At 59.9% G+C, this 54,766-nt stretch carries 58 protein-coding genes, 1 tRNA gene and 4 pseudogenes (2 of these 63 only partly in view); 30 read left to right on the top strand and 33 right to left on the bottom strand.

From position 1 onward, the window contains the following. The 6 genes in view from FHT97_RS24905 to FHT97_RS24930 are tightly spaced (at most 54 nt apart) and all read left to right on the top strand, a layout consistent with a single transcriptional unit that may run on beyond the window. Positions 1–175: the 3' portion of a peptidylprolyl isomerase gene (locus tag FHT97_RS24905; protein WP_183864572.1), read on the top strand. The gene continues 1,718 nt to the left of window position 1, outside the view; the window shows 175 of its 1,893 coding nt (coding positions 1,719–1,893); its start codon lies beyond the left edge, outside the window; it ends in the stop codon at positions 173–175. A 16-nt stretch (positions 176–191) separates the two neighbouring features. Beyond that, on the top strand, positions 192–1,208 hold the full coding sequence (gene trpD / locus FHT97_RS24910; protein ID WP_183864573.1) for an anthranilate phosphoribosyltransferase: 1,017 nt from the start codon (positions 192–194) through the stop codon (positions 1,206–1,208). A 9-nt stretch (positions 1,209–1,217) separates the two neighbouring features. Then, entirely contained in the window at positions 1,218–2,030 is an 813-nt protein-coding gene (trpC, locus tag FHT97_RS24915; RefSeq protein ID WP_183864574.1) for an indole-3-glycerol phosphate synthase TrpC, read from the top strand. 1 nt (position 2,031) lies between these two features. Continuing rightward, positions 2,032–2,532, top strand: a complete 501-nt coding sequence (moaC, locus tag FHT97_RS24920) for a cyclic pyranopterin monophosphate synthase MoaC (RefSeq protein WP_183757232.1) — start codon at positions 2,032–2,034, stop codon at positions 2,530–2,532. Beyond that, complete coding sequence (gene glp / locus FHT97_RS24925; protein ID WP_183864575.1) at positions 2,529–3,752, top strand: gephyrin-like molybdotransferase Glp; 1,224 nt, start codon at positions 2,529–2,531, stop codon at positions 3,750–3,752. The genes moaC and glp overlap by 4 nt, the downstream gene beginning before the upstream one ends. A 54-nt stretch (positions 3,753–3,806) precedes the next feature. Then, the gene (locus FHT97_RS24930) at positions 3,807–4,223 is read left to right on the top strand and encodes an ACT domain-containing protein (RefSeq protein ID WP_183864576.1); all 417 of its coding nucleotides are present in this window, start codon (positions 3,807–3,809) and stop codon (positions 4,221–4,223) included. 16 nt (positions 4,224–4,239) lie between these two features. On the opposite strand, the gene FHT97_RS24935 is transcribed toward FHT97_RS24930, so the two are convergent. The 5 genes from FHT97_RS24935 to FHT97_RS24955 form a co-directional block, all read right to left on the bottom strand. Continuing rightward, positions 4,240–4,932, bottom strand: a complete 693-nt coding sequence (locus FHT97_RS24935; protein WP_183864577.1) for a 50S ribosomal protein L11 methyltransferase — start codon at positions 4,930–4,932, stop codon at positions 4,240–4,242. 196 nt (positions 4,933–5,128) lie between these two features. Continuing rightward, entirely contained in the window at positions 5,129–7,003 is a 1,875-nt protein-coding gene (locus FHT97_RS24940; RefSeq protein ID WP_183864578.1) for a DEAD/DEAH box helicase, read from the bottom strand. 97 nt (positions 7,004–7,100) lie between these two features. Next, positions 7,101–8,960, bottom strand: a complete 1,860-nt coding sequence (locus tag FHT97_RS24945) for an adenylate/guanylate cyclase domain-containing protein (RefSeq protein ID WP_183864579.1) — start codon at positions 8,958–8,960, stop codon at positions 7,101–7,103. A 5-nt stretch (positions 8,961–8,965) separates the two neighbouring features. Beyond that, entirely contained in the window at positions 8,966–9,481 is a 516-nt protein-coding gene (locus FHT97_RS24950) for a FecR family protein (protein WP_183757293.1), read from the bottom strand. A 120-nt stretch (positions 9,482–9,601) separates the two neighbouring features. Beyond that, positions 9,602–10,744 (bottom strand): citrate synthase, encoded by a 1,143-nt coding sequence (locus FHT97_RS24955; protein ID WP_183864580.1) that lies wholly within the window; start codon positions 10,742–10,744, stop codon positions 9,602–9,604. An 85-nt stretch (positions 10,745–10,829) separates the two neighbouring features. Between FHT97_RS24955 and FHT97_RS24960 the strand changes: the two genes are divergently transcribed. Continuing rightward, the gene (locus tag FHT97_RS24960) at positions 10,830–11,918 is read left to right on the top strand and encodes a citrate synthase/methylcitrate synthase (protein ID WP_183864581.1); all 1,089 of its coding nucleotides are present in this window, start codon (positions 10,830–10,832) and stop codon (positions 11,916–11,918) included. A gap of 94 nt (positions 11,919–12,012) precedes the next feature. Here the strand turns inward: FHT97_RS24960 and FHT97_RS24965 are convergent, their stop codons facing one another. The 4 genes from FHT97_RS24965 to FHT97_RS24980 all read right to left on the bottom strand — a co-directional run bounded on the left by FHT97_RS24965 (position 12,013) and on the right by FHT97_RS24980 (position 16,260). Next, positions 12,013–13,641, bottom strand: a complete 1,629-nt coding sequence (locus tag FHT97_RS24965) for a CTP synthase (RefSeq protein WP_183864582.1) — start codon at positions 13,639–13,641, stop codon at positions 12,013–12,015. Between the two features lie 140 nt (positions 13,642–13,781). After that, complete coding sequence (gene secG / locus FHT97_RS24970; protein WP_183864583.1) at positions 13,782–14,306, bottom strand: preprotein translocase subunit SecG; 525 nt, start codon at positions 14,304–14,306, stop codon at positions 13,782–13,784. A gap of 107 nt (positions 14,307–14,413) precedes the next feature. Further along, a complete protein-coding gene (gene tpiA, locus FHT97_RS24975) occupies positions 14,414–15,184 on the bottom strand; it encodes a triose-phosphate isomerase (protein ID WP_183757221.1) in 771 nt (256 codons plus the stop codon). Positions 15,185–15,375: 191 nt separating this feature from the next. Beyond that, a complete protein-coding gene (locus tag FHT97_RS24980; protein WP_183864584.1) occupies positions 15,376–16,260 on the bottom strand; it encodes an alpha/beta hydrolase in 885 nt (294 codons plus the stop codon). 218 nt (positions 16,261–16,478) lie between these two features. Here FHT97_RS24980 and parE point away from each other — a divergent pair, with 218 nt between their 5' ends. Beyond that, complete coding sequence (gene parE, locus FHT97_RS24985; RefSeq protein ID WP_183864585.1) at positions 16,479–18,560, top strand: DNA topoisomerase IV subunit B; 2,082 nt, start codon at positions 16,479–16,481, stop codon at positions 18,558–18,560. Positions 18,561–18,566: 6 nt separating this feature from the next. Here parE and FHT97_RS24990 read toward each other — a convergent pair whose 3' ends face one another. Then, complete coding sequence (locus tag FHT97_RS24990) at positions 18,567–19,022, bottom strand: OsmC family protein (RefSeq protein WP_183864586.1); 456 nt, start codon at positions 19,020–19,022, stop codon at positions 18,567–18,569. Between the two features lie 2 nt (positions 19,023–19,024). Next, positions 19,025–19,699 carry a GntR family transcriptional regulator gene (locus FHT97_RS24995; RefSeq protein WP_348649642.1) on the bottom strand — a complete coding sequence of 225 codons (675 nt, stop codon included), beginning with the start codon at positions 19,697–19,699 and terminating at the stop codon, positions 19,025–19,027. A 167-nt stretch (positions 19,700–19,866) separates the two neighbouring features. Between FHT97_RS24995 and FHT97_RS25000 the strand changes: the two genes are divergently transcribed. Next, complete coding sequence (locus tag FHT97_RS25000; RefSeq protein ID WP_348649643.1) at positions 19,867–21,024, top strand: AI-2E family transporter; 1,158 nt, start codon at positions 19,867–19,869, stop codon at positions 21,022–21,024. Here the strand turns inward: FHT97_RS25000 and FHT97_RS25005 are convergent, their stop codons facing one another. Beyond that, the gene (locus FHT97_RS25005) at positions 21,025–21,483 is read right to left on the bottom strand and encodes a GNAT family N-acetyltransferase (protein WP_183757218.1); all 459 of its coding nucleotides are present in this window, start codon (positions 21,481–21,483) and stop codon (positions 21,025–21,027) included. It lies immediately after the preceding gene. 116 nt (positions 21,484–21,599) lie between these two features. Here FHT97_RS25005 and FHT97_RS25010 point away from each other — a divergent pair, with 116 nt between their 5' ends. Next, a complete protein-coding gene (locus FHT97_RS25010) occupies positions 21,600–22,010 on the top strand; it encodes a hypothetical protein (protein WP_183864589.1) in 411 nt (136 codons plus the stop codon). On the opposite strand, the gene FHT97_RS25015 is transcribed toward FHT97_RS25010, so the two are convergent. The 3 genes from FHT97_RS25015 to FHT97_RS25025 form a co-directional block, all read right to left on the bottom strand. Then, positions 22,007–23,143, bottom strand: coding sequence for a DUF2336 domain-containing protein (locus tag FHT97_RS25015; protein ID WP_183864590.1), 1,137 nt, complete (start codon positions 23,141–23,143; stop codon positions 22,007–22,009). The genes FHT97_RS25010 and FHT97_RS25015 overlap by 4 nt on opposite strands. 93 nt (positions 23,144–23,236) lie before the next feature. After that, on the bottom strand, positions 23,237–23,845 hold the full coding sequence (locus FHT97_RS25020) for a flavin reductase family protein (protein WP_183864591.1): 609 nt from the start codon (positions 23,843–23,845) through the stop codon (positions 23,237–23,239). After that, a complete protein-coding gene (locus FHT97_RS25025; protein ID WP_183757213.1) occupies positions 23,845–24,429 on the bottom strand; it encodes a nitroreductase in 585 nt (194 codons plus the stop codon). The genes FHT97_RS25020 and FHT97_RS25025 overlap by 1 nt, the downstream gene beginning before the upstream one ends. 113 nt (positions 24,430–24,542) lie before the next feature. Between FHT97_RS25025 and FHT97_RS25030 the strand changes: the two genes are divergently transcribed. Next, on the top strand, positions 24,543–25,628 hold the full coding sequence (locus tag FHT97_RS25030; protein WP_183864592.1) for a hypothetical protein: 1,086 nt from the start codon (positions 24,543–24,545) through the stop codon (positions 25,626–25,628). 49 nt (positions 25,629–25,677) lie between these two features. Here FHT97_RS25030 and FHT97_RS31075 read toward each other — a convergent pair. From FHT97_RS31075 to FHT97_RS25055, 5 genes and pseudogenes are all read right to left on the bottom strand, one after another. After that, positions 25,678–25,923 (bottom strand): annotated as a pseudogene (locus FHT97_RS31075) (glycerol acyltransferase); the annotation flags it as partial. Between the two features lie 87 nt (positions 25,924–26,010). Then, positions 26,011–27,996, bottom strand: coding sequence for a threonine--tRNA ligase (thrS, locus tag FHT97_RS25040; protein ID WP_183864594.1), 1,986 nt, complete (start codon positions 27,994–27,996; stop codon positions 26,011–26,013). Between the two features lie 122 nt (positions 27,997–28,118). Next, entirely contained in the window at positions 28,119–28,643 is a 525-nt protein-coding gene (locus FHT97_RS25045) for a DUF1697 domain-containing protein (RefSeq protein WP_183864595.1), read from the bottom strand. Positions 28,644–28,740: 97 nt separating this feature from the next. After that, the gene (gene yidD / locus FHT97_RS25050) at positions 28,741–29,142 is read right to left on the bottom strand and encodes a membrane protein insertion efficiency factor YidD (protein ID WP_183757208.1); all 402 of its coding nucleotides are present in this window, start codon (positions 29,140–29,142) and stop codon (positions 28,741–28,743) included. A 12-nt stretch (positions 29,143–29,154) separates the two neighbouring features. Next, positions 29,155–29,601 (bottom strand): iron-sulfur cluster assembly scaffold protein, encoded by a 447-nt coding sequence (locus tag FHT97_RS25055; RefSeq protein WP_183864596.1) that lies wholly within the window; start codon positions 29,599–29,601, stop codon positions 29,155–29,157. A gap of 306 nt (positions 29,602–29,907) precedes the next feature. On the opposite strand from FHT97_RS25055, the gene folE reads away from it, so the two are divergent. The 3 genes from folE to FHT97_RS25070 all read left to right on the top strand — a co-directional run bounded on the left by folE (position 29,908) and on the right by FHT97_RS25070 (position 32,105). Then, positions 29,908–30,528 (top strand): GTP cyclohydrolase I FolE, encoded by a 621-nt coding sequence (gene folE, locus FHT97_RS25060; RefSeq protein WP_183864597.1) that lies wholly within the window; start codon positions 29,908–29,910, stop codon positions 30,526–30,528. Positions 30,529–30,554: 26 nt separating this feature from the next. Beyond that, positions 30,555–31,013, top strand: a complete 459-nt coding sequence (gene hisI / locus FHT97_RS25065; protein ID WP_183864598.1) for a phosphoribosyl-AMP cyclohydrolase — start codon at positions 30,555–30,557, stop codon at positions 31,011–31,013. Between the two features lie 114 nt (positions 31,014–31,127). Beyond that, positions 31,128–32,105 (top strand): patatin-like phospholipase family protein, encoded by a 978-nt coding sequence (locus tag FHT97_RS25070; RefSeq protein WP_183864599.1) that lies wholly within the window; start codon positions 31,128–31,130, stop codon positions 32,103–32,105. A 15-nt stretch (positions 32,106–32,120) separates the two neighbouring features. Here FHT97_RS25070 and FHT97_RS25075 read toward each other — a convergent pair whose 3' ends face one another. Together FHT97_RS25075 and FHT97_RS25080 are read right to left on the bottom strand one after the other, a co-directional pair. Next, the gene (locus tag FHT97_RS25075) at positions 32,121–32,555 is read right to left on the bottom strand and encodes a CBS domain-containing protein (protein ID WP_183864600.1); all 435 of its coding nucleotides are present in this window, start codon (positions 32,553–32,555) and stop codon (positions 32,121–32,123) included. 104 nt (positions 32,556–32,659) lie between these two features. Continuing rightward, positions 32,660–33,430, bottom strand: a complete 771-nt coding sequence (locus tag FHT97_RS25080; protein ID WP_183757202.1) for a rhomboid family intramembrane serine protease — start codon at positions 33,428–33,430, stop codon at positions 32,660–32,662. A 298-nt stretch (positions 33,431–33,728) separates the two neighbouring features. On the opposite strand from FHT97_RS25080, the gene FHT97_RS25085 reads away from it, so the two are divergent. The 7 genes and pseudogenes from FHT97_RS25085 (at position 33,729) to FHT97_RS25115 (ending at position 39,461) form a co-directional block, all read left to right on the top strand. Next, positions 33,729–34,382 (top strand): PAS domain-containing protein, encoded by a 654-nt coding sequence (locus tag FHT97_RS25085; RefSeq protein WP_183864601.1) that lies wholly within the window; start codon positions 33,729–33,731, stop codon positions 34,380–34,382. Positions 34,383–34,460: 78 nt separating this feature from the next. Then, entirely contained in the window at positions 34,461–35,072 is a 612-nt protein-coding gene (locus tag FHT97_RS25090) for a PilZ domain-containing protein (protein ID WP_114712739.1), read from the top strand. Positions 35,073–35,120: 48 nt separating this feature from the next. After that, a pseudogene (locus FHT97_RS25095) lies at positions 35,121–35,361 on the top strand (prolyl aminopeptidase); the annotation flags it as partial. Positions 35,362–35,892: 531 nt separating this feature from the next. Beyond that, positions 35,893–36,498 carry a transglutaminase-like cysteine peptidase gene (locus FHT97_RS25100; protein ID WP_183864602.1) on the top strand — a complete coding sequence of 202 codons (606 nt, stop codon included), beginning with the start codon at positions 35,893–35,895 and terminating at the stop codon, positions 36,496–36,498. A gap of 235 nt (positions 36,499–36,733) precedes the next feature. Further along, positions 36,734–37,486, top strand: coding sequence for a hypothetical protein (locus tag FHT97_RS25105; RefSeq protein WP_183757199.1), 753 nt, complete (start codon positions 36,734–36,736; stop codon positions 37,484–37,486). A 117-nt stretch (positions 37,487–37,603) separates the two neighbouring features. Next, positions 37,604–39,073 (top strand): serine hydrolase, encoded by a 1,470-nt coding sequence (locus FHT97_RS25110; RefSeq protein ID WP_183864603.1) that lies wholly within the window; start codon positions 37,604–37,606, stop codon positions 39,071–39,073. Positions 39,074–39,182: 109 nt separating this feature from the next. Then, positions 39,183–39,461, top strand: coding sequence for a hypothetical protein (locus tag FHT97_RS25115; RefSeq protein ID WP_016554038.1), 279 nt, complete (start codon positions 39,183–39,185; stop codon positions 39,459–39,461). Positions 39,462–39,464: 3 nt separating this feature from the next. Here the strand turns inward: FHT97_RS25115 and FHT97_RS25120 are convergent, their stop codons facing one another. Both FHT97_RS25120 and FHT97_RS25125 read right to left on the bottom strand, forming a co-directional pair. Then, positions 39,465–39,902 (bottom strand): DUF1489 family protein, encoded by a 438-nt coding sequence (locus FHT97_RS25120; RefSeq protein WP_016554039.1) that lies wholly within the window; start codon positions 39,900–39,902, stop codon positions 39,465–39,467. 59 nt (positions 39,903–39,961) lie between these two features. Next, positions 39,962–41,368: an L-serine ammonia-lyase gene (locus FHT97_RS25125; RefSeq protein WP_183864604.1), complete on the bottom strand. Its 1,407-nt coding sequence runs from the start codon at positions 41,366–41,368 to the stop codon at positions 39,962–39,964. 185 nt (positions 41,369–41,553) lie between these two features. On the opposite strand from FHT97_RS25125, the gene FHT97_RS25130 reads away from it, so the two are divergent. Further along, on the top strand, positions 41,554–42,318 hold the full coding sequence (locus FHT97_RS25130; protein ID WP_183864628.1) for a DUF599 family protein: 765 nt from the start codon (positions 41,554–41,556) through the stop codon (positions 42,316–42,318). After that, on the top strand, positions 42,319–43,305 hold the full coding sequence (locus FHT97_RS25135; protein ID WP_183864605.1) for a DUF1624 domain-containing protein: 987 nt from the start codon (positions 42,319–42,321) through the stop codon (positions 43,303–43,305). Here the strand turns inward: FHT97_RS25135 and FHT97_RS25140 are convergent, their stop codons facing one another. Continuing rightward, entirely contained in the window at positions 43,306–43,698 is a 393-nt protein-coding gene (locus tag FHT97_RS25140) for a MerR family DNA-binding transcriptional regulator (protein WP_016554043.1), read from the bottom strand. 76 nt (positions 43,699–43,774) lie between these two features. After that, a complete protein-coding gene (mgtE, locus tag FHT97_RS25145) occupies positions 43,775–45,190 on the bottom strand; it encodes a magnesium transporter (protein WP_183864629.1) in 1,416 nt (471 codons plus the stop codon). Positions 45,191–45,355: 165 nt separating this feature from the next. Here mgtE and FHT97_RS25150 point away from each other — a divergent pair, with 165 nt between their 5' ends. Then, positions 45,356–45,850 (top strand): peptide deformylase, encoded by a 495-nt coding sequence (locus FHT97_RS25150; RefSeq protein WP_183864606.1) that lies wholly within the window; start codon positions 45,356–45,358, stop codon positions 45,848–45,850. A gap of 249 nt (positions 45,851–46,099) precedes the next feature. Continuing rightward, positions 46,100–46,468 carry a hypothetical protein gene (locus FHT97_RS25155; protein WP_183864607.1) on the top strand — a complete coding sequence of 123 codons (369 nt, stop codon included), beginning with the start codon at positions 46,100–46,102 and terminating at the stop codon, positions 46,466–46,468. 70 nt (positions 46,469–46,538) lie between these two features. Here the strand turns inward: FHT97_RS25155 and lipB are convergent, their stop codons facing one another. After that, positions 46,539–47,255: a lipoyl(octanoyl) transferase LipB gene (gene lipB, locus FHT97_RS25160; protein WP_183864608.1), complete on the bottom strand. Its 717-nt coding sequence runs from the start codon at positions 47,253–47,255 to the stop codon at positions 46,539–46,541. A 172-nt stretch (positions 47,256–47,427) separates the two neighbouring features. On the opposite strand from lipB, the gene FHT97_RS25165 reads away from it, so the two are divergent. Next, a tRNA-Leu gene (locus FHT97_RS25165) sits at positions 47,428–47,512 on the top strand. A 285-nt stretch (positions 47,513–47,797) separates the two neighbouring features. Here the strand turns inward: FHT97_RS25165 and FHT97_RS25170 are convergent. Continuing rightward, positions 47,798–47,920 (bottom strand): annotated as a pseudogene (locus tag FHT97_RS25170) (alcohol dehydrogenase catalytic domain-containing protein); the annotation flags it as partial. Positions 47,921–48,082: 162 nt separating this feature from the next. Between FHT97_RS25170 and FHT97_RS31080 the strand changes: the two are divergent. Continuing rightward, a pseudogene (locus FHT97_RS31080) lies at positions 48,083–48,215 on the top strand (formate dehydrogenase oxidoreductase); the annotation flags it as partial. A 55-nt stretch (positions 48,216–48,270) separates the two neighbouring features. Beyond that, positions 48,271–49,794, top strand: coding sequence for an aldehyde dehydrogenase (NADP(+)) (locus FHT97_RS25175; protein WP_183864609.1), 1,524 nt, complete (start codon positions 48,271–48,273; stop codon positions 49,792–49,794). 295 nt (positions 49,795–50,089) lie between these two features. Here FHT97_RS25175 and FHT97_RS25180 read toward each other — a convergent pair whose 3' ends face one another. Beyond that, positions 50,090–50,392 (bottom strand): hypothetical protein, encoded by a 303-nt coding sequence (locus FHT97_RS25180; RefSeq protein WP_183864610.1) that lies wholly within the window; start codon positions 50,390–50,392, stop codon positions 50,090–50,092. A gap of 134 nt (positions 50,393–50,526) precedes the next feature. After that, positions 50,527–50,973 (bottom strand): helix-turn-helix transcriptional regulator, encoded by a 447-nt coding sequence (locus FHT97_RS31470; protein ID WP_183864611.1) that lies wholly within the window; start codon positions 50,971–50,973, stop codon positions 50,527–50,529. Positions 50,974–51,457: 484 nt separating this feature from the next. Between FHT97_RS31470 and FHT97_RS31635 the strand changes: the two genes are divergently transcribed. Beyond that, positions 51,458–51,652 carry a hypothetical protein gene (locus tag FHT97_RS31635; RefSeq protein WP_348649640.1) on the top strand — a complete coding sequence of 65 codons (195 nt, stop codon included), beginning with the start codon at positions 51,458–51,460 and terminating at the stop codon, positions 51,650–51,652. After that, complete coding sequence (locus tag FHT97_RS25190) at positions 51,621–52,949, top strand: mechanosensitive ion channel family protein (RefSeq protein ID WP_348649641.1); 1,329 nt, start codon at positions 51,621–51,623, stop codon at positions 52,947–52,949. The genes FHT97_RS31635 and FHT97_RS25190 overlap by 32 nt, the downstream gene beginning before the upstream one ends. A gap of 1 nt (position 52,950) precedes the next feature. Here FHT97_RS25190 and FHT97_RS25195 read toward each other — a convergent pair whose 3' ends face one another. The 3 genes from FHT97_RS25195 to cmoA all read right to left on the bottom strand — a co-directional run. Beyond that, positions 52,951–53,145, bottom strand: coding sequence for a hypothetical protein (locus FHT97_RS25195; RefSeq protein WP_246712767.1), 195 nt, complete (start codon positions 53,143–53,145; stop codon positions 52,951–52,953). Between the two features lie 408 nt (positions 53,146–53,553). After that, positions 53,554–54,303 (bottom strand): isoprenylcysteine carboxylmethyltransferase family protein, encoded by a 750-nt coding sequence (locus tag FHT97_RS25200; RefSeq protein ID WP_183864612.1) that lies wholly within the window; start codon positions 54,301–54,303, stop codon positions 53,554–53,556. Between the two features lie 11 nt (positions 54,304–54,314). Beyond that, positions 54,315–54,766, bottom strand: partial view of a carboxy-S-adenosyl-L-methionine synthase CmoA gene (cmoA, locus tag FHT97_RS25205; RefSeq protein WP_183864613.1) — the 3' portion only. 310 nt of this gene lie beyond the right edge of the window; the window shows 452 of its 762 coding nt (coding positions 311–762); the start codon falls outside the window, past its right edge; the stop codon is at positions 54,315–54,317.

Genomic DNA, 54,766 nt, shown 5'->3' on the forward strand with positions numbered 1-54,766 from the left:
CACGGAAGTGAACACGGAACCCACGGGTGACGTGCTCAACAATCAGGACCAGCAGATCACGGCAATGGCAAATGCTGCCGGCGACGACATTCTCGATCAGATGGTCAACCTGCTGCAGACGCAGTATGGCGCATCGATCAATCAGCCTCTCGCCGATCAGGCGGCAGTCCGCTAAGGGGGAATACACGCGCATGACTGATCTGAAGCCGCTTCTGGCGAAGGCTGCGAGCCGTGAGCCGCTGACACGCGACGAGGCCCGCGAGGCCTTCGACATTCTGATGTCCGGTCAAGCGACCCCTTCGCAGATCGGCGGCTTCCTCATGGCATTGCGCGTCCGTGGCGAGACGGTCGACGAGATTGTCGGCGCCGTGACGACGATGCGCTCCAAGATGCTGACCGTCGATGCACCGGCCGATGCCATCGACATCGTGGGAACCGGCGGCGATGCAAGCGGGACCTATAATATCTCGACACTCGCTGCTCTTATCGTGGCTGGTGCTGGTGTACCTGTTGCAAAGCATGGCAACAGGGCACTGAGCTCGAAATCAGGTGCGGCCGACAGCCTTGCCGCGCTCGGGGTCAAGCTAGATGTGACCCCCGAGGTGATCTCGCGCTGCATTCGCGAGGCTGGTGTCGGCTTCATGTTCGCCCAGCAGCACCACTCGGCGATGCGCCACGTCGGCCCGACGCGCGTTGAACTCGGCACGCGGACGATCTTCAATTTGCTGGGGCCGCTTTCCAATCCGGCCGGCGTCCGCCGTCAGTTGCTTGGCGTCTACGCGCCGCAATGGGTCGTTCCGATTGCCGAGGTCATGCGCGATCTGGGCTCCGAAAGCGTGTGGGTCGTGCACGGCAGCGGTCTCGACGAAATCACGACGACGGGAAAGACGAACGTCGCCGCGCTCGAAGACGGGAAGATTCGGACTTTCGAGTTGTCGCCCGCAGATTTCGGCGTCGAACCTTGCCGTCTGGAGGCTATCAAGGGCGGTGATGGCGTGGTCAACGCCGCAGCGTTGCGCGACGTTTTGAGCGGCGCAAAGAACGCCTACCGTGACATCGCGCTCGCCAATGCCGCCGCCTCGCTGGTGATATCCGGCAAAGCTGAGCTACTCGAGGACGGTATGCGGCTTGCGACGCAGTCTCTGGACAGCGGAGCGACGGCCGCGGCCCTCGACAAACTCGTCGCCGTGTCGAACGACATCGACTAGGATAGAGCCATGACCGACATCCTGAAGAAGATCGAACTATACAAGCGGGAAGAGATAGCCGCCGCAAAAGCGACGGTATCGCTGGCTGATCTGAAGGCGATGCAGGCGGACCAATCGCCGCCGCGCGGCTTTCATCGTGCGCTGGTTGCGAAACGCGAGGCCGGCCAATACGGCCTGATCGCCGAGATCAAGAAAGCCAGTCCCTCCAAGGGTTTGATCAGGCCAGATTTCGATCCGCCGTCGCTGGCCAAGGCCTATGAAGTCGGTGGCGCTGCCTGCCTTTCGGTGTTGACCGACACGCCAAGCTTTCAGGGCGCCCCGGAATTTCTGATGGCAGCGCGTGCCGCGTGTTCGCTGCCGGCGTTGCGCAAGGACTTCATGTTTGAGACCTACCAGGTGCAGGAAGCGCGCGCCTGGGGCGCCGATTGCATTCTGCTGATCATGGCATCGCTTTCCGATGATGATGCAAAGCGCCTTGAGGATGAGGCTTTCGGGCTCGGCATGGATGTGCTGGTGGAAGTTCACGATGCCGAGGAGATGGAGCGTGCGCTGAAGCTCTCCTCTCCGCTGGTTGGCATCAACAATCGCAATCTACGGACATTCGAGGTCAGCCTGGAGGTCAGCGAAAAGCTCGCGCCGATGGTTCCTGGGGACCGTCTTCTGGTCGGCGAAAGCGGCATTTTCACGAATGCAGATTGCAAGCGCCTGCAGGCAGTTGGCATCAGCACCTTCCTGGTCGGCGAGAGCCTGATGCGCAAGGAAGACGTTACGGCTGCAACGCGCGCACTACTCTTCGCCGAAGCCGCTCAGGCGGCCGAGTGATATGAGCGGCGGCCCGTCCGGTCTCACCCACATTGATGCCTCCGGCGAGGCGCACATGGTCGATGTCGGCAATAAGGTCGAGACCACTCGGGTTGCGACCGCCGAAGGCCACGTGAAGATGGCGGCCGCGACGCTCGATCTCATTCGTGCGGGCAATGCGAAGAAGGGCGACGTGATCGGCACGGCGCGCCTTGCTGGCATCATGGCCGCCAAGCAGACGAGCAACCTCATCCCTCTCTGCCACCCCCTGATGCTCACGAAGGTTGCGGTCGATATTACGGAGGACGCCGATCTTCCCGGCTTGCGCGTTACCGCGACCGTGAAGCTGACAGGCAAGACGGGTGTCGAAATGGAGGCCCTGACAGCCGTTTCCGTGGCCTGCCTGACGATATACGACATGGCGAAGGCCGCCGATAAGGCCATGGTAATCGGGAGCATACGGCTGCTCGAAAAATCGGGTGGCAAGTCTGGAGACTTTCGCCATCCGGAGTATGGCAAATGAGCATGTTGCCCGTTGCTGAGGCGCAGGATCGTTTACTGTCACGGGCAAAACCAATCCAGGTGAGCGAAACTGTTTCCTTGCCGGAGGCCGACGGTCGCGTGCTGGCAGCTGATGTGGCGGCCAGGCTGACCCAGCCGCCTTTCGATGCATCGGCGATGGATGGATATGGCTTGCGCGGTGACGACGCTCCGGAACCGGGCGCCGAGCTGAGGCTCATCGGGACGTCCTCTGCCGGCCATGGGTTCGAGGGTGTTGTCGGCAAAGGAGAGACTGTTCGGATCTTTACTGGCGCACCGGTTCCGTCTGGCGCCGATAGCGTGTTGTTGCAGGAGGATGCGGACAAAATCGAGGGCGGCGTCCGCACGACCTTTCCTGTTCGTCCTGGTCAGCACGTTCGGCCCCGCGGCCAAGATTTTGTTGAAGGCGAAACAGTGCTCAAGGCAGGCACCGTGCTGGACTTTTCTCGCCTGACTGTGGCGGCTGGAATGAACCACGCGACCCTTGAGGTCTTCCGCAAGCCCATGGTGGCGCTGCTCGCAACCGGTGACGAGTTGTTGCCGCCAGGAAGCTCACCGGCTCCCGCGCAGATCATTGCGTCCAGCACCTTCGGCATTGCTGCCCTGGTTCGCAAGGCTGGCGCCGAGGTCCTGGATCTCGGGATCGTTCCCGATGACAAAGCCGCGATTTCCGCGGCTGTCGAGCGCGCCCGGCGTGCCGAGGTCGATGTCATCGTGACGCTCGGTGGGGCATCGGTGGGCGACCATGATTTGGTGCAGGCTACGCTCGTCGCATTGGGCATGAAGCTCGATTTCTGGCGGATCGCCATGCGTCCGGGCAAGCCGTTGATGGTGGGCAGCCTCGAAGAAACGCATGTCATTGGCCTACCCGGCAATCCGGTTTCGAGCTTGGTCTGCGGACTGCTGTTTTTGGAACCGCTGGTTCGCAAGCTGGCGTCACTGCCGCCAGTCAGACGTGAGGCAATGGCGGGAGCGGCTGTAACGCTTCGTGCCAATGACCAGCGACAGGACTACGTGAGAGCGAGGCTGTTGCGATCACCGTCGGGCGGTTGGTCGGCAGAGCCGTTCGGCAAACAGGACTCGTCTATGATGAAGATATTCGCCGAAGCTGACTGCTTGATCGTTCGACCGCCACATGCGCCGGAGTTGCAGGCGGGAGACCCCTGCCCGGTGATGCTGCTGCGGCCTGATCTGCTCGGCTGACGTTTCTTTTTCATTCGCGGAAAGTGTCACAAACAAACCCTGGGCCGGCTTGAGATGACCAAGCAGATCATACGAGAAACCGCCGCGATGTTGTCCGGAATGACGCCCGTGCTTACGGAGGACGAATTCGTCTTTTGTACAACCACGGACGAGAACATCATTCGGCGCGCGGCAATCGATGCGCTGGCGTCGTTTCGCGAGCACGAGGGAGTTTCCTTCATCCTTTCGAAAAGCAGGGCCTCGGAATTGGGCTTCAACTGCGATACGCCAATGCGGCGGATCGTTCTCGAAGTTTTTTCATCGCTGGAAGGTGTCGGACTGACAGCTGCTGTTGCCACTACTCTCACCGCACACTCAATCCCCTGCAACATGGTCGCAGCCTACCATCACGATCATGTCTTCGTTCCGACCGCCGTTGCAGAGGTGGCGCTGGAGATTTTGCAGAAACTACAGGAAGAGTCCTCCTGCTGAGAGGGCGCGTTTTGGGTCATGCTTCCAGGGCGAACACTCCACCAATGGCTGCATCACCTCCTGAGCCAACGCCGAAATCGGGGACGGCATACTCGGCGACGAGACGCAGGGCTGTCAGCGGCAGTGACGATCTGCGCGGATCGCCTATAAGGACATCGACGCCGGCCTGGCGACGAGAGGTCAGGAACGGCAGAACTCTGCTGGCAAGTTCGGCATTGTAGAAAGCATCACCGGCAAGAATGACATCCACATCGGGTACTGGGGCGCCGGAAAGAATATCTGCGTTCAACGCTTCGATCGCCACATCATTCGCCTCGGCATTGAGGTTGAGTGCCGCGATCGCATTGGCGTCGATCTCTGCCGCGATTACGGCGGATGCTCCGCATTTTCGAGCCGCGATCCCGACAATCCCGGAGCCGGCACCAAGATCCAGGACACGGCGGCCACGAACGATATTGGGATGATTTAGAACGTGCTTGGCAAGCAGGATCCCGCCCGCCCAATTGTAAGCCCAGTACGGTGGCGAATCGTCACGGCCACTAGCTCCAAGGCGACCCAGCCCACTGCCCGGATGGGCCGCATAGAGACGTATCTCAGGCAAACCCGGCACCGGCTCGAGTCGGAGGTTTTCGATAATGAAGGCGCGGATATCCGCTGGAGAAAGGGTGCTGGCCGCAGGGCCATTCTTACGGCGGTGCTGGCCACGCAATTGCTTTATATCCTCAAGCGATCAGTAGTTCTTCATCACCAGCATCCCGCCATCCATGAAGAGCGCGCGCTAGAGCGTGAAGGTCTCATTGCAAAGAGTGCTGAAAACATGAACCGTCAAAACGATTGTGCCTGCCATTGTCCACTCCGAGAATCTTTATCGGCGCCGCAAAGGCTGCAGCGCCGACGGGATGGTTTCAGCCCTTCTTTTTCGAGAACTTGGGCTTCGGCCCACCGCCACCCTTGCCCTCAAACTTCGGCTTCCCAGGCTTTTTGCTCCAAGGCTTCGTGTCACGTCGCTCGTCGCGCTCGCCATCAGCGCGGGCTTCCTTCCGAAACTTGTCTTTTGGCCGCTCGTCGCTGAACTCGCGGCGCTCGCCAAAGGCCTTCTTGCCGGCATAAGGCTTGGAGGTTGCTGGCTTGCTGAAATCGGGCGTGCCATTCAGGGCTGTGACGCGGATGCCGCGTTCCATCGTTTTGTTCGGACCGATGGACTGCAGGAAGCTGTCGGCGCTTGCCGTTGAAATCTCGACGTAGGTTTCGTCGGGCTGCATCTTGATGGCACCGATGTCACGCTTCGTCAGATTGCCGTTGCGGCAGAGCATCGGGATCAGCCAGCGGGGCTCTGCATTCTGCTTGCGGCCGACCGAAAGCGAAAACCACACGCTCGCGCCGAAGTCGTCGCGCGGACCTTTCTGATAAGGTTCGCGTGGTCCCTCGGCGTGCTCGCGGCGCTTGCGGCCGCGATCGTCCTGGACCGCGACCTCGATCAGGTCCTCCGGCGCTGACTGGTTGGACCGATAGAGATTGACGAACGCCGCGGCGAGCTTTTCTGCGCCGTGGGCATCGAGAAGCCGTTTGACCAGGTCCCGAGCCTCTTCGCTCGGGGGTTCCTCGAAGATGGGATCGGCAAGCAGACGCGCTTCGTCACGTGCCGTCACCTCTTCTGCCGACGGCGGACGAGCCCAGGCAGCCGAGATACCGGCATTGTCAAGGAGGCGCTCCGCCTTGCGCCGCACGTTCAGCGGCACGATCAGTGCGCTGACGCCCTTGCGGCCCGCGCGACCGGTGCGGCCGCTTCTATGAAGCAAAGTTTCCGGATTGGTCGGCAGGTCGGCATGAATGACAAGGTCGAGGCCGGGAAGGTCGATGCCGCGGGCGGCGACATCCGTTGCAATGCAGACGCGGGCGCGTCCATCGCGCATCGCCTGCAGCGCATGGCTCCGCTCGTTCTGCGTCAGTTCACCCGACAAGGCGACGACGTTGAAGTTGCGATTGTGAAAGCGGGCAGTCAGATGGTTGACCGCGGCGCGCGTCGAACAGAACACGATGGCATTCGTCGCCTCATAGTAGCGCAGGACATTGATGATGGCGTTTTCACGGTCGCTGGGCGACACGACAAGCGCCCGATACTCGATGTCGCCGTGCTGCTTTTCCTCGGTAGCCGTCGCGATCCGCACCGCGTTCTTCTGATAGCTCTTCGCGAGCTTTGCAATGGCAGCGGGAACAGTCGCCGAGAACATCAGCGTCCGACGGTCATCTGGCGAGGAATCAAGAATGAACTCGAGATCCTCGCGGAATCCGAGATCGAGCATTTCGTCCGCTTCATCAAGTACGACTGCTTTGAGCGCAGAAATGTCGAGCGCATTGCGCCTGATATGATCGCAGAGACGCCCCGGCGTGCCGACAACGATATGCGCGCCACGCTCCAATGCGCGACGCTCGCTGCGGATGTCCATGCCACCGACGCAGCTCACGATCAGCGCGCCCGTCGCTTCGTAGAGCCATTCGAGTTCGCGCTTGACTTGAAGCGCGAGCTCTCTTGTCGGCGCGATCACCAGCGCCAGCGGCTCCGCCGCAGGCCCGAAACGGTCATCGTTTTCGAGCAACGTCGGTGCCAGCGCCAGGCCGAAGGCGACGGTTTTCCCGGACCCTGTCTGGGCCGAAACGAGAGCGTCCGACGCGGCAAGCGTCGGGTCGAGCATGGACTTTTGCACCGGCGTCAGCTCGGTATAACCGCGCTTCACCAACGCCTTGGCGATCGCCGGAACGACGCCGTTAAAATCTGTCATGTTGTCTATCTTTCGGAAGTCTCACGCGCATGCTGCGCCCTGGCCGGCAGTTGCCGGTAGAGAAGTTGGCCGTTCCTACTTTGTCAGACGGCAAATGTCAAAGCAGATGTCCCTGCCATAGCCATACATCGATCCCTTCGCTTCGACCGCGAATACGCGCTTGCACGGGACCTTCCAGCCGGCCGGAGCGGAGCGGAGCGCTATCCGCGGCCGCGGCTTTCATCAACGCGGTGCTCAGGGCCAGTTCGACACCACGCGATGCCGCCACCTCCATCAGCCGGCTGGCGACATTCACGGTGTCGCCAGTTGCCGTGATCTGTTGGCGATTGCCGCTCCCGAGTCGCGATGCGACGACAGGCCCGCAGTGCGCACCGACCTTGAAGCCGGCCTTCCGGCCGCTCAGCGCGGGATGGGCCGCAAGCCATGGCCGCATTCGATCACACAGGCTGACGGCGCAGGCAGCCGCCCGAGTGGCATCGTCGGAGGCTGGTTGTGGCAAGCCGAACAGAATCATCGCGCCATCGCCCATGAAGCTGGTGACCGCGCCGCCATGCGAACGCGCCTCTCCGTCGACCATCTCGAAGAAATCGCTGAGGACTTCACGGACATTCGTCACGCCGATCGCTTCGCTCAGTCCCGTGAAGCCGGAGAGATCGATAAAGACGACCGCTGCGTCCTGCCGTACCGGTTCGGCGAGGAAATTGGGATCGCGCGCAAGCCATTCGCCCAGCCCCGGCGCTTCGATGCGCTGTAGGAGATCGCTTTGCGCCGCGAAGTGCGCAGCCTGGCGACGATCGATCCAGATTTCGGCGGCACCGAAGAGCAGCACGGGCGGCAACGCTGCGGCGATCGGCAATGCTGCGCTAAACCAGTAGCCGTGTGCGAAGGCGGCGATGTTCAAGGCCGCCCACGCGAAGGCCACGCAGGCAATGATAGCGTAGCCGATGGCGCTGCGCCGCCACGCAAGCAAGCTGATAAGAAGCAGTGGCAGCGCAACGGCTATGAGCGAATCGAGCAAACGCACATTGCGGTCCCTGATGATACCGTCGCCGGCAATCAGATGTGTTGCTGCCGTCGCCATGACCTCGACGCCCGGCAAGACCGGGTCGAATGGCGTCGGGAATACGTCGCCACCGCCAGTCACCGTGGCGCCGATCACCACGATCCTGTCCTCGATCGCTTTGGCGGGGAGCTTGCCGGCCAGTGCATCAGCGGCGCTGAAGGTTGGAAGAGTCCCGCGCGGGCCATAGAAGGTAATGGGAAGCCGCTGCCCGTTGTCGGTCGGCAAATGCCGGTCACCGAGTGCCAACCCACCTGGCGCGAATGCCGGATTGATACCCAGCGCCAGCGACGCCACTCGCAGCGGAAACGAGGCATCGACCCGCTCGCCGCCTCGAGAAATCAGGGGAATGAAGCGGGGTGTCCCCGATTCATCAGTCGCGACATTGACGACGCCGATGGCAGCGACGTCGGAAAAGCGGGCAAGTGGCAAAAGCATCTGGTTGGCCGTCGGGATCGCCGCCAGCGGATCGTTGGCGTCGTGACCAACCGTCTGCGTGTCTTTGGGGAAAACGCCGGCTGCAGCGATCACACTGGGCGTCTGCTGAAGCGCCAAGGCAAGTGCCGCGTCGCCTTCCTCTGGGCCGGGGTCAACGAGTAGGAGATCGAGTGCTATGACCTTCGGTTTTAGGGCGCTGACGGCGGATACCACGCGGGCGAGTGTCGCTCGACTAAGCGGATAGCCATTGTCGGCAGCGGTAAGATCGTCGATCGCCACAATGCTGGTGATCGGCGGGGCCTCCCGCGCGCCGATGAGGGTACTACGCAGATCAGTGAGAGACGCTTCGAGACGGTCGAGAAAGCTCATGCTGCCTGAGAGATGCATGTAGCCGAGCAGTCCGCCCCAAAGGGCGGATAGTAGCAGCGCGATCGTGATCGGGAGCCGTCTGGCCTGCATCGGCGCTATTGGCCTAGACGGGCAAGCAGGGCTGCAGCGCGGGCGGGCGGCCAGCGGCGGACAGTCAATGGTTCGCTGCCTCGCGTAACGTCGACACCCTCGCCGACATCCAAGACGACGCGCGGTCCAGCAGTCGAACGACCGACCGCGACGCGGCCGCGTACGACGAAGACCGACGTCGTACCGCTTTTGACATCGACTGCCCACCGCGTGCCGCGGACGGCTGCAATCGCCTGCGGCGTGATCACCTCGAACCCTCCAGGGCGACGGGCGCGGTCGACATCCACGAGTACCGCCTTGTTGCGCAGGGAGACGGCATCCGGTCGCCCATCGCGGTTGCGGTCAATGACATTGAAACGAGCGCCGCCTTCGGCAGTGATTGTGACGCCATCGGCGCAGTGCATGACTTGCCGCGAGCTTCCCGCCACACGCTCCATGGTGCATCCGCCGGCTTGTGCAAGGGCCACGCCCGAGGTGAAAAGGCAGGTACCGCTAGCCCACACGACCAGCGCTAAAAGCATCCTGGAGTTTACAAGCATATCCGTCCCCTAATGAATGCGCGACCGGACGCCCTACGTGCGGCATCCTTCCTATGTGATTGCTGCAGCACGCATGCCGAAACGTCAACGACTATCCGAGGTCTATGCTTTGGCGGCTGTGATTGCCGGTCCAGTATAACGCGCTCTCGGGCGAATGAGATGACCGCTCTCGACCTGCTCGATGGCATGGGCGAGCCATCCAACGGATCGCGCGAGCGCGAAGATCACAAGCGGGGCGTTCCTCGGAAGATCAAAAACGGCCGTCATGGCAGTCAGGGCGAAGTCGATGTTGACGCTTTCTCCGACAAGTTCCTGGCCTGCGGTTGCCAGTTCCGTGTACGTCTGTGGGAGAGAAAACTGGGACAATAGCGCTTTTGCCCGGATGTCTCCGACCGGATAGAGAGGGTGACCGAACGCGTTGAGCGACCTCCCCTCGGTCAACGCCTGTCGGACAGCCGCGTTCGCCCCGAGTGCGTTGACGTCTTCGATCAATGAGGCGACGCCCTGCCATGCGCCACCGTGAAGCGGTCCCGTCAAGGTCGAGAGCCCGGAAAGAACGGCGGCCGACAACGTTGCGCCCGAAGAGGCCGCCACCCGTGTGGCGAAGGTCGATGCGTTAAGCTCGTGATCTGCGAGGAGTACAAGCGCGCGCCTGATGCAGTTGGCCGCTTCAGGCCTGCCCCAGCTCGCCGCGAGGCGGAGATGCAACGGCAGGTCACTCGCATCTGGTGCCAGGGCCATCCCGATGGTCGACAGGATGGTCTGAGCTTCAGCCTTTAGTGCCGTCGATGACCGACCTAGGCTCGGCAGGTCGCGGGTGACGCGCTGCGCAAGCAGGACGAACGCCCGTTCCAGCGAGGGCGTCGTTGCTGCGGTGTCGCCGGGCATCGCCGCGACGGGTCCAGACTCCCATAGAAGTGCAGCAGTCTCCTCCAGCGTCGCATGCTCGGCCCATGCGGCCGCTTCGCGCCCGCGATAGTAGAGCCGGCCCTCTGCGACAGTCGAAATGGCGGACGGCAATACGGGATCGCCCCATTGGATGGCATCTGCCGCTACGGTCTCGGTCTTTCGCCGACCCGCATGCCGCTTGGCCAGCCGCATGACATCGGCTGCGTTGTAGAGACTACGCCGTGGATCGGTCGTATCGGCCTTAGCCCGGATCCGTCCGCGACTCACATTGGCGTAAAGCGTCTGCGGTTTGGTGCCGAGTCTCTCGAGCGCTTGCTCCGCGGTCAGCCAGGACATGAGGTCCTCTTATATTGATCTATTACATCAAGATTGACGTCAATTAACCTAGCTTCGATGTTGCTGCTCGTAAAGGAGAAACACCATGAAGAACGGTTTGGAAGATGTCATTGCTGCTGAGACGCAGCTGTCCGATGTGGACGGCGAAGCCGGTCGCCTGATCATCCGGGGCGTGTCGCTCGATCAGCTCGTGTCGACGGCAACCTATGAAAGCATAGCCGCATTGCTGCTCGACGGACTGACGGAACGACATTTCAGCCTCGCAGAATTTGGCCCGCGGCTGGGCGAAATGCGAGAAGACCTGTTCGTCCATCTCGCAGCCCTCGATTCGGCAGCGCTGGGCCTGCCGCCTGTGGATGCGATGCGTGCTCTTATCGCCCGTCTGCCGGATGGCGAGGACTTCGAGGCCGCCCTTCGATTGCTCGCAGCGCCCGCAGTCTTCCTGCCGGCGATAATCCGTCTGCAGGCCGGCAAGGAACCGTTCGCGCCGGACCGCTCCCTTTCGCAGGCCGCCGACATCCTGCGTATGCTTACCGGCCAGTCCCCGAGTAGAGAGCAGACCGCGGCACTCGATGCCTACCTTGTGACGATCTCGGATCACGGTCTGAACGCCTCGACCTTCGCCGCGCGCGTTGTCGCCTCGACGCACGCCGGCCTTACCTCGTCGGTGCTCGCGGCCATCAGCGCCCTCAAGGGACCGCTGCATGGCGGCGCACCAGGCCCGGTGCTCGATATGTTCGACGCGATCGGAGCGAGCGCGAATGCACATGACTGGCTTAGCCATGCACTGGATCGCGGCGAGAGGCTGATGGGCTTCGGTCATCGGATCTACCGAGTGCGTGATCCGCGCGCTGACGCTTTGAAGCAAGCCCTTCGGTCGCTAGTCTCCGCCGCACAAGTTGATCGCGAGCGGATCGTCCTGGCGGAAGCCGTTGAACATGCGGCGCTCGCAATCCTCAAGGAACGCAAGCCGGGTCGACCACTTGATGTCAACGTCGAGTTCTACACGGCCCTTCTGCTCGATGTCCTGGGCTTTCCGCGCGAGTCATTTACCGGCGTGTTCGCAATCGGCCGGACCGTTGGGTGGATCGCCCACGCGCGTGAGCAGGCACTCGAAGGCCGATTGATCCGGCCGCGTTCGGTTTATGTCGGGCCGCTGCCGCAAGCCGCCTGACCGGTCAGATAGTTGGGCGGCTCCGACCGCGGAGCTGACAGCACGCTTACTAAAAAGGCCGCCTGGCTGACGTTGCCAGACGGCCTCTCGTCAATCAGACCAAGCGGCTCTGTTCGGTTGCGGCCTCGATGAAGCTTGCGAACAACGGATGCGGGTCGAGCGGCCGGCTCTTCAATTCGGGATGGTACTGAACGCCGATGAACCACGGATGATCCGGATATTCGATCGTCTCCGGCAATACACCGTCCGGTGACATTCCGGAGAACACCAGACCGCAGTTTTCCAAACGATCCTTGTAATCGACGTTGACTTCGTAGCGGTGGCGGTGGCGCTCGGAAATATCCGTTGAGCCGTAGATCTCGGAGATCTTCGTGCCCTTCTTCAGTGCCGCCTTGTAGGCGCCGAGGCGCATGGTGCCGCCGAGATCGCCGGACGCCGTGCGCTTCTGCAGCTCATTACCCTTTATCCATTCGGTCATCAGACCGACGACGGGCTCCTTCGTCGGACCGAATTCGGTCGAGGAAGCGCTCTCCACACCGGCGAGATTGCGTGCCGCTTCAATGACCGCCATCTGCATGCCAAAGCAGATGCCGAAATACGGCACTTTGCGCTCGCGTGCGAAGCGGGCTGCATGGATCTTGCCTTCTGAACCACGTTCACCAAAGCCGCCGGGAACGAGGATCCCGTGGACCTTTTCGAGGTACGGTGCCGGATCTTCCTTTTCGAAGACCTCGGATTCGATCCATTCCAGCTTGACCTTGACGCGGTTGGCAATGCCGCCGTGATGAAGCGCTTCGATCAGCGACTTATAGGCATCCTTCAAGCCGGTGTATTTGCCAACGATCGCGATCGTGACCTCGCCCTCAGGCGTACGGATACGGTTGCAAACCTCTTCCCAAGGGTTGAGGCGTGGCTTCGGGGCCGGTTCGATGCCGAAAGCTGCGAGCACTTCGTTGTCGAGGCCTTCCTTATGGTAGGCGATCGGCACATCATAGATGTTGGCGACATCGAGCGCCTGGATGACCGCGGAGGGGCGGACGTTGCAGAACAGCGAGAGCTTGCGGCGTTCCGCCTCCGGAATTTCACGGTCCGCGCGAACGAGCAGGATGTCGGGATGAATACCGAGTGCCTGCAGTTCCTTGACGGAGTGCTGAGTCGGCTTGGTCTTCAGTTCGCCTGCCGCCGGGATGTAGGGCATCAGCGTCAGGTGGACATAGATCGCAGTGCCGCGCGGCAGGTCGTTGCCGAGTTGGCGGATCGCTTCCATGAACGGCATCGCCTCGATATCGCCGACCGTGCCGCCGATTTCGCAGATGACGAAGTCGTAGTCGTCATTGCCTTCGGTGACGAAATCCTTGATCTCGTTGGTGACGTGCGGAATGACCTGAACGGTCGCGCCGAGATAGTCGCCACGGCGTTCCTTGTCTATGATGTTCTTGTAGATGCGCCCGGTGGTGATGTTGTCGGTCTTGGTCGCCGAGCGTCCGGTGAAGCGCTCGTAGTGGCCGAGATCGAGGTCGGTTTCCGCGCCGTCGTCGGTGACGAAGACTTCGCCGTGCTGGGTCGGGCTCATGGTGCCCGGGTCCACGTTCAGATAGGGGTCGAGTTTGCGAAGCCGCACCCGATAACCACGGGCCTGCAGCAACGCTCCGAGAGCCGCGGCCGCAATTCCTTTACCGAGAGAGGAAACCACGCCGCCAGTGATGAATACGTATCGCGCCATGGGAGTCACCGGATACCTTTTCAAAAACGATTCCACCAGCCCAAAAATTCATTTCCAGAACTTTTGGCGCCAGCGCGGAATCTAAACAAAAGAAAACCGGCAGACCCGAGGGCCTGCCGGCGGTTTATGCTGTATGCCGCTTACTGCCCGCTTGGGACGGTGGCGGGTGCCGGAGCAGCAGGTGTGGTGGCCTGCGGTGCCGCCGGAGCAGTCTGAGTAGATGCGGGTGCCGATGTCGTCGGCGCTGCCGGTGCCGCCGGAGCGGTTGCGGCGGGCGCTGCAGGAGCCGGAGCGGCTTCGCCGCCGGTCGGAACGCCGTTGTTGCTTTGCGGGGCTGGTGCTGCCGGAGCGGCGTTGTTACCGTTCTGGCCGCCGAGCGAGTCGAGAATACCCTTGCCCTGCCCGCTCGTCGCCGGAATGCGGTTCAGAATATCCGTCGGACGGCTCTCATAGCGATTAAGCACGCCGAGACCGAGCGAGGTGATAAAGAACAGCGCCGCGAGGATCGCGGTGGTGCGCGTCAGCGCATTGGCCGTGCCACGGGCGGACATAAAGCCGGAACCACCGCCGATGCCGAGGCCGCCGCCTTCCGAGCGCTGGATGAGCACGACGCCGACAAGCGCCAGCACGATCATGAGATGGATGACAATCAAAACGGTCTGCATGGGTCCAGTCCTGCCCACACGCGCGGCGGGCATAAAGTAAAATTCTGGCGCTCTTTACATGAGGTCATCAGCTATTCCAAGCCCTTCGGCTCGGAATATACACGGCTCTAGTCAAGCAGCGCTTCGTATGCGCCGTAGATGGCAAGGAAGTCGGCCGCTTTCAAGCTCGCGCCGCCAATCAGAGCGCCATCGACATTCGCGACGCCCATCAATTCCTTGGCGTTGCTAGGCTTGACCGAGCCACCGTAGAGAATCCGAACTTTTTTGCCGGTGTCGCCGAAGCGGGCGACGAGCTCGGAACGCATGAAGGCATGCGCCTTCTCGACGTCTTCCACCGTCGGCGTCACGCCGGTACCGATCGCCCATACGGGCTCGTAGGCAATGACCGTATTCTCTGCCGTTGCGCTCTCCGGCACAGAGGCGGAAAGCTGGCGCTTGATGATGTCGAGGGTCTGGCCCGCCTTGCGCTCGTCAGCCGTTTCGCCAATGCACACGATCGCCGTCAATTCTGCTGCAAAGGCAGCCTCGGCCTTGGCGCGGACAAGATGGTCTGTCTCGGCATGGTCTGTGCGGCGTTCAGAATGGCCGACAATGACATAGGTACCGAAGCAGTCGGCAATCATCTCGGCCGAGATATCGCCTGTGTGGGCGCCCGAAGGTTTCTGGTGGCAATCCTGTGCGCCGATCGCAAGTGGGCTGTCGGTTGAGAGCGCCGTAGCGACATAAAGCAAGGTTGCCGGTGGGCAGATCAGGGCCTCCACCTTGGCGGAAAGTGGTCCCTGAACGCCTTCCGCGATCGCCTTGATCTGGTCCAGGGAGGCACGCGTGCCGTTCATCTTCCAGTTTCCCGCCACGAGCGGACGCACGTCAGGTGTCATGCCAGCCTTCCAATCTTCCACGTATCCGGGGGGCTTAGCAAAAGCACCGGTCAATGAAAAGGTTTTGCGCCTTTCCTAAGGGAAATAAGCGGGGCTTTGTTCGCAAACACTTAAAATTTCCAGCGGATGTTGCTGAAAATCATAGGCCAGAGCGACAGATAGGCACGCCTTTCTCGTGAGCCGAGCAAGCTTCAGGAACCCAATATCCAGTTCAGCGTCCGACGCCAATCGATCATCCGGATCGGCGTTCCGTGGTTGCCGGTCTCGTAGAGTGCGAAATGCGTTGGGTACCCGACTTTCAGGAGCTTTTCGAAGAGCGCCTGCTGGGCGGTTGCCGCATAGACCGGATCGCGGCTGCCATGCGCGAACCAAAGCGGCAGCTTGGCCTTGGCGAAGGAACTTTTGGCAAAATCCGGATCGGCAACGCCGCTCAGGATCACCATCCCTTTGAGGTGGTTTACACTATCGGCGTCGCGGCTGAGACCCCAACAGATCTGGCTCCCCATCGACGCACACGCCAGGATAACCGGCTTGCCGGGTGACTGTGCGGCGGCGTAGCGGATCAGTTCCTCGATTGTTGCCACGCCGTCGCTGCCGAAACTCTTGACCGACGGTGAGTAGTAAACGCCGCCATTGCCAGCCACGAGATTTTTGAGGCGATTGAAATTGCCGCCGAAACTATAGTCATTTGCGCCAAGACGCCGGTCGCCGTTTCGCCCGTGAATGAAGATCACGGTGAATGCAGCTCCGGCGGCTTGTCCTACCCTGGTGACATCGAGCTTTTGGGCACCCAACTGCAATGTCTCGTCCGATTGGAGCTTTCGGACGCCGAGGGACACGTATTTCTGTCGGGCTCGTTTCTCTGGTACTTGGTCACGGCCGTTGATGTCGCGCATCTCGTCGTATTCGATCAGCTCGAATGCGCCGTCCTTGCTCGCCTGCAGCACATTTTTTGTGGAAAAGAGATCGTCCTTGTAAGGGGGGAGACGCTCTGCTGTCTGGCTACTTGCGCCCGTCGCCAGAAAAAAGGCCGCAATTGCGGCGATAATGCCATAATGACTTGTGGACATTCGCATGCGCATGGTTCCCTGAGCCTTCTAGCCGCTTGCCATTCCACGCCCGCCAACGCAAACCATTTCCTGAGAAAGTCCGCCGGATCGGGCGGCGTCGCGTAAGAAGGCGGTTTCTGGCAGAATTTGCCTGGTTCGCAAACGTGACATCAAATGCGGTGATTTTGGGTCAGGCATGGCATAGGCCGCCTGCCCCCGAACAGGATGAAGATCTGAACGGCCCCATGGACGATAGCAACGACCTCTTTTCCGGAATGCCACTGACACAGAAGCAGGAGGAGACTCCAAAGTCTGCTGAGTTGCCGAAGGCGGCGGCTGCCGCCCCCGCAGAGGCACCTGCCGCAACGTCGCGCCCGGCACCCGTGACGTCGACATCGGATGACTATGGCGCATCCTCGATCCGCGTTCTTGAGGGGCTTGAGCCCGTTCGCATGCGCCCGGGCATGTACATCGGCGGCACCGACGAGAAGGCACTGCACCATCTGTTCGCCGAAGTCATTGATAACTCAATGGACGAAGCCGTAGCCGGCCACGCCGATTTTATCGAAGTTTACCTCGATCTCCAAGGCCATCTAACGGTCACCGACAACGGTCGCGGCATCCCGGTCGAAAACCATCCGCAGGTTCCCGGCAAGTCGACCCTTGAGGTCATCATGACCAAGCTGCATGCGGGCGGCAAATTCGATGGTAAGGCGTATGAGACGTCAGGCGGTCTACATGGCGTCGGTGTATCGGTCGTCAACGCCCTCTCCGATGTCATGGAAGTGGAGGTCGCGCGCAACCGCAAGCTCTATCGCCAGCGTTTCTCGCGCGGCCTGCCGCAGGGCGGCTTGGAAGAGCTTGGCGATGTCCACAACCGCCGCGGAACGCGCGTCCGGTTCCATCCCGACGCCCAGATTTTCGGTGAGCATGCCAAGTTCGATCCCGGCCGCGTTTTCCGCATGGCCCGTTCCAAGGCCTACCTGTTTGGCGGCGTGGAAATCCGCTGGAGCTGCGAAGAAGGTGTTCTGCCGCAGGGCTCTGAGGTGCCGGACAAGGCCGTTTTTCACTTCCCCGGCGGCCTGAAGGACTATCTCCAGGCGACGATGGGCAAGGAGTTCACGGTCACCCGCGAAATCTTTGCCGGCAAGACGGAAAAAACCAGCGGTCACGGCTCGCTGGAATGGGCGATCACCTGGTATGGCGGCGACCCGCAGGTCCATTCCTATTGCAATACCATTCCAACGCCCGAAGGTGGCACGCATGAAGCCGGCCTGCGCATAGCGCTCACCAAGGGCCTGAAGAACTACGCCGAACTGACTCAAAACAAGCGTGCAGCCCAGATCACCACAGACGACGTGATGATTTCGGCCGTCGGCATGCTTTCGGTCTTCATCCGCGAGCCGGAGTTCGTGGGGCAGACGAAAGACAAGCTGGCGACCGTCGAGGCTCAACGCATCGTCGAGAACGCGCTTCGCGACCCCTTCGACCACTACCTTGCCGACAATCCCAACGAAGCGGCCAAGCTGCTGGACTGGGTAATAGAACGCGCGGAAGAACGACTGCGTCGCCGTAAGGAAAAGGAAGTCAACCGCAAGACGGCCGTGCGCAAGCTGCGGCTGCCCGGAAAGCTCGCCGACTGCGCTCAGAACACCGCGGAGGGCGCCGAGCTTTTCATCGTCGAAGGTGACTCGGCAGGCGGCTCCGCCAAACAGGCGCGCAACCGCGCCAACCAAGCCATTCTTCCGCTGCGCGGCAAGATTCTAAACGTGGCCAGCGCCGGTCGCGAAAAGCTTGGAGCAAACCAGCAGCTAGCGGATCTAAGCCAGGCGCTCGGCTGCGGAACACGTTCGAAGTACCGCGAGGAAGACCTTCGCTACGAGCGCATTATCGTCATGACCGATGCCGACGTCGACGGTGCTCACATCGCCTCGCTGCTGATCACGTTCTTCTATCAGGAGATGCCGGAACTGGTCCGTGGCGGTCACCTGTTCCTCGCTGTGCCGCCGCTCTACAAGATCACTCAGGGCGCTAAATCCGCCTATGCCCGCGATGACGCACACCGGGCCGAGCTGATGGAAACAGAGTTCAAGGGCAAGGCGAAGGTCGAAATCAGCCGCTTCAAAGGCCTCGGCGAAATGCTGCCGGCACAGCTCAAGGAAACCACCATGGATCCCAGCAAGCGCACGCTGTTGCGGGTGGTGATTGACGAGGTGGATTTCGAGGGAACGCGCACCGCAGTAGACGACCTGATGGGAACGAAGCCGGAGGCCCGCTTCCGTTTCATTCAGGATCGTGCCGCCTTTGCGGAAAACCTCGATATCTAACGCCGCTTAGTCGAGACGTACGGCAATTTCCGTCTTCACCGAGTTGGCGAGGAAGCATAGCTCGTGAGCCTCGTGGTGAAGCTTCTCTTCGATCTCGCGGCTCGGCCTGTCGCTGGCATAGGTGACCCGCGGGCGAAGCTCGACGCGGCTCACAATTGTCTTGCCTTGCACGATTTCCATGATGCCCGTCGCGGCGTCGGCATAGCTGTCGACCATGATGCGTTTCTTTGATGCGAGCCACAGGTAGAACAGCATGTGGCAGCTTGACAGCGCCGCAACATAGGCCTCTTCCGGATCCACGTTTTCGGCCACGGCATAAGGCAGCGGTACATTATGCGGCGAGGCGGAAGCAGCGACGACAGCACCACCATCGAAGGACCATTTATGGCCGCGGCTGTAGCGTCCGTCGATGAAGCTTGCCTCACCCCGCTCCCAGGCGACTTCTGCGGAAAACCTCGTCATTGTCATTCTCCCTCGCGCGTCAGGCGCGCTGTTGTCATCTGCAAATGATCCGATAAGGCTTGCAAGGCGGCGGTTTCGTCGCGACGTTCACAGGCCTTGACGATGGCACTATGCTCGGCGTGGAGGACGACGCGCTCGTCGGAGCCCTTCGGCTGCCTCGAGTAGGCTCGGCGCGACTCCCGCCGCAGGTTGTCGATCATGGAAACAAGGCGTTCATTTCTGCAGCGCCCATAGAGCGTCCGATGAAATGCCACGTCCAACTCCTCGAGGACAGCAGGGTCCTCCTCTTCCACCAGGTCCTCGTTGAGGCGCCGCGCTTTGCGTAGGTCGGCGTCGCTGAGCACTGGCAGTGACGCGCGTAGCGCCATGCTCTCCAACGCAGTACGGATCTCAGCAAGCTCACGCGCCTGTTCTTCGGTGAAACCGGCTACAGCAAGGCTTCTGTCCGGTCGACGATTGAGCAGGCCGGATGCCAGCAGCCGATCAAGTGCCCGGCGGACCGGCTGGCGACTCACGCCGAATCGTTCGGCCAGAAACTCTTGCTTCAAGACCGTTCCGGGAGTGAGGCTGCCACTCTCAATTTCCCGACGGAGCGCTGTCGCAATTATATTTGGATCCATGGATCCAAAGTAACGGATCAAACGAATTTTGACAACATCGCTACGGGATTCTGTCATACTGATTGCGGACAACGGGCTTAAGGAGCGTAGTGGAGATCGCCGGGATTTCTGACGCGGTGTCGACGGCATAAATCGGTCATTGCGCTTGCGCCCGAGGGATGCATGGCCCATATCCATAGTCAAAATAGGGGGAAAAGAACGACGTGAGCCTTCCGAACAACAATATCCAGCGAGAGTCGCGATGGCTCGGCCCTTCAGGCCCTGCCCGCACGCCTCTAATTCCCTCGATCTCTGCAGCGCGCTGGCTGCTGGTTCTCGTTGTCGCGGCTGGCGTCTACTTCTTCTACGGCTTTGCTGTTCCAGTGCTGGCCGCGCTTGTCATTGGTTTTGCAAGCTGGCCGCTTTATCGCCGGTTGCTCGAGCGTGTCAGCGGAAACACGACAATCGCCGCCACTATCGCGATTGTCCTGATCGTCACATTCCTCGTCTTGCCGATCGTTTTCGCCGTGACCTACACGACAGGAGAGGTGCGTGAATGGGTCGCCTGGGCTGTGCATGCAAACAGATTGGGCGCTCCAACGCCACAGTGGATTATCGCCCTGCCCTTCGCCGGTCCTTACCTCGATGAGCTATGGACCAAATATATTGGCAGCCCCGGTTCGATGGGTGAGGTCATCCAGGCCGTCAGCGGAGCCAATATCGGTAACATTTATCGGGCGATTCTGGCGGCAGGCGGCGGCGCCTTCCATCTACTGCTGACTCTGCTTTTCATGCTGATCGCGTTGTTCTTCGTCTATCGTGACGGTTCCGCGTTCTCACGTCAGATCGACATGCTGGGCGAGCGCATCCTCCCGAACCGGTGGGAGCGGATTTCCCGCGTCGTCCCGGCAACTATCAGTTCGACGGTCATGGGCATGACGCTGATTGCGATCGGCGAAGGCATCGTGCTTGGCGTCGCGTACTGGATCGCAGGTGTCCCCTCGCCCGTGACGCTGGGTGTCCTGACCGGCATCATGGCCTTGATACCGGGCGGCGCGCCGCTCTCGTTTACCCTGGTGTCGGTCTATCTGCTGGCCAGCGGCTCGCACATTGCCGGTGTCGGTCTCTTCGTTTGGGGAACGGTCGAACTCTTCATTGTCGACAAGACGCTGCGTCCGAAGCTCGTCGGCGGTCCGATCAAGCTGCCATTCCTGCCGACGTTCTTCGGCCTCGTCGGTGGTGTGAAGACCATGGGCTTTCTCGGCCTTTTCATCGGGCCGGTGCTGATGGCGCTCATCGTCGCGATCTGGCGTGAGTGGATGCACGAGGTGCGCAACGCCGAAAGCGGTCCACAAGTCATGATCGACGAACAGGCGCCTCCCACATCCCGCGCGGCTGAATGATCAGGCCAGTTGTTTTTCCATGAACAGGCTAAGCGGATCTGGAAGATAGCTGCCGAATGGCTCGATTTGGACATAGCCGTATTTGCGGTAAAGAGCGATTGCTTCCGGCTGGTAGATGCCGGTTTCGAGCCTGACGGCCCGGAGGCTCTTTTCTACCGCTATCGCCTCGAGCGCGTTCATGAGTTTGCTCGCCACCTTTAGGCCGCGCGCCTTGGGGTCGACGAACATGCGTTTGATTTCTGCGGTCCCGTCACCCGCCTCCACCAGCGCGGAACAGCCAACGATCGCGCCGTCGTGGCGGGCGACGAAGAAGCTGACCGTCGGCTTCTCCAAAGACGAGACATCGACGAGGTGATTGCTTTCCGGCGGATAAAGCGACTGCGCATAGGCGTCGGACATGTCGAGCAGGCGGAGCACGCCTTCCTGACGAGGTGGTTCCAGAGCAATCGAAAGAGACACGGGATTTTCCTATTTTCGGCGCGCTTGGCATGACGAAAAGTTAATGGGGTGCGCCTTCATTCTGTTGGAATTTCAGCATCTAACGGGCGGAGTTTCAATATTCAAAAGGCAATACTATGCAAGCGATACTGGTTGCAATGACGATCTTGGGCTGCAATGACTCAGTCACGCAATGCAACTACATCGCGACTGTCGGGGAGCAATGGCAGACGGTGGTCATGTGCGACGCCGACTCCGAGAGGCAGCTCAAGCACTATACGAATGTCAGCTACCCGACCGTCATTGCCGTCTGCGAGCCATCGAAGCCCTCCACACCACCGGAAGTGCCGAAGACCGTGGTGGAGAACGCCCCAACACCGTCCACTCCGGTCGAAACGCAAGGTAGGCTGTCGGTCTTCGCTGATCGGGTCGCAGATCAGGTGCGTGCGCATCTGCCGTCGGGCGGTGATATGAAGGCAGCGCTGGCTTCGCCTGTCCATTTCGTTTCCGGAAGCTATTCGTGGGTCGCGAAGCGTCTTAGCTACTAAGCTGCGGCGAGAGCGGTCACCTGCGCGTAAGCGCGCGCACGCTGCCGCTGCTCCGCAATATGCAGCCTCTCTACCATCTCGAGCAGCTCTTGGACGGCACCGTGCGCTGTATGCCCGCGGAACTTCCGGAGCAGGCTGCCGCAGACGTCGCCGAGCATGGTCGCGGAGAGGTTTTTCGATGCTTCCCGCCACAGCAGCGTTGCTTCGACGAAGATCACACTGATCTCGCGGGCAAGCCCGGCCGATTCGTATAGGGCGCGCACTGCATGCATGCGTCCGGTGGCAAGGATGGAACGCACGCGACGTTCTTCACATCCCGTAAGATTGACGATCGCGCAGGCGAAGAACTCCACTTTCCCGGAGCAGAGCGCATGCATTAGGAACGATGCCGTCAGGTGGCCGCTCGCTCGCAAGTGTTCGACCAGGTCCGAAATTTCGTGCGACGTAATCTCGCCTGCGATCGACACAATGGCGGCTTCATTGGCTTCCCTGCTGATTCGGTGCAGCCGGCTCGCTTCGATCGTCGCCTGCGCCAGTGGCAGATTGACGAGAGCGATGCTGACATGCTGGGCAAGCAACTGGCGTGCGTCTGCCGGCAGATCTCCGCGATCCAGGAGCAGGTTGCGGACTTCGCAGTGGTGGCCGAGGCGATCAGCAACCCTTTTCAGGGAGCAAGGTGCGATCACTGCTCCTTCGTTTTCCAAAAGGCACAGGATGGCTTCTTCTTCACCGATCTCGCAAAGCGCAGCGGCAACCGGCCGTGAGATCATGCCGCGGGCCGCGATCAGCATACGCGTGATCTCGCTGCCGCCGGCTGCGAGATCAACAAGATCCGCATCCGACAACAAGGGAGAGCATGTGACGGCGTGCGAGGCAATCTCCGGCTGGTCTGCTGCCAGCGAAAGAATAACGGCACGTGGCGCGTCCGGAGACCATGAGATCGCCTCGGCCAGCGCCAGCCTCACCTTGGGGGACGGGTCGTCAAGCAGGAAAGTCATCGCCATCTCGGCCGCGGCGCGCTCTTCGGCGGCCATCTCGGACTGCAGATAGGCCCTGCCGAGGGCATTTGCCGCGCGGGCCCTGTCTCCGGCTTTGGCGGTTTCCACCCAACGAAGAAATGCTTCTACGATCACCCGTGTGCCCCATGCTCGAATGCGATTCGATCGCACTCCAATCAGTAGGACTACGGTATGCTCAAAAAGTTTATGATTGGTTCACTATGTTCGTTAAGGTCTGGGCTGTGGCCGGAGCATTTCGAACACGTCGCTGCCTTCGCTGTAGTCCATATAGCCCATGCGCGCGACCGGCCTAGCGAGCGCCATGTCGAGGCGGCCGTCGCGGATGATCGTTTCATCGACGTGTATGCCCAGGACTTGACCAAAGACCATCACGTTCTCGGATTCTTCGCCGGCGAGTGATTTTGGCACGAGGATTTCGGTAACCTTGCATTCCAGTACGGCAAAGGCTTCCGCGACGTAGGGTGCGTCGACAAGCTCGCCCTTCCTTGCCGTCAGGCCGGCCAGCGCAAACTCGTCGACTTCGTACTCCACGGCCGCTGATGAAACATTCATCTTCTCCAGCAAGCTTCGGCTGACAAAGTTGCAGGTGAACTCGCCGGTTTCGGCAGCATTGCGCTGGCTGTGCTTGCGACCGGCAGAGGAGAACATCACAAGCTTTGGGCGGTCGGAAACCGCGTTGAAAAAGGAATACGGCGCGAGGTTGATCGAGCCGTCCCTTCCCTTGCTGCCGATCCAGCCGATGGGGCGAGGTGCGACGATCGCCTTGAACGGGTCGTGCGCCAAGCCGTGCCGGTTGGTATCGGTGGTATAGAACATCAGGCCTCTCCGCCGACCCAGGTGACCGTCTCTGTTAGTTCCGGGCGCGGACGCTCGACGGCGGGAAATGTCGTCGATCCCATGTGAATGAAGCCGGCGATCTTTTCACCGGAGTTTACGCCAAGCAATCCATAGGCGCGCTCGTCGTAGGCGAACCACTCGGTCAGCCAGTTGGCGACCCATCCATGGGCGTTCGCGGCGAAGATGATGTTGAGGCAGACTGCGCCGGCAGACATCAGCTGCTCCCACTCCGGAATCTTGATATGCGGCCCGGCCTTACTGACGACAGCGACGACCACGGGCGCACGGGTGAAACGGGTACGCTCCACCTGAATCATTTCCTCTGAAAGGTCAGGCTTGGCTGCAAGAGCGAGCTTCAGCAGTTCCTGGCCGATCCGGGCACGCTCTTCGCCGCGATAGACGATGAAACGCCAAGGTGCCAGCTTGCCGTGATCGGGCACGCGCGAGGCCAGACGCAGAATCTCCTCTATCTCGGTCTTGTCAGGTCCGGGCTCGGACATCTGGAACGCAGGGATAGAACGGCGCACGCCGAGATAGTCGATCAGCTTGATATCCGATTTCATGCGGGAGAGACTTCCATTTTCATTACAGCATTGGGGATGGGTCTTGAATTTGCCATCGCGTTGGTCTTGAAGTGGCCTCTGTGATTTCAGATGTCAATTGGTTCGCACGACACATGGTTGGCATTTCGCCATTTGCACGCATCAGCCTCGCCTTCGTTTTCGCTGCCCTGCTGCCGTTGAGCGGCCAGGCGCAGGAGGCCTTCCAGACCTTCAAGCAACTCGACACGACGGCAAAGATGCCGAAGCTGAACGCCTTCATTGCTCCGGGCACGGCGCCGCAAGGCTCGAAGCTGCGCGAGGTCGCCCTTGAGGCAAAGCTGACGGCCAATGGTGATGCGGTCCAGGACGGTCTGTCCTGGTACGTGTTCAGCCCCATGGCCGGCTCAGACGGCAAACTCCCCCTGATCGCATCGTCGCAGGGCGGCTCCGCGGACTTCCAGCTCGCGCCGGGAGACTATTTCGTCAACGTCTCCTTCGGCCGCGCCGGCGTCACCCGCAAACTCACGGTTCCCGAAGACGGCACGGTCGGCAAGCAGACGATGGTGCTGGAGGCAGGCGGATTGCTTCTGAACGCGGTCTCGGGCTCCGACGTCCGCATCCGGCCGGATCAACTCAGTTTCTCCATCTATTCTGCCGAAGTGCGCGAAGACGGCGAGCGGGGCCTCGTCATGGCGGACGTGCCCCCCAACACGGTGGTTCGCCTGAATGCGGGCACGTACCACATTATCTCTGAATACGGCGAAACGAACGCCTCAATCCGAGCCGACATTCAGGTGGAGGCAGGCAAGCTAACCGAAGCCACGATCCAGCATAAGGCGGCGCAGATCACCTTCAAGCTGGTGTCGGAAGCGGGCGGCGAGGCAATCGCCGATACCGCTTGGTCGATCCTGACGGCGGCTGGCGACAGCGTCGGTGAAAGCGTCAGTGCCTTCCCAACCATGGTGCTTGCCGAAGGTGAATACTCCGCCGTTGCGCGAAACAAGGACAAGATCTACCAGCGCGATTTCAAGGTCGAGGCCGGCAAGAATACTGACGTCGAAGTGCTGATGAAGGATGTCCAGCCTGAAGCACCCACCGCAGCCGCAAAAACGGTCCAACTCCAGGCTGACCCGCAGCCGGGACAAGCCTCTTCCGGGCCCCAGCCCCTTCCCTCCTACGACCAGTTGCAGGGCGCAACCGGCGGCGCTGATGCCGACTGATTGATCGGTCTGATGACCGGGTCAGGTGATCTTTCGCATCTTCGCGGGGCGCCAATACGGCGATCCCGTCACCGATGCCGAAGGGATGGTTGGCAACGATCACGATCGGGTCTTTAGGAATGTCGTTGATCGGCCAGTTGCCCCTGATGTTGAGTTGGACGTCGATGAAATCCAGCATCTTTCCGAACGCGCGATCGCCCTTGCCGACGATGTCGGTACGCCAGAGGTTGTACAGCCTGACGTCGCGATCATTCCCGTAGGATAGTTGTTCAAAGCGCAAATCCGCGTCGGGAATATCCCCTCCTCATCAATGCGATGGCTATATTGCGGATACGTGACATACTTCTGACGGCGCCTGTGGGCGCCGTCAGATGCGTATCAACTAGGCCGCCTTCGCCTTTTTGGCTTCGGCCTTGCGACGGATATCCGGCGGTGTTGCTTCGAGCCCCAGGCTTGCGATCGCTTCGTCAAGCGACATCGAGGTTTGCTCCTGGCTGCCGAGGCGACGAATGTTGACCGTGCGCTCTTCCGCTTCCTTCTTGCCGCAGACGATGATGACGGGAACTTTCGTAACGGAATGCTCGCGGATCTTGTAGTTGATCTTCTCGTTACGGAAGTCGGTTTCGACCGCCAGCCCGGCGTCGCGCAGGGCTGCCGCAACTTCGGCGCCGTAGCCATCTGCCTCCGACGTGATCGTTGCGACGACGGCCTGCTGCGGCGATACCCACAGCGGCAGGTGTCCTGCGAAATTCTCGATCAGGATGCCGAGAAAGCGTTCCATCGAGCCGCAGATGGCGCGGTGGATCATCACCGGCTGCGTCTTTTCGGAGTTGCTGTCGATGTAGAAGGCGCCGAAGCGTTCCGGCAGGTTGAAATCGACCTGCGTCGTGCCGCATTGCCATTCACGGCCGATGGCGTCCTTCAGTGTATATTCGAACTTCGGACCGTAGAACGCGCCCTCACCCGGCAGGATGCCGGTCTTGATGTTGTTCGACTGCTGCTGGATCGTCTCCAGCACTTCAGTCATCACGCTTTCGGCGCGATCCCAAAGGTCGTCTGAGCCGACGCGCTTTTCCGGGCGCGTTGAAAGCTTGATGGTGATCTCGTCGAAGCCGAAGTCCTTGTAGACCGAGAGGATCAGGTCGTTGATCTTCAGGCACTCGGCCGCCATCTGCTCGTCGGTGCAGAAGATGTGCGCATCGTCCTGCGTGAAGCCGCGCACGCGCATCAACCCGTGGAGCGCGCCTGACGGCTCGTAGCGATGCACGGTGCCGAATTCCGCAAGGCGGATCGGCAGTTCACGGTAGGATTTCAAGCCATGCTTGAAGATCTGCACGTGGCCGGGGCAGTTCATCGGCTTCAGCGCGAAGACACGGTCGTCATCGGTGTCGTCGCCGGCAACCGTGACCTTGAACATGTTGTCGCGGTACCAACCCCAGTGGCCGGAGGTTTCCCACAGCGACTTGTCGAGCACCTGCGGCGCGTTGACCTCTTGGTAGTCTTCGGCGAGGCGGCGGCGCATATAGGCAACCAGCGTCTGGAACATGCGCCAGCCCTTGCCGTGCCAAAAGACAACGCCCGGACCTTCTTCCTGGAAGTGGAAGAGATCCATTTCGCGGCCGAGGCGACGATGATCGCGCTTTTCGGCTTCCGCAAGCACGTGCAGGTAATTGTCGAGATCAACCTGCTCGGCGAATGCCGTGCCGTAGATGCGGGTCAACATCGGATTGTTACTGTCGCCACGCCAATAGGCGCCGGCGACCTTCATCAGCTTGAACGCCGTGCCGATCTGACCGGTGGACGCCATATGCGGTCCGCGGCAAAGGTCGAACCAGTCGCCCTGGTAATAGATCTTCAGATCCTGGCCGGCGGGAATCGCGTCTACGAGTTCGACCTTGTAGCTTTCGCCCTTGGCTGCGAAAACTTCCTTGGCCTTCTCGCGCGACCAGACTTGCTTGGTGAACGGCGCGTTGCGAGCGATGATTTCCTTCATCTTCTTTTCGATCTTGGGCAGATCGTCCGGCGTGAAGGGCTCGTTCTTGGCGAAGTCGTAGTAGAAACCGTTCTCGATAACAGGACCGATCGTGACCTGCGTGCCGGGCCAGAGTTCCTGTACGGCTTCCGCCATCACGTGGGCTGCGTCATGCCGGATCAATTCCAGCGCGCGGTCGTCGGTGCGGGTGATGATTTCAATTGTGCCTGCCGTCACCGGGTCGGAAAGATCGCGGACCTGACCATCGATGGCGATCGCGACGGCCTTCTTGGCAAGCGACTTGGAAATGGATTCGGCGACGTCCTTGCCGGTTGCGCCAGCATCGTAGCTGCGCACGGAACCGTCGGGAAATGTCAGGGAAACGGATTGGGACATTTAGAATTCTCCTTGTCCAGTCCCGCCAACGAATGCGGGTGGTTGCAATGAAGCGCTTCGTCCGTACGAATGCGCCGCCGCCTGATACCGAGATTTGCTGCTTGAGTAAAGAAAAAGCCGGCTTAGCCGATCATTTCAGCCAGGCCACGAACCGTATTCCAGTTTCGCAACGTGCCGACGCCCATGCGCTTGGTCGTCAACGCCGAAAGCAACTTCCATTGGCTCGGCTTGTCGGCAAAATCGATCCAAAGATCGCCGCCAGTGAGCGCCATGCGTTGCGTCGGATCGGCATAAGGGCGAAGCGTCGCCATGACAGCCGCCGGTAGTGGCTTGCGCATCACCCGCACGATCACTTGGCTGCCCTCACCGTCCGGGAACGGATTGGACTTCGCTAGCTTCTGCCAGTCGGTGCCCTTGCGCACGATGATATCGACCGGTTTGCCGAACCGTGCTCTGAAGGCTGCCTCGAGCGTGGCCTCCATATCGACGAGCGCCACGGCTTCGGCCTCGTAGACGATGTTGCCGGTGGAGACCAGGGTCCGCGGATTTCGGTATCCGATGTCCGTTGCCATGTCGCGAAGGTCGGACATCACGACGCGTCGTCCAGGCGCAAGCACGATGCTGTGCAATAGCGCCACGTAAATCATGCCTTCCGGAACTCCCTGCCGTCCTTGGGAAGATCGTCAAGAATATCCTTGAGGGTGACATCGTGGCCGTGACGAAAGGCCCAAAATACGCGTTGCCTCATCCCTCGGCCGCCTTGCGGCCAAGCGCGAGATAGCGCCAGGGCGTCCACCAATGGAAGCGCTCGCCGAGCTGCTCGGGAACCGGGTCGAGCCCGCTCGTGCCACCCGGCCCGCAACGGGCGACACGAAACAGCGTCATCCAGCCGCCACTCCACAGTCCATGGCGCGCTACCGCCTCATAGCCGTATTCAGAGCAGGTCGGGATGTGGCGGCATGAATTGCCGATAAAACCGGACAGGGTCAGTTGATAAGCGCGAATGAAACCCATCCCGAGCACCCTGCCTGGGGTCTTGTGAAACGGGCCGGCGTAGTTGCGGGAATAGGAACGCGAGGCTGTACGGGGAGCAGCAGCGCCCCCCTCGTCTTCATCATCGCGATTGATCGAACAGAATTCACACATCGGCGGTGTTGCTCACGCTTCGATGGTTTCAGCGCGCTTGGCCTCAATCTGGCCGATCGCATCGACGACGGCGTCGAAGGTCAGCATCGTCGAGGCATGTCGCGCCTTGTAATCCTTCACCGGGCGGAGATAGCGCATGTCCTCGAACCGGCCTTCCGGCCCCTCGCCGTCCGCCTTCAGCATCGCCAGCATGTCCTCGCGCGCCTTGCGTAGTTCCGTCGTATTGGCGCCGATGACATGGCGGGCCATGATCGAGGAGGACGCTTGGCCGAGTGCGCAGGCTTTGACGTCGTGGGCAAATCCGCTCACGGTATCGCCATCCATCTTCAGCCAAATCTTGACCTTGGAACCGCAAAGCTTGGAGTGCGCCTGGGCGCTGGCGTCCGCATCCGGTAGATTGCCGATCAGCGGAATATTGCCCGCAAATTCGAGAATTTTGCTGTTGTAGATGTCGTCCATCGTGGATTCCGCTCCAGAATTCATGCGGATCGGCGCCTCAAAGCTCATTGTAGCACAAAAGAAAAACACAGCGTGTCGTGCCGGGAGACTTACATACAGATGCCGTTTTCCTATATGTATGTCGTTCGAAGGCCAGAAAATTGCAATGGCCTCGGCTAAGTTTGATTGGGAAACCGTGCCGGAAGGGCCGCAAACAAAGCCCTGAAAGCCCCGGAGCCTGCCAAAGGTGCATGAATTCCCTTGAGTGGAATTGCCAGTGGCTAGTCCGAAAGACGATCCGTAAAGCGGATCAGGAGACTGTTACATATGGACGCCATCATCAAGAATTTTCCGCAGACCCCCGCCGATCTCGATGCCGATCGGCCCAGCCAGAAAGAGGCTGAGGACGCCGTTCGCACGCTCCTGCGTTGGGCAGGTGACGATCCATCGCGTGAAGGCTTGCTCGACACACCGTCGCGTGTGGCCAAAGCCTATCGTGAGCTGTTTGCCGGCTATGATATGGACCCCGAAGATGTGCTTGGCCGCACGTTCGAAGAAGTTGCCGGCTACGACGACATGGTCCTGGTGAAGGACATTCCGTTCTTCTCGCACTGCGAACACCATATGGTGCCCATCATTGGCAAGGCGCATGTCGCCTACATGCCGGACGGCAAGGTGCTCGGCCTGTCGAAGATCGCGCGTGTCGTTGAGATCTACGGCCGTCGCCTGCAAACGCAGGAAACCATGACCGCCCAAATCGCAAAAGCGATCGATGAAACGCTCGCTCCGCGCGGTGTTGCGGTGATGATCGAAGCCGAACATATGTGCATGGCCATGCGCGGTGTGCAAAAGCAGGGCTCCACCACATTGACGACAACATTTACCGGAACGTTTAAAACTGAGCCGGCTGATCAAGCCCGATTCATGTCTCTGGTCCGGAGCCGCTGAATACGGCTTCATCTAAGAAAGCCGCGATGATGCCCTTTGCGTTCAATGCACCGTCCGACGATAAATCAGAACTCGAGGACGCCGGCGACTTCACGCCGCGGTTCGATGATCGCGGCCTGATCACCGCGATCGTCACCGACGCCAACGATGGCGAACTGCTGATGGTTGCGCATATGAATGCGCAGGCCCTCGCCCTGACCATCCAGAGCGGCAAAGCGCATTACTTCAGCCGCTCGCGTGGCAAGCTCTGGATCAAGGGCGAGACGTCTGGAAACACCCAGATGGTCAAGGAAATCCGTACGGATTGCGATCAGGATGCCATCTGGCTGAAGGTTGAGGTCGCTGGCCATGACGCGACCTGTCACACTGGCCGGCGGTCGTGTTTCTATAGGACCGTGAACCTCGAAGACGGAAAGCCGATGCTCGAAATCGTCGACGACGAGCTCCAGTTCGACCCGACCGAAGTCTATGGAAAAGAGACATAAAAGCAGGCAATTGCCTCTTATTGGGCCAAAATCTACGCCTATATACGAATTGGAAAGGGACGCGGGACACTAATATAGTTCGTTTTTAATTGTTTGCCGGGAGGGAGACGAGCCATGCTGAATTGGGGTTTGTACCGCCAAAGCTCCGAAGCGGGCGCGTCCAATGCCAGCAGCCCGACCGCGCCAGACATGAATACTCCTCTCGCTCCTGCGCCCGCACCTGCCCCAAAGAGAACAAAGCTTGCCCTTGCATTGGGCGGAGGCGCCGCGCGCGGCTGGGCCCATATAGGTGTCCTGCGCGCCCTCGATGAGGAAGGTATCGAGATCGGCATGGTTGCCGGAACTTCCATCGGTGCCCTGGTTGGCGGCTGCTATCTCGCCGGCAAACTCGATGAGCTCGAAGCGTTCGCCCGTTCGCTGACGATGCGCCGGATTGCCAGCCTGCTTGACCTGACCATCGGCGGCAGCGGCTTGTTTGGCGGCATGCGGCTGACGAAGCGGATGCAGGAGCATCTGGAAGGGCTGAATGTCGAAGATCTGGACCGGCCGTTCGTCGCCGTTGCCGCTGAAGTCAACACCGGCCACGAGGTCTGGATTGCCAATGGCTCGTTGATCACGGCGCTTCGCGCCTCCTATGCACTACCGGGTATTTTCGAGCCAGTACGCAGCAACCAACGAACCCTCGTCGACGGTGCGTTGGTCAATCCGGTGCCCGTTTCCGTATGCCGCGCTTATGAGCAGCCGCTTGTGGTCGCCGTCAACCTGAACTACGATCTCTACGGTCGATCGGCGGTCGTCAGACACAACGCCACGCTCTCGCCGTCCGAGGTCCAGCGGCGCGAAGAGGCGCCTTACGCCAAGCTCGGCATGACCGGCGTAATGGTGCAGGCCTTTAACATCATCCAGGACAGGATTGCGCGGGCCCGCTTGGCGGGCGACCCGCCGGATATCTCGATTCAGCCGCGCCTTGGCGATATCGGTCTCTCGGAATTCCATCGCGCCGGCGAAGCCATCGAGCGCGGCTACGAGGAAGCCAAGCTGAGGCTTCCCGAATTGAAACGGATGCAGGAACTATTCGCCGGCTCCCTCTAGGGGCCGGCGACGCGTTCAACCGGCGATGTAGGCCTTGATCTGCTCGGCTTCCAGTTCGACCTCCGCGATGCGTGTCTTCACGACGTCACCGATCGAGATGATACCGACGAGCTTGCCGTTGGTTTCAACGGGAACGTGACGGAAGCGGCGACTGGTCATTAGCCCCATCAGGTCGTTCACGGTCGAATCTTCATGGCACCGATAAACCTTTGCGGTCATCAACGATGCAACCGGCTGATCGAGACAGGCTGCTCCCGCCCTAGCGATCGCGTGAACCACGTCGCGCTCGGTAAAAATCCCGGAAATCTTGTTTTCCATCCCGACGATGACGATAGCGCCAATCTTCTTCTTGCTGAGAATCACGGCAGCTTCGGAAACGGTTGTATGCGGACCGGCGGTCACCACATCCCTGCCCTTTGCGTCGAGTATGGCTTTGACTGTATTGGACATTTTGAACCTCCTATGTCGAAAGTGAAGCACTTCTACTGATCACAGGCATCCGCAGCGGTTTACTCCTCCCATCGCGGATCAGTTCGAATGGTGCACTCCAACTCTCAAGATTGCAATATATCCGATGTCTCTGAAATTGTCGGTTTCTCGGGCGGTTCCCGGTCAAAAAGACCGAAGAGAGCGAAGCCAAAAATGAACCCTCCGATGTGAGCGTCCCAGGCGATTGCCTGCGATCCGTCACCGATCAGCGGGACGCCGACCGCAATCAGCAGGTTGCCGACGAACCAAAAGAGAATGAATGCAACGACCGTGCGGCTGCGAAACGCGTCGCGTATCGAAAGACGTGTATTGAGATGCGCTGGCGGGGCGATCCGCCGTTCGGGTGGGAAAGCGAAGCGGCAGGCAGCGCCCATTAGGCCAGACACGACCCCGGACGCGCCGATCAGCAGCGTAGCCGCGCCCCAATTTAGGACGGCATGGAGAGCGGCTGACGCGATCGCCGATAGCACCCAGAAAACAATGAAACGAGACGTACCAATTCGCCGCGCCACCGGTGTGCCGAAGGCCATGAGCCATAGTCCGTTGAAAACGATGTGCTCGATGCTGCCGTGAAGGAGTGAATAGGTGATCGGCGTCCAGAAAAGCTGAGGTCCCTGCTCGGACAACGGCGTGATGTAGCGCAACGGAATGAACCCGAAATTGAAGAACAGCCAGTCGAGACCACCGCCGGACAGAAGAAGTGATTGAACAGCGTAAATCAGCCCCAGGAGCGCAAGCGCTGTGAGCACCGGACCGGGAAGATTGAAGATCGGTGCCGGCGGCGGTGTTGCCGGGGGCTCCATCGCCGCTTGCGGCTCGACCGAGTGCTCGTTCATCTTCGTCCTCGCTTGAATTGCGGCACAGCCTTACAGGACGGCAAGTCAAAAAAAAAGCCGTCCGGCAAAGACCGGACGGCCCTCGAGCGTTCCGAGAATGCCTCGGCGCCTGACAGTCTGTGCTGAACTTCCCGAAGACAGGAAGCGATGGGCAAAGACTGCCATGGGACAGCTCCCCGCTCAATCGAAACCCTTCTTTAACCTTAACTGCTGCGAGTTGGCATGAAATACGCACCGCGTCCCAGTACAAGGCCATGACGGCCGTATTCTGATTTGAAATGAAACAGCCGGTGCCACAATGCGTATCAAAACAACGATCGACCTATTCGAATATTGGAATCGCATCCGCGGTCGTGACTTGGCGCCACTGCGGTCGCAGGTTGAACCGACGGATTTGCGACAGATTCTTTCAAGTGTGTTTCTGCTCGAAGCCAGCGAAACGGGACAGATCGCCTTCCGTCTTGCCGGAACGCGCATCTGCGACCTCTTTGGACGTGATCTCGGAGGGACCGCGTTTTCAGACCTCTGGACGCATGGGAGTGACGATATCGAGCATATTGCTGCTGGCGTTATGGCGCACGCAATCCCCACGCTGATCAACGCCACAGGTTTCACCACGGCCGGCCATAGTGCCTGCTTTGAAATAATCCTGCTGCCGCTGCGCTCCGAGGGCGCCGAATGCGATAAGCTGTTGGGCGCGATCGCTCCCGCGGTCGCGGCAACGTGGCTGGAAGTCGTGCCGTTGCAGTTCCTTGCTCTTGATCGCAGCCGATTGCTGCACGAGCGGCTCGGCAACGAGGACGAGCGTGATGAAACGGAGTTTGACGATGAGCGTCCGCAGTTCCCGCGTCCGCCATCGATTGCCGATACGATGCGCCGCGTCATGTCGGGCCTATTTGCTGAGCCCGACGCGCCCGCCGTCTCGATTCGACACAACCGGTTGGGTGCATAGGGGACGAACCTGAACAACCTTCTGTTAAGGGATTGCGGGTAAAGATCGGCTGGTAGTATTTCATGAAGAAGCCCTTTGATGCACGCGTTCCAGCAAGTTCAAACTCAACGGACTGCGCCTCGCCTCGAACAAGGTGCCTTTCAACGCGTGCCCATCAACATGCAGGGCCGGCTGATGCTGGCGAACTACGAGGAGTATGAGTGCCTCGTGGTCGACATGTCGCCGGGCGATATGTACGTGACTTGCCAGGGACGTCCCCGTGCCAACGAGCGTGTCGTTGCTTACATCGATCACCTGGGCCGCGTCGAAGGCTATGTGCAGACGGTTGATGGTCGCGGTTTCTCGATGTCGATCCATGCAACCGAACGCAAGCGCGAGAAACTTGCGGCGCAACTCACCTGGCTGGCCAATAAGCACGAACTCGGCCTTCCCGAGGACCGTCGTCACGACCGCCTGACGCCGCGCGAGACCAAAACCGAGATCACCTTGGAAGACGGTGCGCGTTACGAATGCCGAATTATGGACTTGTCGCTCTCGGGCGCCGCAGTCGATCTCGACGTCCGTCCGCCGATCGGCACCCCGCTCCGCCTCGGCAATATGCGTGGCCGCGTTGTCCGCCATTTCGTGGAAGGGGTCGCGATCGAGTTTCTGTCGCTTCAGTCGCGGGAAACACTTCGCGAATTTCTCTGATCGCCGTCACAGGCGCGTCGTGCATGGGGCTACCGAATTGGGTGGCGCATGACGATTCTCTATCCTGAAAAAGAGCCTTACGAGCGCGGCTTTCTCGATATGGGCGCCGGGCAGCAACTCTATTGGGAGGCTTGCGGCAATCCGGATGGAGCTCCCGCTCTCTACCTGCACGGCGGCCCTGGCTCCGGTTGCTCGACATCCGCTCGCCGCTATTTTTGATCCTTCGGTCTACCGGATCATCCTCTTCGATCAGCGCAATTGCGGCCGAAGCCTCCCGAATGCCACCGATATGGCAGATACGTTCGTGACAGCATGGGAACTGTCGAGGGCTTGGCCGGAGAGTCGGCTCGTTATCGCAGAAGATGCCGCGCATTCGGTGTCGTAAGACAGTTTGGCGCGTGCGATCATCGATGCGACTGACGTTTTTCGCGAAACTCCTCAAAAAATAATTTGCTTCCTAACTCGCAACTGGCGGCCAATTTGCCGATTTCCAAGCCGTTTTGGTGGTCTCAGCCGAGACGCGTGCCAGTGCCGCCGCCCATGCGAATGGTAAACAAAGGTTTCCCGAAATTCGGGATTGGGCTGCCGCGTTAACAACTTGTCCCAATATGCGCCCTTAGACCGCCCGACATCTTTTCGAGAAACCGACAATTTGAATCAAAATTGGCGCGAATGTCCTTCAAACTTTAGCGGCATTTGATCTTGTTTTTAGTCGATTTCTCCGCGTGTTTGAATCAACTAAGCCTTTAATTTGACTGCGTAATTTTGCGCAGGGTAAAAACGTCTGTGTCAAGTTCTCCTCACAACGGGGAGACGATAAATGACGGTAACAACTTTCATCAAAGGCGGTCTGGTCGCTGCTGCGATGCTGATCGCGACGGTGGGTTCGGGACAAGCGAGCCCCCTAAACATGACGGTTGTCGGCAACGCGAGCCCGCCGATCGGCGCCTATCAATTCTGCAAGGAACTGCCCGCCGATTGTGCGAACGCCGCCGGCGATCAAGGCGAGCTCCTTCTGACGGAAGAGCGCTGGAAGAAAATTCTCAAGGTAAACTACCAGGTCAATTCGTCGATCTCGCCGTTGACCGACAAGGAAATCTACGGGGTCGAGGAGCGCTGGGCCTATCCTCGTTCGGTTGGTGATTGTGAGGACTATGCGCTGCTGAAGCGCAAGATGTTGATCGATGCCGGCTTCTCGCCTTCCGATTTGCTGATGACCGTCGTCCTGCAGCCAAATGGCGAAGGCCATGCAGTGCTGACCGTCCGCACGGATCGTGGCGATTTCATCCTCGATAACATGCGCAACAAGGTCATGCTTTGGGCAGACACCGAATACACCTACCTCAAGCGCCAGTCCGCCGACGATCCGGCCCGTTGGGTCAAGCTGCAGGACGGCCGCGCCGTGGCAGTCGGCAGCGTCAAGTAAACGCCACATCGCCGGATTGCCGGCCACACACATGCGGCCCCGGTCGTCCCCGCATCCCCGTCCCTGACCGGCGCTGTAGAGCCGCTCCCGCTGTCCCGGGAGCGGTTCTTTTTTGCTGCGTCCAAACGGGCTATTTAATTGTTCGTTAACTGTGGCTGCCGGATCATAGGCAAAATCACCATAGGCACCGACGGCTCCTGTTTTTATCGCGGCGGTCTGACATCCGAAAGCCGCCATGAGCTACCCAGTGCATCGTGCCCACGAGGTCGAGGAATCTCCTCTCCTGTCGACCAGATTCATCGTCCGCGTTACGGTCGCTATTGCCTGCCTTGCAGCATTGACGCTCGTCATCAGTTTCGGGGGGCGCTGGTTCGGCGCCCGTATATCACTCGCCGGCAACACGGACTCAACGGCTCCGATAACTTTGACGATCGGCCGCGATACGCTTCGACTGCCGGAAAACACATTGCGCTTTCCCAGCCAGCGACGCGACGGCCTCTCCGAGCGCGCGGACCTCTACCTCACCTGGCCTGAAATGCAGGGCTACAGCAAGGAGCATCGCGAGCGCTTCGATGATATTGCCCAGTCGTCGGGCCTCATTTTCCTCCAGATCGCGCAAAGCACGATGTCCAAGGACATGTCGGGGCGCCTGGAACCGATCTACTCGCACCTGATCGAGGGCGAGAGCGTGCCCTTCGCCAATGGAATGACGCTACATCACTTGCGAGGTGACGCTGGTTACGCGGACGAGGTTCTGTTGACGGCGCCAAGTGCCGATGCCCCCGCCTATGTCGTGCGCTGCGCCTTGCCGTTGACGCCGCAGACGGCCAGCAGCGGCGATTGCCAGCGCGACATCAGAGTCGGTCGCGATTTAACTGTGCTTTATCGGTTCTCGAGCGCGCATCTGCCTGATTGGGACCATATTGATGCCGCTATTCGCCACTTTGTGGAGGCTCGACTTGTGAACGCTTCTGCAACAGGTCGCTAGAATGATCCGATGCGGCGAAACAAACGATTAATCATAAACGGATTGGTAACCCAGGGCGGATAATTTGCCGAAAGAAGGATCGTGCCAGGAGGGTGGGCGATCTCTCTAATATCCGAAATGCAAGCGAAGAGTAGAATAGTGCCAAGGTCAGTCTCCTCCGTATCCCCATCGCGATCCCGCAACTTCCTGATAAGGGCGATCACGGCGCTGTCTCTCGCTGCCGCTGTCGTCATGGCCGACTCGATCGACGCCGATGCGGAGGCTGCCAACTCGAAATATGCTGGCATCGTCGTTGATGCGAAGACCGGCAACGTTCTCTACAGCGAGAACGCGGATCGCCTGCAGTATCCGGCATCCCTCACCAAGATGATGACCCTCTATCTGACCTTCGAGGCGTTGGAGCAGGGTCGCATTCGCCTGGACACTTCTGTTCCCTTCTCCGCACATGCTTCCGCCCAGGCGCCGACGAAACTTGGTGTGCGCCCCGGTGGCACGATTACCGTCGAGCAGGCGATTCTCGGCCTTGTCACGCTTTCGGCCAACGATGCCTCCACGGCTCTCGGCGAGCTGCTAGCCGGTTCGGAAGATCGCTTCGCGCAGGTGATGACCGCCAAGGCGCATGCGCTCGGTATGACGCGCACGACCTACCGCAATGCCAATGGCCTGCCGAATACCGCACAGATGACGACGGCGCGTGACCAAGCTCGACTCGGTATCGCTCTTCGGCAGCATTTTCCGCAGTACTACGGCTATTTCTCCACGCAGAGCTTTAAGTTCGGCAGCCGCGTTATCCGTAGCCATAACCGCCTTGTTGGCTCCGTGCGCGGCGTCGATGGCATCAAGACTGGCTATACCCGCGCGGCCGGCTTTAATCTGGTGAGTTCCGTTCAAGTCGATGGCAAATCGATCGTTGGCGTTGTTCTCGGCGGCGCTTCGACCCCTGCCCGTGACAACCAGATGCGCAAGTTGATCGCAGCCTATCTGCCGAAGGCCTCAAGCCGTGGCGGTTCCTCGGACCTGATCGCCCGGTCCGCGCCGCAACCGGCAGCGCCTGTCGCCGAAACGCGCGTCGCATCGGCTGCGCCAGAAGTCACCCTGCCGCGCACGGCGCCGGCCCCGGATACCCGCTATCAGCCAGCATCTGCGCAGGTCGCTTATGCAGACGTCGCCAAGTCCAAGTCCGACAACCCGCTGCTCCAGCAGGAAATGCCGGCGCCGACGAAGGTCAAGACGCAGGCGATCAAGCACGCCTCTGCGGCCACGCCGACGCCTGCGCCCGCCTACGTGCCGCCTGAGCAGGGTGATACCTCTGTCGACGAGTTGACGACCGCTTCGACCAAGGAGCCGCAGCTTGCCGGCTGGGCCGTCCAGATCGGTGTGTCTGCCAGCAAGGAAGGCGCCATGGATCTGCTCGACAGCGCCAAGGACAAGGCTGGCAAGGCTCTGCGCTCCGCCAAGCCTATCGCAGTCGCAAATGCAGGAAGTTATCGCGCCCGCTTCGGCGGCTTCGATGACCAGCGCTCTGCAGTAAACGCCTGCAACGCGCTGAAGCGTGCCGGTGTGAAGTGCTGGGCCACGGCCCAATGATCAAAGAACTGCCGCCTGATATTACAGGCGGCAGTCCAAAGCGTCGTGATCGGTGTGTTTGATCCGACGGAGTTCTGAGACTCGGTTTGTAATGCGTACGAGGATGAGAATGGCGATCAACGAGAATGTTCCGGAGTTTCCGCCACATGGTCGGGTAACCGGCAAGAATCCGCGAGCCGGTTTGCACCCACTGCACGAGGCTGCCTTGCGACTGGCAGAAGTTGGGTTGCAGCGGCAGAAGCCGAAATCGGCAAAGACCAAGGACCTGATCAATCTGTTGCTGTGCCACGGCGCGCGAGCATGGCGTTGCTCGCAGGCGGAAGCCAGTATCCACCTTCACGTCACCTGCCCTGAAGGGCGGTCGCCGGTTACGCTGCGCCTGCGCTGATAGTCAGAGTAGGCCGAGTTCAGAGAGTTCGCGGCGAAGGTCCGCGGGCATTTCGGCAATCCCCTCTCCGAGGCTGTTCAGATCGCGCGGTACATCGTCCTGCGGATAATAGCGCCAGCCTTGGAACGCACGCTTCGGCTGTACCGCCGTTTCGATGACTTCGGGCCCCAGCACAAGATGGCAACGTGAGATTCCCTCGCCATCTGTAAAAGTCTGGATGTCGAGAAGTTTCTGGCGCGCCTGAACTTGCCCCTTTATCACCCAGTAGAGCGAACCGCCGTCGAGCAGTTCCTCGACGCGCTTCGGGACCATCCTCGTCGTATGCACGGAATGCGGCTCCAGCCCGGCCGCAATCGCCCTGAGAGAGCGTTCGGCGACCCATTCACGCAGATCGTCGATCGAGTCCGCGCCGACACACAGTTTGATGAGATGCAATGCCATGCCGCCGTTGAAGTCCTTTTATCAGGCAGCGTCAAGCGGCAAGTCGCATGTCCACAAAGTCAACACTCCACGACATTGACAGCAAGCCCGCCGGTGGATGTCTCCTTGTACTTCTCGCTCATGTCGTTGCCCGTCTGCCGCATGGTTTCGATGCACGCGTCGAGCGGAACGAAGTGCTTGCCGTCGCCTTTGATCGCAAGCGAGGCGGCTGTGACCGCCTTGACCGCGCCGAGGGCATTTCGTTCGATACAGGGAACCTGCACGAGGCCCGCGACCGGATCGCAGCTCATGCCGAGATGATGTTCCAGCGCTATTTCGGCGGCGTTCTCGATCTGCTCTGGCGTGCCGCCCATGACCGCAGCAAGACCGGCAGCCGCCATGGCGGCCGCAGAGCCTACTTCGCCCTGACAGCCGACCTCGGCGCCGGAGATCGAGGCGTTGTGCTTGATGATCCCACCGACCGCCGCCGCGGTCAGCAGGTAGTCGCGGATGCCGTTCTGGTCCCAATCATCGTGAAAATGCTCGTAGTAGCGGATCGTTGCTGGAATGACGCCGGCAGCACCGTTCGTCGGAGCGGTCACGACGCGGCCGCCGGCAGCATTCTCCTCGTTGACGGCCATGGCGTAGACACTCAGCCAATCGTTCGCGAGCAGCGGGTTGATGCGGTTGCTGCGCCATTCCTCCTGCAGCTTGTCGTGGATCGAGCGAGCGCGGCGGCGAACGTTCAGCCCGCCTGGCATGATGCCATCGACCTTGAGGCCGCGTTCGATGCAGGAGCGCATTGCTTCCCAGATCCGATCAAGACCTGCGTCCAGTTCCTCGCGGCTGCGTTCCGTTTCCTCATTGGCGCGCTTCATCTGGGCGATCGAGAGGCCGGAACGCGCGGCCATGTCGAGCATCTGCTTGGCCGAAGAGAAAGGATACGGGACCTTCAGCGAATCGGAGGGTGTCTTCTTCTTCGCGCGCATCTGCTCGAGTTCGGTGTCAGTCACGACGAAGCCGCCGCCGACGGAATAATAGATACGCTTGATCAGCATCCGACCGTCCTTGTCGAAAGCGGAAAGCGACATGCCGTTGGCGTGGCCCGGCAACGGCTGCTTCTTGTCGAAAACCAGGTCGGTCTTCGGCTGAAAGCCATAGCTCGGATGCCCGGGCGGCGAGATGCGGCCGGAGCGCTCCACCTGGCTGATGATGCCGTCCATCTTGTCCGGATCGACGCTGTCAGGCTGCTCGCCCATCAGGCCGAGGATGACGGCCCTGCCCGTCCCGTGTCCGATCCCGGTATGCGCTAGCGAACCGTGCAGGCTGACCTTTATGGACGCGACCTGGGCGCCAGAAGTCGGGCGCGGCCAGTCGTTCGACAGAATGAGATCAAGGAATCGGTTGGCGGCAGTCATCGGACCCATCGTGTGCGAACTGGAGGGCCCGACACCGATCTTGAAGACGTCGAAAACGGAAAGGAACATGACTGCGTCCTGTTAAGTTGCTGCGCAAACCTACGCTACCGGCTCTCACGATCCCTGCGATGGACCGACATGGCATTTCACGCGTGCGACATCTGTAAAACGAAGTGCTGCCACTTGCCAGTCATTGCGACGTGCGCCCGCATCTGTAGAGTGGCGCGGCGACGGGAGCCTGATTCAATATAATGATGACGACAGCGGATTACATTGCACTGGTCTTCTTTGCAGCAATCTGGTTCGGCTATGCGCGCCTGCTGCACAGCTCGAGCTTCTTCGGCAGAACTAGCCTCACCCATGCCATGCGGGAACGCCGGCGCGAGTGGATCTACAATTCGCTGCGGCGCGATTTGAAGATGATCGACACCCAGATCATGGCCGGCCTGCAGAATGGCACCGCATTCTTTGCATCGACGTCGATTTTCGCCATCGGCAGCTGCTTTGCCCTGCTGGGCGCCACGGAAAAGGTTGATGCCGTCTTCGCCGACTTGCCCTACGTCTTTCATAGCGGGCATGCCGTCTTTGAAATGAAGGTCGGCGGCCTGGCAGCGCTTTTCGGCTATGCCTTTTTCAAGTTTGGTTGGTCGTATCGCCTATTTAACTATTGCACGATCCTTTTTGGTTCGATTCCGATGATGCGTGACACCGAACAGGATGTAGTTGCCGCCGAGCGGGCGGCGGAACGCGTCATCCGGATGAACATCATTGCAGCAGGCCATTTCAACGAAGGGCTGCGCGCCATCTTCTTATCGATTGGCTACCTCGGCTGGTTCATCAACCCCTATGTCTTCATGCTGACGACAACGATCGTGATTGTCGTGCTGACGAGGCGGCAGTTTTTCTCCGAGGCGCGGCTGGCGATCATGGACGTCCAACCGCCATCAAATCTCCACCTTTCTCCTGTGCCCCGCGCCAAGCCGTCTACCGATGGCAGCGACTCATCTGAGGGACTGTGAATGACCGCTTTGGCAACGGAAACACATGTGAGCGTCAGGCCGCCTCGCATCGGCTTGCTGGATGCAGCGCGCGGTGTCGCCCTGCTGGCAATGGCGACCTACCATTTTACCTGGGATATGGAGTTCATGGGCTACCTCGCCCCAGGTACAGCTGAGACCGGCTGGCTGAAGCTCTATGCCCGCGCCATCGCATCGACCTTCCTGTTCATTGTCGGCGTCAGCCTGGTCCTCGCAAACACGCCAGCGATCCGCTGGCGGTCGTTCTGGAAGCGGCTTGCAATGATCGCCGCCGCAGCGCTTGCGATTTCAGTGGTGACGTGGTTCGTCTTCCCCGGCGAATGGATCTTCTTCGGCATCCTCCATTGCATCGCAGTCCTAAGCCTGCTCGGGCTTGTCTTCTTGCGTCTGCCCTTGCCTGTCACCATCGCCGCGACCGCCGCTGTTGCCGCGGCATGGGTTGTTGATACATGGGTCGCGCCGGATCTGTTGCGCTCGCCGATCTTCAATCCGCGCTACCTTGCCTGGATCGGCTTGGCGGAGATGCCGCAAAGATCGAACGACTTTGTCCCGATCTTCCCCTGGGCGGTTTCTTTCTTGCTTGGCATGACAGCGACTCTGATTGCCGTGAGGACGGGGCTGCTCGAGAGGCTTGCCAAGCTTGGCGCGGGTTCAAGCCTGACGGCAAAGGTTGGGCGTCATAGCCTCGCCTTCTACCTTATTCATCAGCCGGTGTTGATCGCGGTCGCCTACGGGCTATCCCTAATTGTTCCGCCTGCTAAGCCGGACCCGGTCGAAACCTACCTGAGGCAATGCAATGCCTCTTGCATGATGCAGGAAGGCGAAGCGCTATGCCGCAGCTTCTGCCAGTGCACCCTTGATGCGCTACAGGCGCAATACCTCTTCACGGAATTCCAGTCTGGCGCTGTCAAGCCGGATGACGGGCGGATCATGGCGCTTGCCAGCGAGTGCAGCGCCAACACCCAATAATCAGGTGCCGACGCCGATGTCCGCCAGCCGACCGAGGCATGCCTCTTCAATATTGTCGAGTTCGGCGAGGGTATCGTCGATATCCTTGCGCTTCTGGCGCAGATCTTCGCGTTTCTCGTCAACGCGTTTCATCAAGAGCTTCAACTGACCGAGCTCGCCGGGTGGCTCTTTGTAGACCTGGATGATCTCGCGGATTTCCGCGATCGTGAAACCGATGCGCCGGCCACGGAGGATTTCCTGGATCAGACGCCGATCCGCCGGACGGAACAGTCGCGTGCGTCCGCGTCGCTCCGGATGGATCAATCCTTCGTCTTCGTAGAACCGAAGCGTACGTGTCGATACACCAAACTCGCGCGTCAACTCGGTTATGCTATAGTATTTGCTGACCGGCATAGGTTCCCCACCATTGAAGAACCGATAATATTGACTTTTACGTAATAGTCAATTTCTGCAGGCGAATTCGAGCCGGCTAAATTCCGAACCACCATGTCGCGATGCCGAGAAACGCAAAAAAGCCTGTGCAATCGGTGACGGTTGTGACGAAAACAGAGGACGCGATGGCGGGATCTGCGCCGACTTTATCCAATAGCAACGGCAACAGAATTCCGGCAAGCGCCGCCGCAAAGAGATTAATAACCATCGCCGCGCCGATCACGAAGCCTAGCTGGTAGTCGTGGAACCAAGTAGCGGCAATCGCACCCATGATGACGGAGAAGAGCGCGCCGTTGGCGACGCCGACCCCCGCCTCTCTACGAATAATGCGGCCGGCATTGTAGATGTCGATGTCGCCGGTCGCCAAGGCGCGGACGGTGACCGTCATCGTCTGTGTTCCCGCATTGCCACCCATGGATGCAACGATCGGCATCAGCACGGCCAGCGCGATCATCTTCTCGATCGATTCGTCGAACAGTCCAATGACGCTTGCCGACAACAGCGCTGTCCCGAGATTGATCACCAGCCAGAGAAAGCGCGAGCGCACCGTCGAGAAGACATTGTCGGACAGTTCTTCGTCGCCGACGCCGCCGAGGCGCTTGATATCTTCGTCTGCCTCCTCGTGGATGACGTCAACGACGTCGTCGATCGTGAGGACGCCGACCAGCCTGTCGTTCTCGTCGACGACAGCGGCAGATAGAAGGTCGTACTGTTCGAAAAGCTGGGCGGCTTCTTCCTGGTCCATCTCTGCGGGAATCGGATGGTTCGTCTCCCGCATGATGGATTCGATCTTGGTTTGCCGCTTTGTGCGCAGGATCTTGTCCAGATCGACGGCACCCAACAACTTGAATGTCGGGTCGATAACGAAGATCTGCGAGAAGGAGTACGGCAGGTCCTCCTCGTCGCGCATGTAGTCGATCGTCTGGCCGACCGTCCAAAACGGCGGAACAGCGACGAATTCGGTCTGCATGCGGCGCCCAGCCGAGCTTTCGGGGTAGTCAAGTGCGCGCCGCAAGCGCACCCGTTCGGTAAACGGCAGCTGCGCAAGGATTTCTTCCCGGTCCTCGGTGTCGAGGTCCTCGAGAATGTAAACAGCGTCGTCCGAATCGAGTTCACCGATTGCCGCGGCGATCTGCTCGTTCGGCATCTGGTCGACGATCTCGCGACGAATCGTTTCGTCGACCTCCGTCAGCGCCGTCATGTCGAATTCGTCGCCAAGCAGGCGAACGAGCGCAAGTCGTTGGTCGGGCTGCAGCGATTCGAGAAGGTCGCCTATTTCCGATTCGTGCAGGCGCGCGACGTGTTGGCGCAGGAAGATCGTGTCGCGATCGGCGATGGCTGCGCCGACCAGCGCGAGGAAATCGCCACGGACGTTGCCATTTTCATCATAGATGTCGGTTTCGCCGCTATCTGGCCGCGGGCGGACGAGCTCTTCTGCGTCGTTCGTCATGATTTGCCGCCCTCGCATCTCGTTTGAAGTTCAATGACTAAGCGCCGAAGTGTCGAGATTCGTGCTAGCGGAAAGCTAGAGGTCCGTCCAGCCGCAAACGCCTTGCCTGGATGACAATGCGCCTGCGCAACGATAGTTTCCCTGCATCTTGAATGAGGAGCCTTGGCAGTGGCTGTCCGCCCAATATTGCGTTTCCCCGACGTCGGTCTCCGAACCGTTTGCAGGCCTGTCGAGGTTTTCGACCAAAGCCTTCGTGGACTCGCTGATGATCTGCTGGATACGATGCGGGCCGCCCCCGGGGTCGGCATCACCGCTGCCCACATCGGCGTTTTTCTTCGGGTGGTCGTCATCGAGCTCAGCCGCGACGAAGGCATACGCCACTACGTCAATCCTGAAATCAGTTTTGCCTCCGACGAGACGATTCGCCATGTCGAAGGAAGCGTCTCGATGCCTGGTGTGACCGACGAGGTTGTGCGGCCCAAGGCGATTCGCGTTCGCTACCGTGATCTAGCTGGGGCTGAGCAGGAGGAGGATGCGGAGGGATTCCTCGCAGTTTGCATCCAGCACGAGATCGATCAGCTCGACGGCGTCTTCTGGATACAACGTCTGTCGAGACTCAAGCGCGAGCGACTGGTGAAACGGTGGGAGAAGTCGCGTGCGTAGTGGTGGTGCAGAGGAATAAACGATCCCTCTTTGGTTGTGCAAACTTTGCTGAATACCCGCCGTGGCTTAGAAAACAGCGTGCTATCACAAAGCTGTCAAATCGGGTCGCGTATCTGTGATTTCATTTGATAAAGCGGCGCTGCCCACGTGATTTTTCACTCACATTCTTGCCGCAATTCGAGCGCGAAGTCGTCGTTGCCGAGGGTTTGGTATCGTTGTGATTACAACGAAGAATTGAGGAGATATTCCATGCGCTTCAGATTTGCTGCCGCCACTTCCATTCTCGTCCTCGGCCTTGCAGGTGCGGCCTTCGCTCAAACCCAGTACTCGAACGACTACAGCAATGACAGTGACGGCTTCGCGCCCGTCCAGACCACGGCGAAAAAGCCGGTGCACTACGTCAATCGCAAGGCACCTGAATATTCCGACGACTACACGAATGACAGCGACGGTTTTGCGCCGACCCATATGTCGCCGAACGTTGACAGGACGACGACGGCCAGCATCAAGCCCCTGCCCGACTGCGACTACATGAAGACGAACTCCAAGGTGCATACCGCCGGCGGCGATAGCGGGGCATCACATTCCGATGCCTGCCGCGACATCGGTGATAAATAGCGAACCGCAGCAAAGGGCCGGTTGGTTATCCGGCCCTTTGCCACTCACTAAAAGGGTGGCCCCGTGTCCCCTAATCGTTGACCGTATCTCCGAAAACCGATTCGAATGCCTGCCGAAGAAGGATGTCGACATCGGCCATCATGACCGGCAGCCCAAGATCGACGAGGCTCGTTACGCCGTAGGCCGAAATCCCGCACGGGACGATTCCGCTGAAATGATCGAGATCGGGTTCGACGTTCAGTGAGAGCCCGTGAAAGGTTACCCACTTCCGCAGCCGGATGCCCAGCGCTGCGATCTTGTCCTCCGCCATCGTGCCATCGGGCAGAGCTCCTTTGTCGGGCCTGCGTACCCAGACACCAACCCGGTCCTCGCGCCGCTCGCCGCGGACGTTCATCGAATCAAGCGTGCGGATGACCACTTCTTCGAGCGCAGCAACAAAGGCGCGCACGTCCTGGCGTCTGCGTTTCAGGTCGAGCATGACGTACGCAACGCGCTGGCCAGGTCCGTGATAGGTATATTCGCCGCCGCGTCCCGTTGCGAAGACAGGGAATCGATCCGGCTGCACCAGGTCTTTGGCGTCCGCGCTGGTCCCGGCTGTATAAAGAGGCGGATGTTCCACGAGCCAGACGAGCTCGTCGCCGCCTTCGGCAATCGCAGCGACCTCGCGTTCCATGTTTTCCACAGCCTCCTGATAAGGCACCAGGCCGTCGGCGATGCGCCATCGGGCCGGCCGGGACCCTTCGCGCGGCATCATGGAGTATTCGAGATCTGTGCGTAACATAGCCATTCCTTGTCGAGGCTGCTCCGGAGGCAGCGCTGCGAAGGCCTATATGGCCCCGTTTCGAAGCCGATTCAAATGCTGTGATTTGTTTTGAAAAAATCTGTCATATCGCCCTTGTGTCCCGAAAAACCTTTTGCTACATGCTGCGTCGCCGGCACAAACTGGCACCTACCACGATGCGGTCGTGGCGGAATTGGTAGACGCGCAGCGTTGAGGTCGCTGTGGGGCAACCCGTGGAAGTTCGAGTCTTCTCGACCGCACCATCTCCTCTCAGGAGGATTGTTTCCGTTGATCTTTTCGGTTGGCGACTGGGTCTTTTGTGGCACGGTTTTGTGCTAATTTGTGGCTCAAAAAAATAGTTATTTTTATGAATGCGAAGCGATGGTTAGGACCTTCAGCGCTTTATATTGACGGTTTTTTGAATTGCCTGGTGCGCCCTCCCGGGAAGTAAAGTTGACAAGCGAGCGCTCTTTCGGTCCGTGTCGTCCATAATGATACCGGCCTTCTAAACAAAAACAGTTCGGCGACACCACAAGATCGAATCGTCACGCCACGCGATCTCCGACAGCAAGCTGGGAAACGCCCTGACCGATTGCCTTGATCGTTCCAGCCACCTCGTGGCCGAGGATCATCGGCTCGCGAACCCGCACTGTACTGAACCCACCATGATTGTCTCGGACGTTCATCGCCTCTGAACATGTGAAGTTGTTGCGCTTCTGAAGATCCCGTCGAAGAAATGCGATGGGATGCTCTCTGAGCGTCAGCCCGACGTGGCCACAGTCCTCGCCAGGTTGTGACCTTTTCTCATCTGCAGTAGTGCGACCTTCGGCTTCGTCAGCGGGTTTACGGCTGTGAGCTATGACATTGTGCGTGGGGCGATACCGGGAGATGAACGCGGTGGTGGCGCTCGATCATTTCGACCGCCAGTCGGGAACGCCCTTACATAAGGGGTATCAGTCGTGGTGACAGAAGCAACCTCAGTTCCTATATCCGCTACCGCCATCTGAAAGGAACATCGATCATGACAATCAACGGAAGCCTGCTCGTCGCGGGAACGGAAAAGCGCGGCTCGAATGGCGACTTTTACGGGATTGAGGCAGCCACCGGGAGATCCCTCCTCGTCTCGTTCGGAGGCGCGTCGCCCGACGACGTAGAGGCAGCAACGGCGCAAGCGTGGGAAGCCTTCGCATCCTATCGCGAGACTAACCTCGAAAGCAGAGCTGCATTTCTGGAAAAGATCGCCACAGAAATCGAGGCGATCGGCGACGAGCTGATCGTCCGGGCCATGTCGGAGACCGGACTTCCCCGCGGAAGGCTCGAGGGCGAAAGGAACCGCACGACAGGGCAGCTCCGGCTGTTTGCAAAGGAAGTCCGCGCAGGCCGCTTCCAGGAGCTGCGTTTCGATGAAGGTGATCCGTCCCGAAAGCCCGTTCCGAAACCAGATTTGCGCCTCCGCAATGTCCCTATTGGACCAGTTGCAGTCTTCGGCGCGTCTAATTTCCCGCTCGCTTTCTCTGTTGCGGGTGGAGACACAGCTTCGGCGCTCGCGGCTGGTTGCCCTGTGGTCGTCAAGGCGCATTCTGCGCATCCGGGAACGTCTGAACTCGTAGGACGCGCCGTGCAGCGGGCGGTGGCGGTCTGTCGCCTTCATCCCGGGACCTTTTCCCTGCTTTTCGACACGGGTTTCGAGGTAGGTCAGAAACTCGTTGCCGATCACAGAATTCGCGCGGTGGGCTTCACCGGGTCGCGCCGCGGTGGCACGGCGTTGATGGATATTGCGTCAAAGCTCCGCCAGCCAATTCCAGTCTACGCCGAGATGAGCAGCATCAATCCGGTCATTCTGTTTCCGAATGCACTCGAACGGGACGTCGAAAGCATCGCATCGGCGTTCGTCTCCTCGCTGATCCTCGGTGCCGGACAGTTCTGCACTAACCCCGGCCTCCTGCTGGCCGTAGATGGTGAAGCGCTTGATGCCTTCGTCGCGAGGACGGCTGAACTTCTGCCCGAGGTCGCACCCCAGGCGATGCTGACCCCGTCGATTGCCAGAGCCTTCTGCGAAGGCGTCGAACGCCTCCGCGTGCATCCGGAAGTGCGGGCCATCGCGTCGGGGAAACCCGGCAGCGAATTTGAAGGCACGGCCGCTCTATTCGAGACCACCGCATCCGCGCTTCTGGAACATCATGAGCTTCAAGATGAGGTGTTCGGCGCCGCTGGCCTCGTCGTTCGATGCCGGGACCTTGCGGAACTCGAAGCGGTCATCGACGCACTGGAGGGGCAGCTGACGGTGGCACTGTTCGTCTCCGACGACGACGAGGCCGATGCTCGCCGTCTCGTTCCTAAGCTTGAGATGCTTGCGGGCCGCCTGCTCGTAAACGGTTTCGGAACGGGTGTCGAAGTCTCTCCGGCGATGGTCCATGGCGGTCCCTACCCTGCAACCGCAGACGGTCGATCCACATCCGTCGGAACGCTGGCCATCTACCGTTTCCTGAGGCCCGTATCCTACCAGGACTTTTCAAGCACACTTCTTCCCGAGGTGCTGCGATAGTTGAGGCTAGGGCCGCCGAACGTTGCGTCGGCGGCCCTCATTCACACGTCGGGCCGCCCCGGCGTGGCCTATCAGACCGAGTCGGGGACGGGCACCGTGTCCAGGAAGAAAGATTCGGGTATGCGCCGTTGCTCGACCGGAAAAGACGCCGTCGCGGAATACGACGGCGCAGTTGTGCTGACGCGAATTAGCATCGCCCGACGCAAGAGGACTGCACTGTCCTGAAGTTTGGGGCGATTTCGCCGAGAATATCGGAAGCAGCAATTCGCTTCGGGAGGCGCGCCGCGAGACTGTATTACTGACCCAACCATCGATACTCAGCGATCGACGCCTTGCCGGACTTCTTGTCGTACAGGCAGATCACATTGACGAGTTTCTTCGTCTTCGGGTTCTTCTCTCTAAGCAGGACAGCGACCTTTGCGGTGGCATCATCGAAAACGACTGGGGCAGTCGCCTCTGGAGACACCATACGTGATTGCCCGATGCAGGTGCCATTGGCCTTTGCATAGAGCGCGTTCCACGCCGCGTCGCTTGATGCATGCGCCAGTGGCGCAATGGCAAGCAGTGCAGTCGCTGTGGCAATGGCGATCTTCAGCATCTAAAATTCCTCATGTCATTTCGTATAGGGCCGGACGTCGGCTGGCCGTTGTTCGCCACAAAGGATGGCAGCATAAGGGCCGCACCGCCCAATCCGGGTCAAAGCAGCTTAAGCCGATACGCCATGACGACTGCTTACACGCGCGTTTTAACGTCCAGCTTCTTCATCGCGGTCTTCAGGTATGCTGTGACCGTGTGGCTGCTCAAGCTCAGGATAATTGCAATCTCGTCACTACTCTTCCCTGCCGCCGACCAACGCAGACATTCGAGCTCTCTACGGGATAACAGTTTGGCTTCACCACTCCCGCGCGTGAGCTTGTCCAAAGCCGTCATCAGCCCGAAGACCAGATCGGCAAGCCCAGCTTGCGAGCAATCCGATCCGGAAACCATGAAAAGGTACTGGTGGCCCCAAGCGTCGTGTAGTGAGATGCCCACGTTGCAGGCGAACCCATCGTCGTAGAAGACACCTGCTATCCTGACGGCGATGCTCTGCTTCTCCGCCCTGGCGAAGAGCAGTTCCTCCAATGCGACCGGAAGCACACTTTCCTTAAGCCTTGCGACGACCTTGCTCTGGCTGAACATGTCCGTCGATCTGTACCGTTGAAGACGACCGTCCGTTGTTGCGGTCTGACCCGACTCCTACATCGTAGCTGCGGCGGACGTGGGCGACCACCCCCGCCCGAGTCCGGCAAAGGCCCCCGTCAAACTATCGGGGGCCTTCCCGCATTCAGGCTTTCTGACATCAGGAATCCACCTTTCACGCCAGACACCTACATCCGACGCAATCGAAAGCCCCTGGGGTGGATACGAGCTATATCTGGCTCGGCATCGAATGGCGGGCCGTCAAGCCAGCTACCCGTCCGCTCGCGATTTTCCCGAGCGCATGACCGTCAATAGGCGAGAGCGCTTACATCGCTCCTTACGCCGTTACCGCCCCCTCAAGAGGCCGAGCGTGCTCTGGCCGAATGCCTTTGCATGTCCCAACCAGTCACGCGCCTTCTTGACGAGGGATGCTCCTGCACTGTCAATAGCGCGGACATCAACAGGCCACGTGAAGATGACGTCCATGGACAACGTTCTGCAGCTTGCGCTCGATCCGATCACCCAGTTCGCGGCGCTTGTCCTCGTCCTGGTGTTCGCGAGAGCCCTCGTCCGCGGGAAGCCGACACAGCGGTTCCTCGTTCACATTGCATTCTTCGTCATCCTCACCATCTTGCTCGTGGGCAACGATGTGGCTCCCTGGACTGCGGGTCGTCGATGAAGATCTCACGCACAAGACGTTCATCGGTATCGCCAAGGCAGCATGGTGGGTTGGCGGTGCGATGGTTCTGGCCAGCTCAGTGCGCGTCTACCTCATCTTCGAGCGAAAGCCCCGAGAAGGACGCCTGATCCAGGACTTGCTGGTCGCTTTTATCTATCTCGGTGCGGCTCTCTCCATCATAGCCTTCGTGTTTGACCTTCCGGTGCGAACCCTGATCGCTACCTCCGGGGTCTTCGCCATCGTGCTGGGTCTCGCACTACAGAGCACCCTGAACGACGTTTTTTCCGGGATCGCACTGAACCTTGGACGTCCGTACACCGTTGGCGACTGGATCGAGGTCGAAGGAGGCGTCCGCGGTCAGGTGGTCGAAACGAACTGGCGTTCGACGCATCTCCTGAACGACACGAACGACCTGGTGATCGTTCCCAACAGCACACTCGCCAAGGCCACGCTGACGAATCTCACAGGTACTGACTCCGTCCATGGATCCAAGGTGGTCATCAGGGCACTTCCGACACGAACGCCAGCGGCCATCGAGGAGACGATGAAAACGGTGCTCCTCAGCGCGAACTCGATTCTGAAGTTCCCTCCGCCGTCCGTGTCAGTCACAGGTCTCGACGGTTCCGCGGTCGAGGTCGAGTTGTCCTTCAAGGTCGCCAGCCTCGGCCAAACCGGAATTGCCAAGAACGAGATCTTCGACCTGGTTTATCGGCATGCAAAGGCGGCAGGCATCCAGCTCTCGACGGCGGCGAACGTTCTAATGGAAGCAACGTCGTCAGACTCTTCCAAACATCCCGGCACGCCTTGGCGGCTCCTGACATCGATCCCGCTGTTCTCGGCTCTCACGGAAGACGAGATGGAGACGGTCGCAAATAGCATGACGCGTTGCACGTTCAAGAAGGGGGCGGTGATCGCACCGCAGAATGCCTCAATGACGTCTCTGATGATTGTGCGCAGCGGAGTCGTGTCGGTCGAGCTGGACGATGACGATGGCGGGCGCGAGGAGCTGACCCGACTGGCCCCCGGAGATCTATTCGGCGAACGTGGGGTTCTGATGGGGGCGCCGGAGCCCGCCACGATGCGCGCCCTCACCTTCGTCGTCGTCTATGAGATCTCGAAGGACCATCTCGCGAGCGTGATGCACGAGCGTCCTGCGCTCGTGGAGGAACTGAGCCAGCTCTTGGCGAAGCGCGTGGAGACCGAGGAGCACCTCAAGGCAGATGGCAGCGCTGGCGCGGAGGCACATCCGATTTCACTGGCGGCCAAGATACGGCACCTGTTCAGGCTTCCTCATTAAGCTACTCGGCCGCTCGAACGGGCGACCTGGGCAAGAGCCTTCCCTGTGCCAGCAGTGCTATCGTCCCTACGGCAATCGCCGCCACCAGCACATTGGCAAAGAAGAACAGATACGGCGCGAGCTGGGCGCCGATACTGTCACCGCCACGGGACACCATCCTCATGGCGGCGGAAGCCAACGCGATCGTGCCTAGCATTGCCGCCCAGTAAGAAGGCGCAAACGGCTGCTTCCTTATCTACGGCGTTGCCCGGATCAACAGTGCGACCTGAAGCAGGGAGTAGCCCAGCAACCCGTTGGCGAAGAGATCCGGGGGACCGGACGTTAGGCTGAGATACGCGGCACAAGCCTTTTTGTTGGGCTTCGCGAACATTTGAATCCTACTACCTTTTCGCACAGTGCCGACTTCGCGGACTGCACGCGACCGCGAAAATCGACAGGTTAATGCTTTGTGAATATCTTCTGCAGGCCACTGCTCGCGGCGGAACGACGTCTTCAACTTGCTTCGACCGGTAGATGATCTGAGGATCCTTGTACTGGTGCTCGTCCTGGCTTCCGGCTCTCTAGTCGGCACCCTCCAGGTCGTTGTCAGCCTCGACCGGCATTTTCAGCGTGCGACAGTCAGTTCGTCAAAGACTCCCATTTTTTTCAGCGAGCTCACCAGACCGGTGAGTGCAATTACCCCGACGAAAAGGCCTACGAGCACTACCGCGTAAGAAAGTTCCTGATCGGTTATGGAATCGGCCGCTACCCTGTAAAACTCGGTGGCCAACAGCGCGATCAGCGTCGACGACATGGTCGAGTAGTCCTTGGCGATAACTCGTCTCATATTGAATGCCATTCCCTCGGTGGACGCCGAGAACGCACTCAGCTTCAGTCCCCATCTGGGGACATCCCGACAATAAGCACTGTAGGCCTCCCCGAACTTGTTAGCGAGGAACTCCTCTTCGGCGTAGACGATGCACTGATAGATAAACCCGAACAGCAAACTTCCGACAACAACGACCACCGGATTGCCGTGGAACAGGAAGAGGCCCGCGTAAATAAGCATGTTTCCCACATACAACGGGTTGCGGCAAACGCCGAACATGCCTTCCGTGACCAGATCGTTGGCATACACGCGCTTATTCAGGCCGCCGCGCTTGATGTAGGCATAGCCGATAACGGTTGCGCGCAGCACCAAACCCGCTAGGACGATGAGCAGTGCAATGATGTCCTTCGTTTGCTCGAGTGCCGCGCTACCCAGAACGGTGGTCGTCGGCGGGGCGGCAATAAACAATGCGACGATGATAAGAGGAAACGCCTGGTTTCGGTACTTAAAAAAGAAAGTCCCGAAGGCGAGCATGAGAATCTTCATGGTCTTTTGTCTCACTTCACCGCGACGATGCCGCAGAAATTGTACCAACGGAAGAATACTTCCGTGCTCTTGAAGCCCACCTCCTTGAGCAACTGGATGTTCTCCTCAAGGCGGTACGGGATGAGGACGTTTTCCAACGCCTCCCGCTTCTTCGATATTTCGATCGAGGAGTATCCGTTACGCCGTTTGAAATCGTAGTAGTGGTCGATGAACAGCCTGTTGAAGGTCGTGTCCTCGCTAGTCAACTTCTCGATCAGCAGCAGGCATCCGTGTTCGTTGAGACCGTCGTAGATCGTCTTCATGACCCGTTCGCGGAAAAGCGGACGTACGAATTGCAGGGTAAGCAGCATCGTCACGACACTGGCGTTCTCCACAGAGAAGCCTCTGTGGAGGTCGCCAGTGACAAGCTCGATCGATCGGTTTGTTCCCGATTCCTCGATCTTCTCAGCCGCCTTCTTGAGCA

It is taken from the genome of Rhizobium sp. BK399 (assembly GCF_014194695.1).
Classification (GTDB): Bacteria; Pseudomonadota; Alphaproteobacteria; order Rhizobiales; family Rhizobiaceae; genus Rhizobium.

What these genes read in the sequence shown, in the direction of transcription:
- trpD (WP_183864573.1), top strand. Translation starts at nt 192, where the DNA reads ATGACTGATCTGAAGCCGCTTCTGGCGAAGGCTGCGAGCCGTGAGCCG.
- trpC (WP_183864574.1), top strand. Translation starts at nt 1,218, where the DNA reads ATGACCGACATCCTGAAGAAGATCGAACTATACAAGCGGGAAGAGATA.
- moaC (WP_183757232.1), top strand. Translation starts at nt 2,032, where the DNA reads ATGAGCGGCGGCCCGTCCGGTCTCACCCACATTGATGCCTCCGGCGAG.
- glp (WP_183864575.1), top strand. Translation starts at nt 2,529, where the DNA reads ATGAGCATGTTGCCCGTTGCTGAGGCGCAGGATCGTTTACTGTCACGG.
- FHT97_RS24930 (WP_183864576.1), top strand. Translation starts at nt 3,807, where the DNA reads ATGACCAAGCAGATCATACGAGAAACCGCCGCGATGTTGTCCGGAATG.
- FHT97_RS24940 (WP_183864578.1), bottom strand. Translation starts at nt 7,003, where the DNA reads ATGACAGATTTTAACGGCGTCGTTCCGGCGATCGCCAAGGCGTTGGTG.
- FHT97_RS24945 (WP_183864579.1), bottom strand. Translation starts at nt 8,960, where the DNA reads ATGCAGGCCAGACGGCTCCCGATCACGATCGCGCTGCTACTATCCGCC.
- FHT97_RS24950 (WP_183757293.1), bottom strand. Translation starts at nt 9,481, where the DNA reads ATGCTTTTAGCGCTGGTCGTGTGGGCTAGCGGTACCTGCCTTTTCACC.
- FHT97_RS24955 (WP_183864580.1), bottom strand. Translation starts at nt 10,744, where the DNA reads ATGTCCTGGCTGACCGCGGAGCAAGCGCTCGAGAGACTCGGCACCAAA.
- FHT97_RS24960 (WP_183864581.1), top strand. Translation starts at nt 10,830, where the DNA reads ATGAAGAACGGTTTGGAAGATGTCATTGCTGCTGAGACGCAGCTGTCC.
- FHT97_RS24965 (WP_183864582.1), bottom strand. Translation starts at nt 13,641, where the DNA reads ATGGCGCGATACGTATTCATCACTGGCGGCGTGGTTTCCTCTCTCGGT.
- secG (WP_183864583.1), bottom strand. Translation starts at nt 14,306, where the DNA reads ATGCAGACCGTTTTGATTGTCATCCATCTCATGATCGTGCTGGCGCTT.
- tpiA (WP_183757221.1), bottom strand. Translation starts at nt 15,184, where the DNA reads ATGACACCTGACGTGCGTCCGCTCGTGGCGGGAAACTGGAAGATGAAC.
- FHT97_RS24980 (WP_183864584.1), bottom strand. Translation starts at nt 16,260, where the DNA reads ATGCGAATGTCCACAAGTCATTATGGCATTATCGCCGCAATTGCGGCC.
- parE (WP_183864585.1), top strand. Translation starts at nt 16,479, where the DNA reads ATGGACGATAGCAACGACCTCTTTTCCGGAATGCCACTGACACAGAAG.
- FHT97_RS24990 (WP_183864586.1), bottom strand. Translation starts at nt 19,022, where the DNA reads ATGACGAGGTTTTCCGCAGAAGTCGCCTGGGAGCGGGGTGAGGCAAGC.
- FHT97_RS24995 (WP_348649642.1), bottom strand. Translation starts at nt 19,699, where the DNA reads ATGACAGAATCCCGTAGCGATGTTGTCAAAATTCGTTTGATCCGTTAC.
- FHT97_RS25010 (WP_183864589.1), top strand. Translation starts at nt 21,600, where the DNA reads ATGCAAGCGATACTGGTTGCAATGACGATCTTGGGCTGCAATGACTCA.
- FHT97_RS25020 (WP_183864591.1), bottom strand. Translation starts at nt 23,845, where the DNA reads ATGTTCTATACCACCGATACCAACCGGCACGGCTTGGCGCACGACCCG.
- FHT97_RS25025 (WP_183757213.1), bottom strand. Translation starts at nt 24,429, where the DNA reads ATGAAATCGGATATCAAGCTGATCGACTATCTCGGCGTGCGCCGTTCT.
- FHT97_RS25030 (WP_183864592.1), top strand. Translation starts at nt 24,543, where the DNA reads ATGGTTGGCATTTCGCCATTTGCACGCATCAGCCTCGCCTTCGTTTTC.
- thrS (WP_183864594.1), bottom strand. Translation starts at nt 27,996, where the DNA reads ATGTCCCAATCCGTTTCCCTGACATTTCCCGACGGTTCCGTGCGCAGC.
- FHT97_RS25045 (WP_183864595.1), bottom strand. Translation starts at nt 28,643, where the DNA reads ATGATTTACGTGGCGCTATTGCACAGCATCGTGCTTGCGCCTGGACGA.
- yidD (WP_183757208.1), bottom strand. Translation starts at nt 29,142, where the DNA reads ATGTGTGAATTCTGTTCGATCAATCGCGATGATGAAGACGAGGGGGGC.
- FHT97_RS25055 (WP_183864596.1), bottom strand. Translation starts at nt 29,601, where the DNA reads ATGGACGACATCTACAACAGCAAAATTCTCGAATTTGCGGGCAATATT.
- folE (WP_183864597.1), top strand. Translation starts at nt 29,908, where the DNA reads ATGGACGCCATCATCAAGAATTTTCCGCAGACCCCCGCCGATCTCGAT.
- hisI (WP_183864598.1), top strand. Translation starts at nt 30,555, where the DNA reads ATGATGCCCTTTGCGTTCAATGCACCGTCCGACGATAAATCAGAACTC.
- FHT97_RS25070 (WP_183864599.1), top strand. Translation starts at nt 31,128, where the DNA reads ATGCTGAATTGGGGTTTGTACCGCCAAAGCTCCGAAGCGGGCGCGTCC.
- FHT97_RS25075 (WP_183864600.1), bottom strand. Translation starts at nt 32,555, where the DNA reads ATGTCCAATACAGTCAAAGCCATACTCGACGCAAAGGGCAGGGATGTG.
- FHT97_RS25080 (WP_183757202.1), bottom strand. Translation starts at nt 33,430, where the DNA reads ATGAACGAGCACTCGGTCGAGCCGCAAGCGGCGATGGAGCCCCCGGCA.
- FHT97_RS25085 (WP_183864601.1), top strand. Translation starts at nt 33,729, where the DNA reads ATGCGTATCAAAACAACGATCGACCTATTCGAATATTGGAATCGCATC.
- FHT97_RS25090 (WP_114712739.1), top strand. Translation starts at nt 34,461, where the DNA reads ATGCACGCGTTCCAGCAAGTTCAAACTCAACGGACTGCGCCTCGCCTC.
- FHT97_RS25100 (WP_183864602.1), top strand. Translation starts at nt 35,893, where the DNA reads ATGACGGTAACAACTTTCATCAAAGGCGGTCTGGTCGCTGCTGCGATG.
- FHT97_RS25105 (WP_183757199.1), top strand. Translation starts at nt 36,734, where the DNA reads ATGAGCTACCCAGTGCATCGTGCCCACGAGGTCGAGGAATCTCCTCTC.
- FHT97_RS25110 (WP_183864603.1), top strand. Translation starts at nt 37,604, where the DNA reads ATGCAAGCGAAGAGTAGAATAGTGCCAAGGTCAGTCTCCTCCGTATCC.
- FHT97_RS25115 (WP_016554038.1), top strand. Translation starts at nt 39,183, where the DNA reads ATGGCGATCAACGAGAATGTTCCGGAGTTTCCGCCACATGGTCGGGTA.
- FHT97_RS25120 (WP_016554039.1), bottom strand. Translation starts at nt 39,902, where the DNA reads ATGGCATTGCATCTCATCAAACTGTGTGTCGGCGCGGACTCGATCGAC.
- FHT97_RS25125 (WP_183864604.1), bottom strand. Translation starts at nt 41,368, where the DNA reads ATGTTCCTTTCCGTTTTCGACGTCTTCAAGATCGGTGTCGGGCCCTCC.
- FHT97_RS25130 (WP_183864628.1), top strand. Translation starts at nt 41,554, where the DNA reads ATGACGACAGCGGATTACATTGCACTGGTCTTCTTTGCAGCAATCTGG.
- FHT97_RS25135 (WP_183864605.1), top strand. Translation starts at nt 42,319, where the DNA reads ATGACCGCTTTGGCAACGGAAACACATGTGAGCGTCAGGCCGCCTCGC.
- FHT97_RS25140 (WP_016554043.1), bottom strand. Translation starts at nt 43,698, where the DNA reads ATGCCGGTCAGCAAATACTATAGCATAACCGAGTTGACGCGCGAGTTT.
- FHT97_RS25155 (WP_183864607.1), top strand. Translation starts at nt 46,100, where the DNA reads ATGCGCTTCAGATTTGCTGCCGCCACTTCCATTCTCGTCCTCGGCCTT.
- lipB (WP_183864608.1), bottom strand. Translation starts at nt 47,255, where the DNA reads ATGGCTATGTTACGCACAGATCTCGAATACTCCATGATGCCGCGCGAA.
- FHT97_RS25175 (WP_183864609.1), top strand. Translation starts at nt 48,271, where the DNA reads ATGACAATCAACGGAAGCCTGCTCGTCGCGGGAACGGAAAAGCGCGGC.
- FHT97_RS25180 (WP_183864610.1), bottom strand. Translation starts at nt 50,392, where the DNA reads ATGCTGAAGATCGCCATTGCCACAGCGACTGCACTGCTTGCCATTGCG.
- FHT97_RS31470 (WP_183864611.1), bottom strand. Translation starts at nt 50,973, where the DNA reads ATGTTCAGCCAGAGCAAGGTCGTCGCAAGGCTTAAGGAAAGTGTGCTT.
- FHT97_RS31635 (WP_348649640.1), top strand. Translation starts at nt 51,458, where the DNA reads ATGGACAACGTTCTGCAGCTTGCGCTCGATCCGATCACCCAGTTCGCG.
- FHT97_RS25190 (WP_348649641.1), top strand. Translation starts at nt 51,621, where the DNA reads ATGTGGCTCCCTGGACTGCGGGTCGTCGATGAAGATCTCACGCACAAG.
- FHT97_RS25195 (WP_246712767.1), bottom strand. Translation starts at nt 53,145, where the DNA reads ATGCTAGGCACGATCGCGTTGGCTTCCGCCGCCATGAGGATGGTGTCC.
- FHT97_RS25200 (WP_183864612.1), bottom strand. Translation starts at nt 54,303, where the DNA reads ATGAAGATTCTCATGCTCGCCTTCGGGACTTTCTTTTTTAAGTACCGA.